Below are 57,671 nucleotides of genomic sequence, written 5' to 3'. Positions count from 1 at the left end.
CACTCGGCCGCCGCGATGGGCCGCTTCCGCACCGCGATGCAGACCCTCGCCGCCCTGGACCTGCCGCCCGGCCAGCTGCTGCGCCACCTGGACAACCTGGCCCAGAAGCTCGGCGACGACCACCTGGCCACCTGCCTGTACGCGGTCTACGACCCGATCAACCGGACCTGCGAGCTGGCCAGCGCCGGCCACGTCCCGCCGGTGCTGGTGCACCCGGACGGCACCGGCGAGCTGCTGGAGATCCCGGCCGGGGCGCCGATCGGCGTCGGTGGGGTGCCGTTCGTCGCCAAGACCATCGACGTCTCGGACGGCTCGATGCTGGTGCTCTGTACCGACGGCCTGGTCGAGGTCAGGGGCGGCGACATAGGGACCGGGCTGGCCGCGCTCTGCGGCAACCTGATCGACCCGCAGCGCAGCCCCGAGGAGGCCTGCGACGTCGTCCTGGACCGGCTGCACTCGGACGACCGCAAGGACGACGTCGCCCTGCTGGTGGCCCGCTTCGACGGCGTCGCGCCGACGGAGGTCGCCACCTGGGACCTCACCGTGGACCACCGCGAGGTCCGCCGGGCCCGCGCGCTGGTGCGCGAGCAGCTGACCGGCTGGCACCTGGAGGGGCTCCGCGACACCGCCGAGCTGCTGGTCAGCGAGCTGGTGACGAACGCCGTCCGGGTCGCCAGGGACCGCGTCCAGCTCCAGCTGATCCGGGTGGACAAGCTGCTGGTCGAGGTCAGCGACGACAACCACAACCTGCCGTCGCTGGAGCCCGCCGAACAGCTCGGCGAGACCGGTCGCGGACTGACGCTGGTCACCAAGCTCGCCGAACGCTGGGGCACCGCCCGCAAGGCGGTCGGCAAGGTGGTCTGGTTCGAGCTGCCGATCATTTAGCGCCCACTCGGGGCCGGCGGTGCATGTCCGGCGGTGCACGGCCGGGGCTACGCCCGGGCCGCGCCTGCCGAGCGGCGGCGGCCGGCCTCGGTGGCCACCTCGATCGAGGCGGCCGCGGCCACCGAAGCCGCCGCGCCGACCCCGGCCAGCACCCGCGGCCAGAAGTCCCCGAACACCTCCACCGAGACGGCGATCAGCAGCGCGGTGATCACCGCGACGACGTGCTCCAGGCCCGCCAGGTTCGGCAGGACGAGCGCCTCGCCGACCATCAGCGCGACCACCAGGCCCGCCGTGAACCAGGCCCGGCAGCGGAACGCGATGCAGATCGCCAGCGCCACCACCGCCGCCGAGGGGCCGGTGTCGCGGACGTGGGCGACCCACTTCGGGAAGCCGAACATGTGGTCCGGGCCGATCGCCACCCCGACCCGGGCGAACAGCGTCCCGGCCAGGGTGCAGGCGTAGGCCACCACCAGGGTCAGCCGCCGCCCGAGCACGATCTCGGCGATCCCGAAGACGACGAAGACCTGGGCCAGCGCCCCCCAGACCGGCAGGTCCAGCGCCGGCACGTACAGCGACAGCGGTGTGCGCAGCAGCGAGACGTCCAGCGGCAGCGCCGCCTTCACCACCCCGATGTGGGTGACGAAACGCTCGCCGCCCGGCAGGTGCTGCACGATGCTGAACAGCAGGATCAGGGCGGTCGCCGCGGTCGCCAGCGGAACGGCGGCGAACTTCTTCGCCAGCAGCCGGTCCCGGACCGTCCCGAACAGCGTCCCCCACTCGGCTCCGGCGGCCGCACCGGCAATAGCCAGCGGCCCCTTTCGCACGCCCCCCGCGTGGGTCCTGTGAATCACAACCGTCTCTCCAAATCCCCGAAGCGCGAACGCCTTCCCAACCACTCCAACATTAGAAGCCGGTTAATGAATCCACATCGGCATAAAAGTTGAGTTGTCTCATCCTCTGGGGGGAGAGAAAACCCCGAAGGCCCCCCATCCGGACGACCGGTCCCCTCCGCCCCCCGGCGGAGGGGCTACCCCTTCCCGTCCCGCGCGGCCACCGGCATCCGGGCGGCCGCGTCGGCGGCTCCCGCGTGTCGGCGACGGAACAGGGCGGGCAGACTCGGTGCGGTGATGAAGCCCTCGGCGCGCGCACTGGCGATGCCGATGCGCGGAATCTCGCTGCTCTTCTCGAAGAGCAGATAGCGCGGCTCCCAGATCGGCCGGTACTTGGCGTTGGCCCGGTACAGCGATTCGATCTGCCACCAGCGCGAGAAGAAGCCCAGCACCGAGCGCCAGAGCCGCAGGACCGGCCCCGCGCCGAGCTTGGAACCGCGCTCGAAAACGGAACGGAACATGGCGAAGTTCAGCGACACCCGGGCCAGCTGGACCTCGCCCGCGCGCTGCAGGAGTTCGATCACCATGAACTCCATCAGCCCGTTCTCGGTGTCCCGGGCCCGGCGCATCAGGTCCAGCGAGAGCCCGTCCGCACCCCACGGCACGAAGCTCAGCAGCGCCTTCAGCTCGCCGTCCCCGTCGTGGCACTCCAGCATCACGCAGCGCCCGTCGCCCGGGTCGCCGAGGCGGCCGAGCGCCATCGAGAAGCCGCGCTCGGTCGCGCCGTCGCGCCACTGGTCGGCCTTGGCCACCAGCTCGGCCATCTCGTGCTCGGGGATGTCCTGGTGGCGCCGGATCCGCACCGTGTAGCCGGCCCGCTTGACCCGGTTGTACGCCTGGCGGACCACCCGCATCGCCCGGCCGTCCAGCGAGAACTCGTCCAGCTCGACGATCGCCTCGTCACCCAGTTCCAGGGCGTCCAGCCCGTGCCGGGCGTAGATCACCCCGGCCTCCTCGGAGGCGCCCATCACGGCCGGCGCCCAGGCGTGCTCCCGGGCCTCGGCCAGCCAAGCGTCGATCGCGCCGGGCCAGGCCTCCGGGTCCCCGATCGGGTCACCCGAGGCCAGCGAGACCCCGCCGACCACCCGGTAGGTCACCGCCGCCTTGCCGCTGGGGGAGAAGACCACCGCCTTGTCGCGGCGCAGCGCGAAGTAGCCCAGCGAGTCCCGGTCGCCCTGCTTGTCCAGCAGGGCCCGCAGCCGCTCCTCGTCCTCCGGCGTCAGCAGCTCCTTGTCCTTGGGGCTGCGGAACGCCACGTAGAGCACCAGGAGGAAGAGCGCCCCGCCCATCGCGTTGATGGCGGCGTTGACCCAGGTCGGCGCGGTGACCACGGACCGCAGGTGCTCGGAGGGCGTGATGGTGATCATCCGGCCGACCGAGTAGCGGAAGAGGTCCCAGAAGTCGGAGCCCTCGGCGGTGTTGTTCGCCCAGACCAGCAGCGCGCCGACGACGCCGCCGAAGGCCAGACCGCCGACGAAGGTGGCCGCCGCCGTCTTCGGGTTGGAGCTGTCGCCCTTGGAGGTGAACTCCTTCCGCCCGACCAGCAGGGCCAGGACGAACAGGCAGGTCAGCACGGTGGAGATGTAGTTCAGCGCGTGGTGGCTGAACTGCTCGCCGGGCACCGCCATGGCCAGCAGGTAGAGCACGGCGAACAGCCCGGCCAGCGCGATGTTGAAGATCCACGCGGCCCGCTTGCGCCGCCGCATCGCGATCGCCAGGAACACCGACAGCACCGCGCTGCTCAGGCCTGCCGTCATCAGGTAGGGGGTGAAGTACTCGCCCTCGTTGTGCTCGGTCACCTGGTCCCGGAACGGCACCAGCAGCACGGTCACGACGTTCAGCAGCGCGATCAGGCGCAGGTACCAGACGGTCGCCGCGGCGGCCCTCGGGCGCCAGCGTTCCAGCAGGCCGGCGGACCGGGGTCCGGCGGACGCGGCGGACGGCTCCGACTTCACAGTGGACGACACAGCTCAATTCCAAACGATCAGATGGTGGGGCGCATCCGCACACGGGCCGGCGCCGGGCATCCGTACGCCGGCGGACTGACCAGCGACCCTGGCCATGACCGGAAACCGGTGAAGGGGCAGCCAACTCCATCGTTCCGCACCGCAGGTGAGAATTACGTGAACCCGGTAGCCGATTCCGACCCCCGCCGAACGGCGGGGGTGTCCACCGGCCGGGCGTTCGGCACCCCGACCCGACTGGCCCTAGTCTCGAAACGCTCAAGGCAACCGCACCGAACGGACCGGCCGGGCCCGGCCGCCCGAACCGAGGAGGGACCATCACCACCACCCGCGTGCTGATCGTGGACGACGAGATCCTGGTCCGTTCCGGCCTCGGCCTCATCGTCGGCTCCGCCCCCGACCTGGAGGTGGTCGGCGACTGCTCCGGCAGCCAGGCCGAGGAACACGTCCAGCGCCTGCGCCCGCACGTGGTGCTGCTCGACATCCGGATGCCCGACCTCGACGGCATCTCGGTGCTGCGCCGGCTGCGCGCGCTGCCCGACCCGCCGTCGGTGGCGATGCTCACCACCTTCGACACCGACGAGTACATCGGCACCGCGCTGCGCGCCGGCGCGTCCGGCTTCCTGCTCAAGGACACCGCCCCGGACCAGCTGGTGCACGCCGTGCGGGTGCTCGCGGCCGGCGGCAGCATCCTCTCCCCGACCGTCACCCGCACCGTGATCGGCGGCTACGTGGACGGCGGCGGCCCGGACGCCGAGGCCACCTCGCTGGCCCGCACCCTGACCGGCCGCGAACTCGACGTCCTGGCGCTGCTCGGCGAGGGCCTGTCCAACGCCGAGATCGCCGACCGGCTCTTCCTGGGCACCGGCACGGTGAAGGACCACATCAGCGCGATCCTCTCCAAGCTCGGCGCCGCCAACCGGGTGCAGGCCGCCGTCGTCGCCCACCGGGCCGGCCTGGTCCGGCCGAAGCCCGCCAACGGGGCATGACCGCCACCGAGCTTCCCCCTGCCAGACGGCTGCCGGCCCGGCTCACCGCCCCCTGGCTGATGCTGCTGCTGCCGGCCCTCTACTCCCTGATGGACGCCGCACTGGTGGCCCGGGGCGCGCCCTGGTGGCAGGTCCTGCTCTCGCTGCTCGCGGCCCTCGTGCTGCCCTGGCGCCGGCGCTTCCCGGTCACCGTGCTGCTGCTCACCATGCCGGGCAGCTATCTCGCCGACATCTGGCTCGCCCCGATAACCGCCGTCTACACGGTGGCCGCCGAACGCCCCGCCCCCCGGGTGGTGGTCCCCTGCGCGACCCTCTTCGCCCTGGTCGAGTTCTTCCACTGGCCGCTCTCCGGGCAGTCCTTCGAGCCGAGCCGGGAGACGGCGCTGTACGCCATCCAGTCGGTGATGCTGGCCGCCGGCCCGGCCGCCACCGGTCTGCTCTCCCGCACCCGCCGGGAGCTGGCGGCCCGGCTGGACGAGCTGACCCGTGGCCAGGCACGGGAGAGCCGGCTGCTCGCCGAGCGGGTGCTGATCAGCGAGCGCGGCCGGCTCGCCCGGGAGATGCACGACGTGGTCTCGCACCAGGTCAGTCTGATCAGCATCCAGGCCGGCGCACTGCAGGTCAGCACCGCCGACCCGGCCGCCGCGGCCACCGCCCGGACGATCCGGGAGCTCTCCGTGCGCACCCTGGAGGAGCTGCGGCAGATGGTCGGCGTGCTGCGGGCCGCCGGCGCGCGCCCGGACGCCCCGCTCGCCCCGCAGCCCCGGCTGGCGGACCTCCCCCGGCTGATCGAGGAGAGCGGCCTGGCCGCCGAGGCCGAGCTGTCCCCGGGGGAGCGCCCCTGGCCCGAGGCGGTCGAGCGGGCGGCCTACCGGACGGTCCAGGAGGCGCTCACCAACATCACCAAGTACGCCCCGCAGGCCACCGTCCACGTCCGGGTGCACGCGCACGGCCGCCGGCTCCGGGTCGAGGTCCGCAACGACGCCCCGCCGGTCCGGCCCGCCGAGACCCTGCCGGGCGGCGGGCACGGCCTGGTCGGCCTGCGCGAACGGGCACAACTGCTCGGCGGCACCCTCAGCGCCGGCAGCACCCCCGACGGCGGCTTCGCGGTGCTGGCCGACCTCCCGGCCGGCCGGGAGGTCGGCCAGCAGTGAGGGCATCGCTCCCCGGAGCCGGCGCCGGTCCGTCCCGTCCGGGACACGAGAAAGCCCCGCAGATCCGAAGATCTGCGGGGCTTCACTGTGCGCGAGGGGGGAGTTGAACCCCCACGCCCTTTCGGGCACTGGAACCTGAATCCAGCGCGTCTGCCTATTCCGCCACCCGCGCATGGGTGTTTGTCGTGGTTGCCAGCCGACCAGCCGATCCGCTCGGTACCATGTGGCCCTCGCGGTTCTTCGGTCCGGCTCCCTTGCGGGCGCCCCTTCCGACGTGGAAAACAGTAGCACGACCTGCGGGCCGCCTCCGAATCCGTTTCCCGGGACGGCCGAGCGCATCCGAACGGATGCCCGGACGAACAGGCGGGCGAGGGATGAGGGGCGGTCGTGACGGGTACCCCTGGCATGCCGTCGCCGGAATGCGTCACCCTGTGTGTCCAGGCCCACCCCCGGGCACCACGCGGTCCGGGAACCGTATGGATGGCCCGGGCGTGGATACGATCAGTACGGAAGTACCGCAAGTAGGCGCGACCGGCTCCCCGGGATCCGGTCGGCAGGCAGGCAGGCGAACGAACCCTGGAAGGGGGTGCCCCATGGGAGTGCTGAAGAAGTTCGAGCAGCGACTTGAGGGTCTCGTCAACGGCACCTTCGCCAAGGTGTTCAAGTCCGAGGTCCAGCCCGTGGAGATCGCCGGTGCGCTGCAGCGTGAGTGCGACAACAACGCGAGCATCTGGAACCGTGACCGCACCGTCGTGCCCAACGACTTCATCGTCGAGCTGAGCCCGCACGACTTCGAGCGACTGAGCCCCTACTCCGGCCAGCTGGGCACCGAGCTGGCCGGCATGGTCCGCGAGTACGCCGAGGCCCAGCGGTACTCCTTCATGGGCCCGCTCCAGGTGAACCTGGAGAAGGCCGACGACCTGGACACCGGCCTCTACCGGGTGCGCAGCCGCACGCTGGCCGCCGAGGAGCAGCAGCCGCAGCAGCAGGCCCCGGCGCAGCCCACCCAGGGCGGCGGCTACGGCCGGCCGCCGGCCGCCCCGGCCCCCGGCGCACCGTGGCAGCAGCAGGGCGCCGCCCCCTACAGCGCGCCCCCGCCGCCGGCCGCGCCCCCCGCCATGCCCGCCGGCCCCCCGGCGCCCGCGGGCGGCAACGTCCGCCCGTTCCCCGGCGCGGGCCACGGCACCGCCGTCCGCCGCTGGATCGAGGTCAACGGCTCCCGCCACCAGATCACCGGGAACGCCTGCGTGCTCGGCCGTTCCACCGAGGCCGACGTGCGGATCGACGACCCCGGGGTCTCCCGCAAGCACGCCGAGATCCGGCCCGGCACCCCCTCGATGGTGCTCGACCTGGGGTCCACCAACGGCATCGTGGTGGACGGACAGCACACCCAGCGCGCTACGCTCCGCGACGGCTCGCGAATCGTCGTGGGCTCCACCACCATCGTCTACCGACAGGTCGAAGGGTAGTGTCCGATTTGTTCGCTCGCTTCGCTCACTCACGGGCGGGCCGGCCATGTCAGAACTGACCCTGACGGTCATGCGGCTGGGTTTCCTCGCCGTGCTGTGGCTGTTCGTCATCGTCGCGGTCCAGGTGATCCGCAGTGACCTGTTCGGGACCAGGGTGAACCCCCGTTCCTCCCGCCGGGGCGGTGCCGCGACCTCGGCCACCGCCGCCACGGCTCCGGTGTCCGTGCCCGGGCGGGCCCCGCAGGGCCAGCCCGCCCCCGCCCCCCAGAACCAGGGCGGCGGCCGGCGCCGCGGCGCCCCGACCCAGCTGGTCGTGGTGCAGGGCTCGCTGGCCGGTACGACCGTCGCGCTGCAGGGCCAGACCATCACGCTGGGCCGCGCGCACGACTCCACCATCGTGCTGGACGACGACTACGCATCCTCCCGGCATGCCAGGATCTATCCGGATCAGACTGGGCAGTGGACGGTCGAGGATCTAGGCTCCACCAACGGCACCTATCTGGAGCGGCAGCGTCTGACCGCGCCGACCCCGCTCCAGCCTGGCATGCCGATCCGTATCGGCAGGACCGTCATCGAACTGCGGAAGTAGTAGCGCATGAGGGACAGCATCCCGTCCATGACCCAGAGGGGGGCTCAGGTCGCATGACCCTGGTGCTGCGCTTCGCCGCCGGCTCCCACAAGGGGCTGATCCGGGAGGGGAACGAGGATTCCGGCTATGCCGGGCCACGGCTGCTGGCCGTGGCCGACGGCATGGGCGGCGCCGCGGCCGGCGAGGTCGCGTCCTCCGAGGTGCTCGGCTCGATCGTCCGGCTGGACGAGGACGTGCCCGGCGCCGACCTGCTGACCCTGCTCGGTGACGCCGTCCAGGGCGCCAACGACCGGCTCCGGCAGATGGTCGAGGAGGACCCGCAGCTGGAGGGCATGGGCTGCACCCTCACCGCGATGCTCTGGACGGGCCAGCGGATGGGCCTGGTGCACGTCGGCGACTCCCGCGCCTACCTGCTGCGGGACGGCTCGCTGGTGCAGATCACCCAGGACCACACCTGGGTGCAGCGCCTGGTCGACGAGGGCCGGATCACGCCCGAGGAGGCCGAGACCCACCCGCAGCGCTCGCTGCTGATGCGGGCGCTGGACGGCCGCGGCCAGGTCGAGCCCGACCTGTCGATCCGCGAGGTGCGGGCCGGCGACCGCTACCTGATCTGCTCCGACGGCCTCTCCGGCCCGGTCAGCCACCAGACCCTCCAGGACACCCTCGGGAGCTTCTACTCCCCCGAGCAGACCGTGCAGGAGCTGATCCAGCTCGCGCTGCGCGGCGGCGGTCCGGACAACATCACCTGCATCGTGGCGGACGTCCTCGACGTCGGCGCCACCGACACCCTGAGCGGCCAGTTCAACGACGTCCCGGTGGTGGTCGGCGCGGTCGCCGAGACCCCGCCCTCCTCGACCGCCGCCGACCAGTCGATCCGGGACACCCCGGCCGGCCGGGCGGCCGGTCTCGGGCGCGCCCCGCAGGGCGCCTTCGGCCCGGCCGAGGGCTACGACGGCGGCTACGGCGCCGCCCCGGCCGGCTTCGGCCCCGCCGAGGGCTACGACGGCTCCGCCACCGGCGAGCCCCCGGTGTACGGCACCGAGGAGTTCGACGACGAGGAGCGGCCGAAGCGCAAGGGCAAGGCGCTCAAGATCTCGCTGGCCGCGCTGGTCGCCCTCGGCGTGCTGGGCGGCGCCGGCTTCTTCGGCTACCAGTGGACCCAGGACCAGTACTACGTCGGCGTGGACGGCGACCACGTCGCGGTCTACCAGGGCCTCAACCAGAGCCTCGCCGGGGTGAGCCTGTCCTCGGTGCACACCTCGTACAAGGACATCGAGCTCAAGTACCTGCCGCAGGACCAGCGCACCCACGTCACCAACACCATCTCGGCCAGCAGCCTCGGTGACGCCGACGACAAGGTGAAGAAGCTGGGCGAGCAGGCGACGTTCTGCCACAAGGTCGCGGACGCCAGGACGGCCGCGGCCAACCCGGCGCTGCCGGGCACCGCGCCGACCGGCCAGCCGGGCACCACGGCCACCGCGGCGCACGCCGGGTTCCTGACGGCCACCGCGCCCTCGCCGTCCCCCTCGGCGACGACCGGCCGGGCCCCGGCCGCCGCCGCGCCCACCACCACCCCGACGCCGACCCCGACCACGGCCGCCCCCAGCCAGAGCACCGCCGCCCCGGCCACCGGGCCGCAGGGCGACCTGCCCGGGCTGACGGACGAGGAGCGGCAGAAGGCCGACTCCTGCCCGAAGCCGTGACGGCCGCGACCCGACATAGGCCCGCCCCGAGCGGGCCTGCCGGCCGTCAGGGAGCGGTCACCACGTGAGCACCTTCGACCTCAGCAACGGCGCCGACAGCCGGTCCGGCGACCGCCGGTCCAACGGCGTACCCCCCGACCGCGCCTCCTCCCGGCGCCGGGGCAACACCACCATCTCCGCGCCGGGCACTCCCAACCGGCGCAACACCGAGCTGGCGATGCTGGCCTTCGCGGTGCTGCTGCCGGTCCTCGCGTACGCCAACGTGGGCCTCGCGATGGACGACTCGCTGCCGGCCGGCATGCTGGGCTACGGCCTCGGCATGGGAGCGCTGGCGCTGGTCGCGCACCTGCTGATGCGCCGCTTCGCGCCGTACGCGGACCCGCTGATGCTGCCGATCGCCACCCTGCTCAACGGGCTCGGCGTGGTGATGATCTGGCGGCTGGACAAGGCCGGGAAGCTCCTGCACAACAACTACCCCGCGGCCGCCAACCAGCTGATGTGGTCGGGCCTCGGGGTGGCCTTCTTCATCTTCGTGATGATCTTCCTGAAGGACCACCGGGTCCTCCAGCGCTACACCTACATCTCGATGGCGGCGGCCCTGGTGCTGCTCGCGGCGCCGGCCTTCTTCCCGGCCCGCAAGGAGGACTTCGGCGCCAAGATCTGGATCCGGATGGGCGCCTTCTCGATCCAGCCCGGTGAGTTCGCCAAGATCATCCTGACCGTCTTCTTCGCCGGCTACCTGATGGTCAAGCGCGACGCGCTGGCCCTGGCCAGCCGCCGCTTCATGGGCCTCTACCTGCCCCGCGGCCGCGACCTCGGGCCGATCATCGTGATCTGGCTGCTCAGCCTGCTGATCCTGATCTTCGAGAACGACCTCGGCTCGTCCTTCCTGTACTTCGGCCTCTTCGTGGTGATGCTGTACGTCGCCACCGAGCGCACCAGCTGGATCGTCTTCGGCCTGCTGATGTCCGTCGGCGGCGCCGTCGCGGTGGCCTCCACCGCCAGTCACGTGAAGACCCGGATCGACGCCTGGCTCGACCCGATGGCCGCCTTCGCCCCCAAACCGCCACCGGGGTCGACGGAACAGATCGGCCAGTCACTGATGGCCCTCGGCTCCGGCGGGGTGACCGGCTCGGGCCTGGGCCAGGGCCGTTCCTGGCTGATCGACTTCGCCGCCAAGAGCGACTTCATCCTCGGCTCGTTCGGCGAGGAGCTCGGCCTCACCGGCATCATGGCGATCTTCATGCTCTACGCCCTCCTGGTCCAGCGCGGCCTGCGCACCGCCATCGCGGCCCGCGACCCGTTCGGCAAGCTGTTCGCCGTCGGCCTCTCCTCGGCCATGGCGCTCCAGGTCTTCGTGGTCGCCGGCGGCGTCACCGGCCTGATCCCGCTGACCGGTATGACCATGCCGTTCCTCGCCCAGGGCGGGTCCTCGGTGGTCGCCAACTGGGCGCTGGTCGCGATCCTGCTGAAGATCAGCGACAGCGCCCGCCGCCCCGGGGTGGAACCGGCCCCGGCCACCGAGCTCCAGGGGGGAGCAGCCTCGTGAACAAGCCGATCCGCCGGGTCTCGATCTTCTGCCTGGTCCTGATCCTGGCCCTGATGGCGCGCACCAACTGGGTGCAGGGCGTCCAGGCCGATTCCTGGGCCGCCAACAAGAACAACAAGCGCCAGGTGTACGACCGGTACGCCCACCCGCGCGGCAACATCATCGTCGGCGGCCAGCCGGTCACCCAGTCCGACTTCGTCAACGGCCTGCGCTACAAGTACAAGCGTTCCTGGGTCGACGGACCGATGTACGCACCGGTGACCGGGTACTCCTCGCAGTCCTTCGGCGCCAGCCAGCTGGAGCAGCTGGAGGACGGCATCCTCTCCGGCAGCGACGACCGGCTCTTCTTCCGCAACACCCTGGACATGCTGACCGGGGAACCGAAGAAGGGCGGCGACGTCGTCACGACGATCAACGCCAAGGCCCAGAAGGCGGCCTTCGACGGCCTCGGCAACAAGAAGGGCGCGGTGGTCGCGCTCGACCCGCGCACCGGCGCGATCCTGGCGCTGGTCTCCACCCCGTCCTACGACCCCGGCGCCTTCGCGGGCAGCGAGTCCGCCGACTCCAAGGCCTGGGTGGACCTCAACGCGGACCCGAACAAGCCGATGCTCAACCGCGCGCTGCGCGAGACGTACCCGCCCGGCTCGACCTTCAAGCTGGTCACCGCGACGGCGGCGTTCGAGAACGGCGTGTTCCAGGGCGTCGACGACCAGACCCAGACGCCCGAGCCGTACACCCTGCCGGGCACCAAGACCAACCTGAACAACGAGAGCCCCAACGAGCGGTGCGAGAACGCCACGCTCAAGTCGGCGATGGACCAGTCCTGCAACACCGTCTACGGCAAGATCGGCGCCGAGCTCGGCGGCGAGAAGATGCGTGCCCAGGCCGAGAAGTTCGGCTTCAACAGCACCGTGGACACCCCGGTCCGCTCCGAGAAGAGCTTCTTCCCGAGCAGCTCCACCCCGGACGGCACCGCGATGGACTCGATCGGCCAGCACGACACCCGGGCCACCCCGCTGCAGATGGCCATGATCTCCGCAGCGATCGCCAACAACGGCTCGCTGATGCAGCCGTACCTGGTCGATCAGGAGCGCTCGGCCTCGCTGACCACCATCTCCAAGCACACCGAGAAGCAGTTCTCCCAGCCGATGAGCCCGGCCACCGCGCAGAAGATGCAGGACCTGATGGTCTCGGTGGTCGAGAACGGCACCGGCAAGAACGCCAGGATCCCGGGCCTGACGGTCGGCGGCAAGACCGGCACCGCGCAGCACGGCGAGGACAACGCCGGCCTGCCGTTCGCCTGGTTCACCTCCTACGCCAAGACCGCCGACGGCCAGTCGGTCGCGGTGGCGGTCGTGGTCGAGGACGGCTCCAACAACCGTGACGGCATCAGCGGCGGCCGGCTCGCCGCCCCCATCGCCAAGGCGGTGATGCAGGCCGCCCTCGGCAAGTAGCGGGCGGCCGTCACAGGTGCGTGGAATGTCACGATCGGACCCGCCGTCCGGATACCGGTCTGGTATCGGCCGACGGCCGACTCCGGTCCGACCGGGTGCGACCGGTAGCGTATCCGCAGCAGCGGGTGTGCCCGTTGCCGCCCGCGAGGCGTCAAAGGGTCCTGATCGCAGAACCACCCGGGGCCGGTCCGGCGTCACTCAGAGCGTGCGGGGACACCTACGTCACAACCTCACCGGCGGGTGAGGGAGAGGGTCGGAACTATGGAAGAGCCTCGTCGCCTAGGCGGCAGGTACGAGCTCGGCGGCGTCCTCGGACGCGGCGGCATGGCCGAGGTGTACCTCGCCCATGACTCCCGGCTCGGCCGTTCCGTCGCAGTGAAGACGCTCCGGGCCGACATGGCCCGTGATCCGTCCTTCCAGGCCCGCTTCCGCCGTGAGGCGCAGTCCGCGGCGTCACTGAACCACCCCGCGATCGTCGCCGTGTACGACACCGGCGAGGACTACATCGACGGCATCTCCATCCCGTACATCGTGATGGAGTACGTCGAGGGGTCCACCCTGCGCGAGCTGCTGCACTCCGGCCGCCGGCTGCTGCCGGAGCGGGCGCTGGAGATGACCATCGGCATCCTGCAGGCCCTGGAGTACTCGCACCGGGCCGGCATCGTGCACCGCGACATCAAGCCCGCCAACGTCATGCTGACCCGGCAGGGCAACGTCAAGGTCATGGACTTCGGCATCGCCCGGGCGATGGGCGACGCCGGGATGACCATGACGCAGACCTCGGCCGTCATCGGGACCGCCCAGTACCTCTCCCCCGAGCAGGCCAAGGGCGAGCAGGTCGACGCCCGTTCCGACCTCTACTCCACCGGCTGCCTGCTGTACGAGCTGCTGACCGTCCGGCCGCCGTTCGTCGGCGACTCGCCGGTCGCGGTGGCCTACCAGCACGTCCGGGAGGAGGCGCAGCCGCCGTCCGCCTTCGACCCCGAAGTGCGCCCCGAGATCGACGCGATCGTGCTGAAGGCGCTCGCCAAGGACCGCGACTACCGCTACCAGAGCGCCGACGAGATGCGCGACGACATCGAGCGCTTCCTCGACGGCCTCCCGGTGGCCGCCGCCCAGCAGGCCGCCGCGTACGGCATGGGCGGCGCCGGGTACGGCTACGACCAGAACGGCTACCCGCAGCACGACCCGTACGGCCAGACCAACGTGCTGCCGCAGCAGCCCGGCGGCGGTCCGACCACGATGCAGCCGCAGGCCGGCGGACAGCCCGGCTACGGCCAGCAGCCCGGCTACCAGGACGACGGCTACGGCCAGAACTACGCCGGTGGCCCGGGCGGCGGCAACGACGACGGCTACGGCCGCGGCGGGGGCCGGCGCGGCGAGGAGCCGCCGAAGAAGAGCAACACCTCCTGGATCCTGCTGGCGGTGGCCGCCGTCCTGGTCCTGGTCGGCACCTTCTTCGTCGCCCAGGCGATGTTCGGCGACAAGAAGGGCGACGACAAGAAGGAAGCCCCCAAGGTCACCGCACCGACCCTGGTCGGCAAGACCCTGGCCGACGCCAAGACCCTGGCCGCGCAGGCCGGCCCCAAGCTGGTGGTGACCGAGGGCGAGAAGGTGCCCTGCCCGGACGCCGCCGTCAAGAAGGACCAGATCTGCACCCAGAACCCGGCGGCCGGCGGCCAGATCGCCGAGACCGCCACCATCACGGTGCAGCTCTCCTCCGGCCCGGCCAAGGCCAACGTGCCGAACGTCGTCGGCAAGACCAAGGACCAGGCGACCAAGGCGCTCAACGAGGCCGGCTTCACCAACGTCGTCCCGGAGTACAAGGACGACGACACGGCTCCGCAGGAGCAGGTCACCGCCCAGGACCCGGCGTCCGGCACTCCCGGTGACCCGACCGCGCCGGTGAAGCTGACCGTCTCCCAGGGCAAGACCAAGGTCCAGGTCCCCGGGGTGGTGGGCCAGCAGAAGGAGGCCGCGCAGACCGCCCTGGAGAGCGCCGGCTTCCAGGTCGACGCCTCGAAGACGACGGCGACCAACGAACCCGGCAAGGTCAACACCGTCGCCTCGCAGTCGCTCCCGCCGAACAGCAAGGCCCCGGCCAACTCGAAGATCACTCTGACGATCTACAAGGCGCCGGACAAGGTCACCGTCCCGCCGCTGCAGAACGTCCTGGTCAAGGAAGCGATCAAGCAGCTGCAGACGCTCGGCCTGGGCTACACGCTGCTCGGCTCGCAGGACCCGAACGGCACGGTCACGGGTGTCATGCCGGTCGCGGGCACCCAGGTGGACCCGAACACCTCGATCACCCTGATGGTGAAGCCGCCCGAGCCCACCAAAGGGGGCGACTCCCCCACCAACCCCTCACCTTCCACCACCAAAGGGGGTAACCCCTAGTCCTCGGTTCCCCTGGTTCTGAGGCAATGCCCGAGGGCCCGTCGCAGCAGCTGCGACGGGCCCTCGGGCGTTCGCGGCCGTCCGGCGCGGTCAGTGGCGCAGCTCGGGCGGCGGGGTGCGCGCGGCGTCCACGGCGTCCACCCGCACCAGGCTGCCCCAGACGGCCATCCGGTAGCGCGAGGTGTAGACCGGCGTACAGGTCGTCAGGGTGATGTAGCGTCCCGGGGCCTGGTAGCCCGAACCCTTGGGGACGGGGGCGACGATGCCGGTGTCGTACTTGGAGGTCTCCGGCAGGGTGCTGTCGACCTTGTAGACGTACCACTTGTCCCTGGTCTCGACCACGATCGCGGCGCCCTTGTGGACGGCGTCGAGGTCGTGGAACTTCGCGCCGTGGCCGTCCCGGTGCGCGGCCAGCGCGAAGTTGCCGCTCTCGTCCCAGGGCATCGCGGCGCGGTAGGGCTGCTCGTACACCCCGGCGACGCCCTCGGCCAGGGTGTCGGCGTCGGTGCCCATCCGGATCAGCACCTGGTAGTCCCTGCCCATCGCGGGCACGTGCAGGAAGCCGATCCCGTCGCCCGCCGCATAGGCCGGGCCGGGCGCCGAGGAGGGGCCCGGAGTACCGGGGACGGACGGGGGAGCGCTCGGCGGCCCCGCCGCCCAGGCGCTGCGCAGCCGGTCGGAGGCCTGCGCGGCGGCCGCGTCGGCCTCCACGTTGGTCCACCAGAGCGAGTAGGCGACGAACAGGCCGAGCACCAGGCCGAGGGTGATCAGCAGTTCGCCGAGGACGCCGAGCGCGGCCAGCGCCCGGCCCCGCCGGCGCCGGGCGGGCGCGGGCGGCGGGAAGGCCTCCGCCGCCGGCTCCACCGTCTCGTCCTGGGTCACCTGTACTCCCCCTCGCTCGCTGTACGACCGGTGCGGCGGCCGTCCGCCGCGGCCCTACCCGACCGTGAGGCCGGCCGGCTTGCCCTGGCTCCGCGGCCGTTCCTCGATCATCTTGCCAAAGATGATCAGACGCGCCTTGGAGCTGAACTCCGGGGTGCAGGTGGTCAGGGTGATGTAGCGGCCCGCCTGGTTGTACCCGGAGCCGTTGGGCACCGGCTTGATCACGCTCACGTTGGACGGCGGGGTCTCCGGAATGCCGCCGGTGATCTCGTAGACGTAGTACGCGGTGGCGGTCTCCACCACGATCTTGTCGCCCTTGCCGAGCTGGTTGACGTGCCGGAACGGCTCGCCGTGCGTGTTGCGGTGCGCGGCCAGCGCGAAGTTGCCCGCCTTGTCGGCCGGCATCCCGGTGCCGGTGTAGTGGCCGACCAGCCCCTTGTCGAGCACCGCCGACTTGGACGTGCCCTCGGCGATCGGGAACTTCAGGCCCAGCTTCGGCAGGTGGATGATCGCGAAGCCCTTGCCCGGCTCGAAGGTCTCCGGCTTGGCCGGGTCCGGTGCGGGCTGCCCGGGCGCACCGGGTGCGCCGGGCGCCGGCTGGACCGCGTCGAACTGCTGCTCCAGCTGGTTGCGGGCACCGTCGGCGGCCGCGTCGGCCTGCACGTTGGTCCACCAGAGCTGGTAGGAGACGAAGAGCAGCATCACCAGGCCGAGCGTGATGCACAGCTCGCCGACGAGGCGGGCGACCACCACGGCCGGCGACTCCTTGGGGCGAGCCCGGCCCGTGGCGGCCGCACCGGCCGCCCGGCGGCGCCCGCCGCCCGAGCGCACGGACATCCGGCCCTGCGCGGCGCGCCGGCGCTCGGCCCGGCCGCCGACCGGCGGTGCCTCCTCACCCAGGGCGGCCGGGAGACGCAGCTGGAGCGTCTGGTCGGCCAGCCAGGGGTACTCGGGCTGCTCCTGGTGGGCCCCGGCGCCCGTACCGGGCTGTCCGACCTGGTCGTAGACGCTCCAGCCGTCCTCGGCCCCACCCTGCTCCGGCTGGCCCGGCAGGTGGCCGTCCGGTCCGAGCGGCTGCGCCCCGTAAGGGTCGTGCTGCTGGTACTGGCCGTTCGGCGCGTACTGGCCCTGGCCGCCGTACTGCGGGCCCTGCTGCCGGTACTGGCCGCCCGGGCCGTACGCGCCGGCCCCCTGCGGATCCGCCCCCGACTGGTATCGCCCCTCCGGACGCACGGCGGTCATGCCGCTCAGCCCCGGCCGATCACCGGGGCGAGCCCGGCCGAACGGCCGACGGCCAGCGGATCGCCGCACTCGGCCAGCCAGTTGGCGAGCATCCGGTGGCCGCCCTCGGTGAGCACCGACTCCGGGTGGAACTGCACGCCCTCGACCGGCAGCTCGCGGTGGCGCAGGCCCATGATCACGCCGCTCTCGGTCCGGGCGGTCACGACCAGCTCGTCCGGCACGGTGGCCGGCTCGACCGCCAGCGAGTGGTACCGGGTCGCGGTGAGCGGCGAGGGCAGGCCCTCGAAGACCCCGCCGTCCTCGTGCTCCACCAGCGAGGTCTTGCCGTGCAGCAGCTCGGGCGCCCGGCCGACCACCGCGCCGTACGCGACCGCGATCGACTGCAGGCCCAGGCAGACGCCGAAGACCGGCAGCCCGGTCCGCGCGCAGTGGTGGACCATCTCGATGCAGACCCCGGCCTCCTCGGGCGCACCCGGGCCGGGGGAGAGCAGCACCCCGTCGAAGCCCGTCCCGCCCGCGCGGCGCACCGCGTGCTCGACCGTCACCTCGTCGTTGCGCACCACCTCGCAGGTGGCACCGAGCTGGTAGAGGTACTGGACCAGGTTGAAGACGAAGCTGTCGTAGTTGTCGACGACCAGGATGCGGGGCGAGGTCAGCTGGGGGGTCATTCGCGCGCTATCTCCGTGGGCTGCGGGGACTGGGGGGAGGAGCAGGACCGCCGGCTCAGCCGGCGGCGCCGCCGTCGCCGTCCACTGTGACGTCGCCGAAGGGGAGCAGCGGTTCCGCCCACGGGAAGACGTACGTGAACAGGAGGTAGACCACCCCCAGGACGAGGAGCAGCGAGATGAGGGCCCGGACCAGGGGGTGCCCCGGAAGGTGTCGCCAGATCCAGCCGTACATGGTGCTCCCTCGACGCAACAGACTGGGGTCAAGAGTAGACCCGTGATCCAGGCCCGTGAGGCGGGCTTCCCCGGCTGTGCCCGCCCGTTGCGCTCCGGGGCCCGGTCGGCGCTCGCGCCGGCGGTTCGGTCGGGCGGTCAGGCGGGCGGTCGGTCGGTCGGTCACCGCCCGCCGGTCACTGGCCCTGGGCCGAGCGCAGGTCGGCCGTGCCGGAGTAGCCGGGCAGGGTGAGCTCGCCGCTCTCCTGGACCTTCCAGCCCAGCCCGTACGCCTGCACGTACTGCAGGTAGTTGCGGATCGTCGGGTCGGCGTCCACCGCGGAACGCAGCGCGTCCGTGCGCCCCACCGCCTTGACGACGTACGGCGGCGAGTAGACCCGGCCCTGGAGCAGCAGGGTGTTGCCCACGCAGCGGACGGCGCTGGTGGAGATCAGCCGCTGGTCCATCACCTGGACGCCCTCGGCACCGCCCCGCCAGAGCGCGTTGACCACCGCCTGGATGTCCTGCTGGTGGATGACCAGGTCGTTGACCCCGGGCTCGGGCACCCCGGGGATGCGCGCGGTGGCGTTCGGCGGGGCGTCGTTGAGGGTGACGGTCAGTCCGGGCCCCTGCAGCGGCTCCAGCGCGGCGGCCTGCTGGAGGGCGGTCAGCTGGGCGGTGTCGGCGGGGCTGCGGCCCTGCTGGGCGGTGAGCGCCTGGGAACGCGCCTGGAGGTCGGCGAGCTGCGCCTGGGACTGCTGGTTCTGCGAGCTGCGCTGGCGAATCACGTCGCCGAGGTTCAGCAGCGAGTTGTCGGTGCGCAGATCGGTGCCGCGGGCGGTCTGCGCGCTGATGTAGAAGAGCAGGCCGGCGAGCGCGAAGACGGCGCAGGTCAGGGCACGGCCGACAATTCGGGTACCGGCGACGCGAGAGCGGGCAGGCCGAGGAGGAATCGACAAATTAGGCACCGTACCCTTATCTCCTTCAGACCCGCCGAGCCACTACGCTAACGGACGCCGGTGGCATGTGCGGGACCGGTTCCCCTAACGTTCTGCACAGCCACCACCAGCCGCCTCACCCGCTGAATCCCTGCGCGGTCTCACAGCGCATCGACAGGAGAGCTCCTCGTGCCGAAGTCTCGACTCCGCAAGAAGTCCGATTACACCCCGCCGACGACGGCCACGGTGAAGATCAGCTCGGGCCGGAGCTGGGTAGCCCCGCTGATGCTGGCACTGTTCCTGGTCGGTCTGGTCTGGATCGTCACCTATTACGTGACCAGTGGCAGCTGGCCGGTGGAGAGCTGGGCCAACTGGAACATCCTGGTGGGCTTCGGCTTCATCGCGGCGGGATTCGGCGTCTCCACCCAGTGGAAGTGACGCCGGGGCTGCTGCCCTGAGCGTTCTCCCCCGCCGCCCCGGGACAGGTTCCGCGGGGCGGCGCCGTGGTGTGTCCGGATACCGGGCGGCGGTTATCCCGTTTATCGCGCTTATCCACATGGTTATCCACACTGGGGAAAAGTCCGCCCGGCCTGTGGATAACTCACGCCGGGCGCACTTTCCACACCCCCGCACACCGTCCCCCGAATGCCGGGTCCGCACAGCAGGACACGCGTAGAACAGCGGTCCGCGGCCCGCCCGCCGTACCGGCTGTGCACAACACCCCGCCCGCTGTGGACAAACGTGCGGGAGGGTCACCCGCCGTAGCGGGCCGTCCCGACGAGGACCATCAGCAGCACCAGACCCGCCATCGCCGCCACCGTCAGCGCCTGGACGACCGCCCGGCGTTCCCGCGGGGCGTACATCAGCCCGATCGCGGTCAGCGTGCCGGCGATCAGCCCGCCGATGTGCGCCCGCCAGTCGATGCCGGACACCGAGAACGTGACGATCAGGTTGAAGACCAGCAGCGCGATCACCGGCCCGAGCGGCGTCCTGGTCTGCTTGAACATCACCACGGTCGCGCCGAGCAGCCCGAAGACGGCGCCGGAGGCGCCCAGCGAGTTCATGAAGCCGCCCGCCAGCAGGAAGGCGAACGCACTGCCGGCCAGGCCCGACAGCAGGTAGACGGCCAGGAAGCGGACCCGGCCGAGCGCCGCCTCCAACGACGGGCCGATCACCCAGAGCATCACCATGTTGGTGGCGACGTGCCAGGGCGCGACGTGCAGGAAGGTCGCGGTCAGCAGCCGGTACCACTGGTCCGGCCCGGCCGCGACGCCGTAGGGGAAGCCGGTGATCTGCGGGCCGACGCTGTACAGCGAGAGGTCCTCGGACAGCCACGGCGTGAGCACGTAGGCGGCCAGCAGGAAGACCGCGAGGTTGATCCCGATCAGGACCTTGGTGACCAGCGCGCCGTCCGCGGTCAGCTGCCCGCCGAAGCGGGTGGTCGCCTGCCGCACCTGCCGGTTGTCCCCGCCGACGCACTCCGGGCAGTGGAAGCCCACCGAGGCGTTCACCATGCACCGGGGGCAGATCGGCCGGCCGCACCGGGAGCAGCCGACACCGGCCTCCTGCTCCGGGTGCCGGTAGCAGTGGGACGGCCCGGACCCACCCGGCCGCGGGTCCTCGTCCGTCGGCGGCCTGGACTCGTCCGGGAGCATCAGCGGTAACCCCTTCTCGTACTCGTCGTACTCGGCTGCGCGGCCCCGCCGGCACCCGCCGGACGGGTGGCACCGGGATCGTCAGCGTACTGCGGCGGGTCCGCCGCGAGCGATCTCCACCGACCGGATCCGGACCTCGCCCACCGGGCGGGGCGGTCCGTCCCGTGCCCCGCGTACGGCCCACTCCGGAGTGCTGTCGGACAAAACAGCATGCATGATCAGCATTCAGGTGGATATGTGCATAAAGGACGCCACCCAGGAGGAGAGACTCGTGACCCGTTTGGACTCAGCTCGTGAGACGGCCGGCAAGACCCGGGACACTCTCGCGCCCTACGCCGCCACCGCCAGGGAGACCGCGGTGCACCTCGCGGACGGCGCGAAGCAGCGGCTGGCCCCCGCTGCGGAAGCCATCGGGCCGAAGGCCTCCCAGGCGGCCCAGAGCGTCCGCGTCCAGTACGCCAAGCACCTGGCCCCGCAGCTGGAACACGCCTTCGCCGGCCTGCCGCCCGAAGCGCAGAAGAGCACCCTCAAGGCCCTGCACCGGGCCCAGGAGACCGCCCTGGCGGCCCGGCTCTCCGCGATCCACGCCGCCGACCAGGCCCGCTCCACCGTGGTCCCCAGGGTCGCCCTCGCGGTCGAGGGGGCCCGTGCCACCGTCGTCCCCGTCGCGCAGGAGGCCCAGACCCGCGGCGCCGCCGCGCTGACCGCGCTGCACGGCCACGTGACCTCGGCCGAGATCAGCGACCTCGCCGCGCGGAACATCAAGAAGGAGCACCGCAACGGCTGGGCCACCGGTCTCGCCCTGGCGGGCGCCGTGGCGATCTGCAGCGGCGTCCTGGTCTGGCGCTGGTGGCACCAGCAGAGCGACCCCGAGTGGCTGGTCGAGCCCCCGACCGGGGATCCCGCCCCGGCGTCGGGGTCCACGGCCACGGCCCCGCAGCACGGCGGCTCCCACGCCGCCGGCAGCGGCCCGACGGACAGCACCGCGCCGGGCGCCACCACCAGCCCGGTGAACGGCTCCACCGCCGAGACCTCGGCTGCGGCCGACACCCCGGCCGAGTCCGGCGGCGCCACCCCCGAGCCGGGTCCGGCGGCGCCCGACCACGACGACCACCCCAAGCCGCACGACCCGCGCAAGCCGCACTGACCGGCCCGCACCCCCGCAGAACGCCGATCGGCCGCCGACCCGAACCCGGGTCAGCGGCCGATCGTCTGTTCGCCTGTGGAGCTTAGGAGACTCGAACTCCTGACATCTGCCTTGCAAAGGCAGCGCTCTACCAACTGAGCTAAAGCCCCTCGACGGCACCGCGTGTACCGCCGGGCACTAGCGTACCGGGTCCCGGCGCGAATCCCACGCCCTGTCCCGACACTCGGGCCCGACCGGTGCCCGGAAGCCGGCCGGCCCGGTCAGCGGACCGGGCCGGCCGGCCCGGGAGGCGCCGTACGGCGCCTCCGAAGATCGTCGATCGTCAGATCGGCCGGGGCCTCAGCGACCGGCCGGAACCGGGTCGGTGGCCTCGGTCCACAGGTCCTGCTCGGCGCGGTCCGCCTGGACCTGACGGTAGACAAAGAAGCCGCCGAGGGCGACCAGGGCGACCAGGAGAAGCTTCTTCACCGCGGGACCTCGTCCTTCTTGCGTATCGGACTCAACAGCCGTACCCCGACCGGATTGGCCGGGCCGACGAGTCCATGAGTTGTCACGAGCACGAACGGGCGGCCGGGTGCCAGACTGCCCTTGCGGCCGATGATACACACCGGTGTCCCAATCGTGACCAGCCACCGCTGCCGCCAACCAAGGCGTCCGGCCGCAGGATTGACGCCATACCTTCTGTCGTACGGTCGGCCCGCCCAGGACCGGCCCGGCGACCGCCCCCGGCACGCCCCCGACCGGTCACCGGCGGGGCCGCGCGACCACCACCGCGGTACCGGACACCAGGTCCACCCTGGTCCGCGGCGGGGCACCCTCACCCTCCTCGTCGCGCAGCATCAGCGTGTTGCGCCGCTCGTCCAGCTCGTGCTGCTCGCCCGCCGCGAACTGCGCGTGCAGCTGCTCGAATCCGGTCGCCGAGACCTGGCCCTCCCGGCCCGTCCCCGCCACGGGATCCAGCGCGACCGGCGCGCCCGCAGCGCCGGCTGGTCGACGAAGGCCAGCACCACCGGCGCGCAGACCAGCCCGGGAATGCTCATCGCCCAGAACAGCGCCATACCGCCACCATCCCTCCACCCGTCCTCCCCGGACAAGCCCCGGGGCGGACGCGCGGTTCCCCGCCGGACGAGGAAACGCCGAAGGGCCCGGAGCGAGATCGCTCCGGGCCCTTCGCGGTGGTGGGCCTAACAGGACTTGAACCTGTGGCCTCTTCCTTATCAGGGAAGCGCTCTAACCGTCTGAGCTATAGGCCCTTGCCGCACTGAAAGATTAGCGGACCGACGGCCGATCTCCAAAATCCTGATCGGCGGGGGCCGCGGCGGCAGTCCGCTGGTGGGAAGCGGTGGGGCGACGGAGCAGCCACTCCTCACGGGTGGCCGGAAGGTGGGCGGCACCCTCGGGACCGGTCCGGACGGCGAGGACCTGATTGATCCCGATCCGGTTCTCCTCGAAGGCGAGCGCGGAGGCCGCCATGTACAGCCGCCAGACCCGGGCCCGGCCCCGGCCGACCAGCCGGACCGCCTCCGTCCAGTGCGCCTCCAGGTTGGCCACCCACTCGCGCAGCGTCAGCCCGTAGTGCTCGCGCAGCGACTCGACGTCACGGACCTCGAAGCCGGCCTCCTCCAGCCGGGCCACGGTGGAACCGACCGGGGAGAGCTCGCCGTCCGGGAAGACGTAGCGGTCGATGAACGGGCTCGGGCGGTGCGGCTCGCCCGGGTGGTCGGGGCGGCGGGCGATCTGGTGGTTGAGCAGCCGGCCGCCGGGCACCAGCAGGCCGTACAGGCCCTCGGCGTACGTCCGGTACTGCTCGGAGCCGACGTGCTCGGCCATGCCGACGCTGGAGATCGCGTCGAACGGGCCGTCCGGGATCTCCCGGTAGTCCTGCAGGCGGATCTCGATCCGGTCGGCCAGACCGGCCTCCTCGACCCGCCGGCGGGCCAGCGAGACCTGCTCCGCGGAGATCGAGACGCCGACCGCCGTGACGCCGTAGTGCCGCGCCGCGTGCAGCACCAGCGAGCCCCAGCCGCAGCCGACGTCCAGCAGGCGCATCCCGGGCCGCAGGCCGAGCTTGCGGCAGATCAGGTCGAGCTTGGCCTCCTGGGCCGCCTCCAGGCTCTTCGCGGTGGGCTCCCAGTAGGCGCAGGAGTACACCATCGACGAGCCCAGGACGAGCCCGTAGAAGTCGTTCCCGACGTCGTAGTGGTGGCTGATGGCCGCGCGGTCCCGGCCGCGGCTGTGCAGCCGCCCCCGGACCGCCCGGGCCTCCTCCGGCGGCGGGGCGGGCTGCGGACCGAGCGCACCGGCCCGCAGCAGCGCCCCCAGCGCCCGGCGGCCCCTGGGGCCGACCACGTCGGCCGGGCCCAGCGCCAGCCCGCGGACCTCCGGGTGCTCGGCGAGGTGCGCGACCACCGTCAGCACCTCGTAGAGGTCGGTACCGGGGGCGAGTTCGAGGTCTCCCGAGACATAGGCGCGGGCCAGGCCCAGCTCGCCCGGCTGCCAGAGCAGCCGGCGCAGCGCACGCCGATTGCGCAGCACCACCGTGGGCGCCCCCGGCGGCCCGGCGGCACTGCCGTCCCACACCTGCACCCGCAGCGGTACCGGGACCCCCAGCAGCCCTTCCAGGGCCTCGACCAGTTGCCTTGCGAGCTGAGCCATCACGCGCCTCCGTCCAGCCGTACCTGCACAGCCGTACCTGCCCCGGCCGGTCGGACCGGGGGGCTGCCTGCGGCAGTCGGAAACGGCACGAGCACCCCCAGCCAATCTCACCGCGGCGGACGCCCGGCCGGGCGGCACGCCGCGGGGACCGGCTGTCACCCGAAATGCCGACGGGCCCCGGAGGCTGTAACAGCCTCCGGGGCCCGCACATTCCGTCCGGGGACGAAGATATGACCGGGGATCAGCCCCCGGACGGCGCGGCCGGGGTCAGTCCTCCTCGGCCAGGGTCAGCTCGATACCACCGGTGAAGCCGGCCGCCGCGTTGTAGATGAACGCCGAGAGCGTGGACAGCGCGGTCAGCAGCACCACGTCGACCACGGCGATCAGCGAGGTGAAGGTCATCACCTTGCCGAACCCGACGTAGTCCATCAGGTTGATGCCGCTGTTGGGGGCCTCGCCGGCGGTGACCTCCTTGAGGGTCTTGGCCAGCGAGTCGAACACCCCGAGCGAGTCCAGCGTCATCCACAGCACCGCGGCCGCCACGATGATGATGATCCCGACCGCCAGCGACAGCAGGAAGCTGACCTTCATCACCGACCACGGGTCGGCCTTGGTCACGCGCAGCCGGGCCTTGCGGGTCCGGCCGAGGCCAGGACCAGCGGCAGCCGGCGCGGGGCCGGGCCGGCGCGGGGCACCGCCCGGGACGGGCGTCCCGCCGGGCGGGGTGTTGCCGCTCACCCGGGTGCCCCGGGGCGGCGTCGGCTGCCCCTTGGCGTACGTCGTCGGCTGCGAGAACCCGCTCGCGCCCGGCACCGGGGCACCCGGCGGCGGCGGGGGGGTCGGCTGCCCGCCGTAGGTCGCCCCGCCGCCCTGGCCCGCCGCACCGACCGGTGGCATCAGCGAGGTGGACGCGGAGGGGTGCTCGGCCGGCGGCTGCGGCACCCCGTAGCCCCCGCCGCCCTGTGCTGCGCCCGGACGGCCGCCGGTGGCTCCTCCCGCAGCACCCGTGGCTCCACTCACTGGTCCTCCCGCACTTCCCACCAGAGCGGCGGTGCCGCCCTGCGTCGTCACTCGTCATCCAGCACCCGGCGGGATTGCCCGGAACCGGTCGGCGGCCGGTGCCGCCACGTCCGTGGACGGACGTGGCGGCACCGGCCCGCGCGGTAGGGATCAGGCCTGGGCTTCCTCGCCGCCCGCCGCCGTCTCCGTACCCTCGGCCACCTCGGTGGACTCGGCGTCGACCGCCTCGTCCTCCAGCAACTCGTCCTCGGCCTCCGCGTTGCGGGCCATGCCCACCACCGCGTCGCGCTTTCCGAGGTTGATCAGTTGGACGCCCATGGTGTCACGTCCGGTTTCACGAACCTCGGAAACCCTCGTGCGGATCACCCCACCCGAGAGGGTGATCGCCATGATCTCGTCGGAATCGTCCACCACCAGGGCGCCGACCAGCGAACCCCGGCCCTCGACGATCTTCGCCGCCTTGGTGCCGAAGCCACCGCGTCCCTGGACACGGTACTCGTCCACCCCGGTGCGCTTGGCGTAGCCGCCGTCAGTGGCGGTGAAGACGTACGTCCCCGGCCGGACCACGTTCATCGACAGCAGTTCGTCGTCCTCGCGGAAGGACATGCCCTTGACGCCGGACGTGGCGCGGCCGGTGGGCCGCAGCGCGTCGTCGGTCGCGGTGAACCGGATCGACTGGGCCTTGCGGGAGACCAGCAGCAGGTCGTCCTCGGCGGAGACCAGCTCGGCGCCGATCAGCTCGTCGTCCCGGCCCTCCTCGTCCTGTCGCAGGTTGATCGCGATCAGGCCGCCGGAACGCGGCGAGTCGTAGTCCTTGAGCGCGGACTTCTTCACCAGGCCGGCCCGGGTGGCGAGGACGAGGTACGGCTTGTCCTCGTAGGTGCGCACCGCCATCACCTGGGTGATGTGCTCCTCCGGCTGGAAGGCCAGCAGGTTGGCCACGTGCTGGCCGCGGGCGTCACGGCCGGCGTCCGGGAGCTCGTAGCCCTTGGCCCGGTAGACCCGGCCCTTGTTGGTGAAGAACAGGATCCAGTTGTGGGTCGTCGTCACGAAGAAGTGGTCGACGATGTCGTCCTGCTTCAGCTGGGCACCGCGTACGCCCTTGCCGCCGCGCTTCTGCGAGCGGTAGAGGTCGGAGCGGGTCCGCTTGACGTAGCCGCCACGGGTGATCGTGACGACGATGTCCTCTTCGGCGATCAGGTCCTCGACCGACATGTCGCCGTCGAACGGGATCAGCGTGGAACGCCGCTCGTCGCCGTACTTCTCGACGATCGCGGTCAGCTCCTCGGAGATGATCTCCCGCTGGCGGACCGGCGAGGCCAGGATCGCGTTGTACTCGTCGATCTTGCGCTGGAGCTCGTCGTGCTCGTCCATGATCCGCTGGCGCTCCAGGGCGGCCAGGCGGCGCAGCTGCATCTCCAGGATGGCGTTCGCCTGGAGCTCGTCGATGGAGAGCAGCTCCATCAGCCCGGAGCGGGCCGCGTCGGCACTGGCCGAGGCCCGGATCAGGGCGATGACCTCGTCGATCATGTCCAGCGCGCGCAGCAGGGCGCGCAGGATGTGCGCCCGCTCCTCCGCCTTGCGCAGGCGGAAGGTGGTCCGGCGGACGATGACCTCGACCTGGTGGTTGGCCCAGTGCCGGATGAAGGCGTCGAGCGACAGCGTGCGCGGCACGCCGTCGACCAGGGCCAGCATGTTGGCGCCGAAGTTGGTCTGCAGGTCGGTGTGCTTGTAGAGGTTGTTCAGCACCACCTTGGCGACGGCGTCGCGCTTGAGCACGATCACCAGGCGCTGGCCGGTGCGCGAGGAGGACTCGTCGCGGACGTCGGCGATGCCGGCGACCTTGCCGTCCTTGACCAGGTCGGCGATCTTCAGCGCGAGGTTGTCCGGGTTGACCTGGTAGGGCAGCTCGGTGATCACCAGGCACTGGCGGCCCTGGATCTCCTCGACCTCGACCACCGCGCGCATGGTGATCGAGCCGCGCCCGGTGCGGTACGCGTCCTCGATCCCGCGGCGGCCGACGATCAGGGCGCCGGTCGGGAAGTCCGGGCCCTTGATCCGCTCGATCAGGGCCTCCAGCAGCTCCTCGTTGGAGGCGTCCGGGTGCTCCAGCGCCCAGAGCGCGCCGGAGGCGACCTCGCGGAGGTTGTGCGGCGGGATGTTGGTGGCCATGCCGACCGCGATGCCGGTGGCACCGTTGACCAGCAGGTTGGGGATGCGCGCGGGCAGGACGGTGGGCTCCTGCGAGCGGCCGTCGTAGTTGGCGGCGAAGTCGACGGTCTCCTCGTCGATGTCGCGCATCATCTCCATGGCCAGCGGCATCAGCTTGCACTCGGTGTAGCGCATGGCCGCGGCCGGGTCGTTGCCCGGCGAGCCGAAGTTGCCGTTGCCGTCCACCAGCGGCATCCGCAGCGACCACGGCTGGGCCAGCCGGACCACGGTGTCGTAGATGGAGGTGTCACCGTGCGGGTGGTAGTTGCCCATGACGTCGCCGACGACGCGGGCGCACTTGTAGTAGCCCTTCTCAGGGCGGTACCCGCCGTCGTACATCGCGTAGAGCACGCGCCGGTGCACCGGCTTGAGGCCGTCGCGGACCTCGGGCAGCGCACGGCTGACGATCACGCTCATCGCGTAGTCGAGGTAGGAGCGCTGCATCTCGGTCTCGAGCTCGATCGGCTCGACCCGGGACACGAACGTGTCGGTGGCGGTGCTGGCGTCCGGCTGCTCGCCGTCGGGACGGTTGTCGTCGACCACTGGTGGTCAGTTTCCTTTCACGCGTGACTGGACTGTGCTGGCAGGGGCGGGCCCCGTCACACGTCCAGGAAGCGGACGTCCTTGGCGTTGCGCTGGATGAAGGAGCGGCGGGCCTCGACGTCCTCGCCCATCAGGACCGAGAACAGGTCGTCGGCGCGGGCCGCGTCCTCCAGCGTGATCTGCTGCAGCAGTCGGTGCGCCTGGTCCATGGTGGTGATCCGCAGCTCCTCGGCGTTCATCTCGCCCAGACCCTTGAAGCGCTGGATGGCGTCGTCCTTGGGCAGCCGGCGCCCGGCCGCCACGCCCGCCGCGATGGTGGCGTCGCGCTCGCGGTCGGAGTAGACGTAGTCGAAGTCGTCCTTGCCCCACTTGATCTTGTACAGCGGGGGCATCGCCAGGTACACGTACCCGGACTCGACCAGCGGCCGCATGAAGCGGAACAGCAGGGTCAGCAGCAGGGTGCGGATGTGCTGCCCGTCGACGTCGGCGTCCGCCATCAGAACGATCTTGTGATAGCGCAGCTTGGACTCGTCGTAGTCCTCCTGGATGCCGCAGCCGAAGGCCGAGATCAGCGCCTGGACCTCGGTGTTCTGCAGCACCTTGTCGATCCGCGCCTTCTCGACGTTGAGGATCTTGCCGCGGATCGGGAGGATCGCCTGGATGCGCGGGTCGCGGCCCTGCTTGGCCGAACCGCCGGCGGAGTCACCCTCGACGATGAAGATCTCGCACTCGGCCGGGTCCTTGGACTGGCAGTCGCTCAGCTTGCCCGGCAGCGACGCGCTCTCCAGCAGGCCCTTGCGGCGCGTCAGGTCGCGGGCCTTGCGGGCGGCGACGCGGGCGGTGGCGGCCTGGATCGACTTGCGGATGATCTCCGAGGCCTCCACCGGGTGGCGGTCCAGCCAGTCGTTCAGCTGCTCGTGCACCACCTTCTGGACGAAGGTCTTCGCCTCGGTGTTGCCCAGCTTGTCCTTGGTCTGGCCCTCGAACTGCGGCTCGCCCAGCTTGACCGAGATGATCGCGGTCAGACCCTCGCGGATGTCCTCACCGGAGAGGTTGTCGTCCTTCTCGCGCAGCAGCTTCTTGTCCCGCGCGTAGCGGTTGACCAGGCCGGTCAGCGCCGCGCGGAAGCCCTCCTCGTGGGTGCCGCCGCCGTGCGTGTGGATGGTGTTGGCGAAGCTGTAGACGCCCTCGGTGTACGAGGTGTTCCACTGCATCGCGATCTCCACCGAGATCGACTTGTCCTTGTCCTCGGACTCGAAGTCGATCACCGACGGGTGGATCACCTCGCCCTTGCGGGAGTTGAGGTGCGCGACGAAGTCGGCGATGCCGCCGTCGTACTTGTACGTCACCGAGAGCGGCGTGCCGTCCTCGTCCGCGTGCTCCGGGCGCTCGTCCGTCAGCGAGATGGTCAGGCCCTTGTTGAGGAAGGCCATCTCCTGGAAGCGCCGCGACAGCGTCTCGAAGGAGTAGACGGTGGTCTCGAAGATGTCCGGGTCGGCCCAGAAGGTGACGCTGGTACCGGTGCGCTCGGTCGCCTCGTGCTTGGCCAGCGGGGCCGTCGGCGCGCCCTGCTTGTACTCCTGCGTCCAGCGGGAGCCTTCCGTGTGGATCTCCACCGCGAGCCGGGTCGACAGCGCGTTCACGACCGAGACACCGACACCGTGCAGGCCGCCGGAGACCGCGTAGCCGCCGCCGCCGAACTTGCCGCCCGCGTGGAGCACCGTCAGGACGACCTCGACGGCCGGCTTGCCCTGGCTCGCGATCATGCCCACCGGGATGCCGCGGCCGTTGTCGACCACCCGCACCGCGCCGTCGGACAGGATCGTGACGTCGATGGTGTCGGCGTGCCCGGCCAGCGCCTCGTCGACGGAGTTGTCCACGACCTCGTACACCAGGTGGTGCAGGCCGCGCTCGCCCGTCGAGCCGATGTACATGCCGGGGCGCTTGCGGACGGCGTCGAGGCCCTCCAACACCTGGATGGCGTCGGCGTCGTAGGCCTTTCCGGTCGCCGGGTCGATGGGTTCTTGGGTCTGGCTGGGGTTGCCGGAATCGGCCACGAAGCGCCCTCTCTGGCACAGCGCGGGCCGCATCCCCTCCCACTGGACGGGAGGGCGTGCGACCACGGCGTTTTGACTCGGTTGCCAGTAGCAACAGTGTTTGGCTTTCAGTCTACCGGTAGGACTGACAGAGATGGGCGTTTGGCAGCCCCTGAGGGCAGATGTACCGCCCTGAATCCCCTCCGCACATGTCCCGATACTCGCCCCGGGGGCTGAGAGCGCCTGGAAGGGCCGTCAGGGGTTCCGGAAGATCCCGGTCCGCTCGACACCGCGCCGGCCGCGGTCACCCCCAGGTGTCGCCCGGCCCCTTGCTGCCCGGCGCGCGCAGTCGTCCGTAGCCGCGGACCGGCGCGGCCGGCCCCAGCACCTTGATGGTCTTGACCGTGCCGTGCCCCAGCTCGTGGTTCAGTCGAGCCACCAACTGCCTTGCGAGCCAACGCAGTTGAGTGGCCCAGGCGGTGGAGTCGCACTGTACGGTGAGCACCGCGGCCGCGTCGTCGTAGGAGGTGGGCTCGCAGTGTGCCGAGATGTCCGGGCCGACGATCTGCGCCCACCGGCCCATCACCCCGCCGACCGCCGCCGAGGACTCCCACCCGCGCTCGGTCAGCAGCCGGTTCAGGGCCGCGCCCAGCGGCACCGGGTCCCGGCCGTCCGAACGCGCGCCGCTGCGCAGCCCGTACCGCTTCGCCTCGCGCTTCTCCCGGACCTGCTCGCCCCGCTGGCGGGCCTGCGCCCGGGCCGCCCGCAGCGCCGAGCGGGCCAGGTCGGCCCCGGTCAGCTCCGCGCCGTCCGGCGGGACGGCACTCGGTGGGAGGGCGCCCGGCTGAGGGGACTTCCCGGTCGGATCGCTCACGGCGATCTCCTTTCCCCAGCCTGTGGACAACCGTCGCGGCTGCGCGCCGGTGAGCCGTCCAGCGTACGGGAGCGGACGGGAAGGGGGGCACGCCGGACGGGTCGGACGGCAGGTCGCACGGCAGGTCGGTGGGGTAGGGGAGCGGGGGAGCGGTTCGTCAGGCGTCGACCCGGCGCACCGCGCCGTCGGCCACCGCGTACCGGGCCCCGGCCAGCACCTTCGGGACGTCCTCCGCGACCGCCGCGGTGACCAGCACCTGCTCGCCCCCGGCGACCAGCTCGGCCAGCCGGTCCCGGCGGGTGGCGTCCAGCTCGGCGAAGACGTCGTCGAGGATCAGCACCGGCTCGCCGCCGTCGGCGCGCAGCAGCTCGTACGAGGCCAGCCGCAGCGCCAGCGCGTACGACCAGGACTCCCCGTGGCTGGCGTAGCCCTTGGCGGGCAGCGGGCCGAGCCTGAGGCCCAGCTCGTCGCGGTGCGGCCCGACCAGCGTCAGGCCGCGCTCGACCTCCTGCTTGCGGACGGCCTGGAGGGCCTGGAGCAGCTGTTCCTCGGCCTGCTCACGGCTGGTGGGCAGCTCACCCTCGAAGGAGCTGCGGTACTCCAGCACCGTCTCGCCGCCACCGGGCGCGAGCTGCCCGTACGCGGCGGTCACCAGGGGCTGCAGGGAGGCCACCAGCTGGATCCGGAAGGCGGTCAACTCGGCTCCGGCGCGTGCCAGATGGCCGTCCCAGACCTCCAGGGTGGAGAGGTCCGCGCCCTTGCCACCGCCGGAGCGGCGGGCCATCGCGGCGGTCTTCAGCAGGGCGTTGCGCTGCTTGAGCACCCGCTCGTAGTCCTGGCGGACGCCGGCCAGCCGGGGCGCGCGGGCGGTCAGCAGCTCGTCCAGGAAGCGCCGGCGCTCGCCCGGGTCGCCCTTGACCAGGGTGAGGTCCTCGGGGGCGAACAGCACGGTCCGCAGCAGGCCCAGGACGTCCCGCGGGCGCACGTTGTCGGAGCGGTTGATCCGGGCCCGGTTGGCCTTGCCCGGGGTGATCTCCAGCTCGATCAGGGTGCTGCGGGTCCCGGCCAGCACCGAGGTGCGGATCACCGCGCGCTCGGCGCCGAGCCGGATCAGCGGGGCGTCGGTGGCCACCCGGTGGCTGCCCAGGGTGGCGACGTAGCCGATCGCCTCGACCAGGTTGGTCTTGCCCTGGCCGTTGGGCCCGACGAACGCCGTCACGCCCGGGTCGAGGGGTACCTCGGCCCGGGCGTAGGAACGGAAGTCGGCGAGCGACAGATGCGCGACGTGCATGGCTGTGGACTGCGCTCGCCTTCTGTGACTGTGGCTTCCCGGGGGCGTGCCCCGGGAAGCCGGCCGTTCTCGGTTACTTCGACTCGACCGCGTGGCCGCCGAACTGGTTGCGCAGTGCGGCGATCATCTTCATCTGCGGCGAGTCGTCCTGGCGGGAGGCGAACCGGGCGAAGAGGGAGGCGGTGATCGCCGGCAGCGGCACGGCGTGGTCGATCGCGGCCTCGACCGTCCAGCGGCCCTCACCGGAGTCGGCGGCCCAGCCCTTGAGCTTGGCCAGGTGCTCGTCGTCGTCCAGGGCGCGGACGGCGAGGTCCAGCAGCCAGGAACGGATGACCGTGCCCTCCTGCCAGCTGCGGAAGACCTCGCGCACGTCGGTGACCTCGGGGGCCGCCTCCAGCAGCTCCCAGCCCTCGGCGAAGGCCTGCATCATCGCGTACTCGATGCCGTTGTGGACCATCTTGGCGAAGTGGCCGGCGCCGACCGCGCCCGCGTGCACGGCGCCGAAGTCGCCCTCGGGCTTGAGCGCGTCGAAGATCGGCTGGGCCTTGGCGACGTGCTCGGCGTTGCCGCCGTACATCAGCGCGTAGCCGTTCTCCAGGCCCCAGACACCGCCGGAGACGCCGCAGTCCACGAAGCCGATGCCCTTGGCGGCCAGCGACTCGGCGTGCTTGATGTCGTCGGTCCAGCGGGAGTTCCCGCCGTCCACGACCACGTCGCCGGGGGAGAGCAGCTCGGCGAGCTCGTCCACGGTCGCCTGGGTGGCGGCCCCGGCCGGGACCATGACCCAGACCACGCGCGGGCCCTGGAGCTTGGTGACGAGCTCCTGGAGGCTCTCGACGTCGGAGATGTCCGGGTTGCGGTCGTAGCCGATGACGGTGTGGCCGGCGCGGCGGATCCGCTCGCGCATGTTGCCGCCCATCTTGCCGAGACCGATGAGGCCGAGCTCCATGACCAAGTCCTTACCTGTGGTGACGTGCCTGCCTGCGGCGCCGTTGCCGCGCTGCCCTGAGCCTACGCGCTGAAGCACGAGGGCCTCCCCGTGGTCGGGCCGACCGGGGGAGGCCTTCCACAGGCTGTGCGCACAGCCTGTGGGTGACGCGCGTGACGCCGGCGGGGCGGCCGGGACCGCCCCGGGCCGCCGGTCAGCCGGAGAGGCGGACCGGCATGATCAGGTACTGGTAGGCCTCGTCGGCCTCGGTGTCCACCGCGGCCTTGCCGCTGAGCAGCGCCGGCTTGGTCGGCGTGGTGAAGCTCAGCTGGGCGTAGGCGGAGTCGATGGCCTTGAGGCCCTCCTCCAGGTAGCCCGGGTTGAAGGCGATCGAGATGTCGTCGCCCTCCAGGTCCGCGTCGATCCGCTCGGTGGCCTGGGCGTCGTCGCCCGAGCCGGCCTCCAGCGTCAGCACGCCCTGCTCGAAGTTGAGCCGGACCGGGGTGTTGCGCTCGGCGACCAGCGAGACGCGCTTGAGCGCCTCCAGGAAGGGCTGGGTCTGGATCGCGGCGACGGCGCTGAACTCCGTCGGGAAGAGGCTGCGGAACTTGGGGAACTCGCCCTCCAGCAGCCGGGTGGTGGTCCGGCGGCCGGCGCCCTCGAAGCCGATCAGGCCCTCGCCCGCGCCGCCCGAGGAGAGCGCGATCGAGACGGTGTCGCCGCTGCCCAGGGACTTGGCGATGTCCTGCAGGGTCTTGGCGGGCACCAGGGCGACCGCGGAGATGTCCGGCTGCTCGGGTTTCCAGAGCAGCTCGCGGACGGCGAAGCGGTAGCGGTCGGTGGCGGCCAGGGTGATCCGGTCGCCCTCGATCTCGACCCGCACACCGGTGAGCACCGGCAGGGTGTCGTCCCGGCCCGCGGCCACCGCGGCCTGGCTGACCGCCGAGGCGAACACGTCACCGGAGACGGTGCCGGTCGCGGTCGGCATCTGGGGCAGGGCCGGGTACTCGTCCACCGGCAGGGTGGGGAGGGTGAACCGGGAGCTGCCGCAGACCACGGTGACCCGCTGGCCGTCGGTGGAGATCTCCACAGGCCTGTTGGGAAGGTTGCGCGAGATGTCGTTCAGCAGCCGGCCGGAGACCAGCACGGTGCCGGCCTCCTCGATGTCCGCCTCCAGCTCGACCCGGGCCGAGACCTCGTAGTCGAAGCCGGACAGCGCCAGGCTGCCCTCCTGTGCCGTCAGCAGCAGGCCGGCCAGCACCGGCACCGGCGGCCGTGCCGGGAGGCTGCGGGCAGCCCAGGCCACCGCCTCCGCGAGGACGTCACGCTCCACCCGGAACTTCACCGGTAACCGCCTCCTGGATCGAGCGCTCCCGCTCGCAAAGTCTGGTTCTTCTGATCTTGGTCGTCGGTACGGCCGGCCGCCGAGCTCTGCCACTCCGCATCCAGTCGCCCGAGGACAGTCTGACGTACTCCACCGACAGACGGGGCAGACGGGCGGAAGCAAGCCGAACAGATGTCGGGGAGCGGTTGTCCACAGATTTCGGCCCCACCTGCTTTCAAGCATGTCGATGGGTCTATAGGTGTAGTGGTAGTAGTAGGGCCTGTGGAAACCGTGGATAACCCTGTTTGCGCAGGTCAGGCCCGGTTTTTTGTCCACAGGAGGTGTGGACGGCGGCTGTGGACGAGCAGGGCCCGCTGTGGACAGCGGAGCGTTACCCACAGGGCACGTTGGGTATCCACAGGTTATCCCCAGCGCCGTCCCCAGATCCGGGCCGGGTTATCCACGGGGGCCGGTCAACATTTCGTGACGCCTTTCACACCAGGGCATGAACGGGGGCCCAAGGTTGTCGAACTGTGGACGCGGCTGTGGACAACCTGGGGATAACCGCCGCCGCCCTGGGGACAACCGGTGGACAACCCGAATGGCCCACTGACGACCCGCCAATTGTCCACACCCTGTGGATAACCGTTGTGCACAAGTCCACAGGCACCTGACCTGCGCGGAAGAGCGTAGCGGCGAGCGGCCTGTGGAGGAATTCTGGATAACTCGCAGGCTCACGGCCTGTGGACGGTGGAGAACCGCCCCGCCCTGTGGACAACGGCCCTGCGCGCCCGGGGTGTTCGAACCACCGGTCAGATGTTCGGCGCGGGCGGCGGACTGGCGGAGCGTCCGTCACGGCATTCCTGCCCCGCCGATCGGCGGCGCACACCTGTGGATATGCCGAAAGGGCGTCAGGATCGCTCCTGACGCCCTTCCAGAGGGGTGTGGACGGCCGCTGGGCCGGTCGGCTAGCTCTTGATGCGGTTGGTCAGTTCGGTGACCTGGTTGTAGATCGAGCGGCGCTCGGCCATCAACGACCGGATCTTGCGGTCGGCGTGCATCACCGTGGTGTGGTCGCGGCCGCCGAACTGCGCGCCGATCTTCGGCAGCGAGAGGTCGGTCAGCTCCCGGCAGAGGTACATGGCGATCTGGCGCGCCGTCACCAGCACCCGGCTGCGGGAGGACCCGCAGAGGTCGTCCACGCCCAGCCCGAAGTAGGCGGCGGTCTGCTGCATGATGACCTGCGCGGTGATCTCCGGTCCGGCGTCCTCGTCCCCGCCGGGGATCAGGTCCTTGAGGACGATGCCGGCCAACTCCAGGTCCACCGGTGCCCGGTTGAGGTTGGCGAAGGCGGTGACCCGGATCAGGGCGCCCTCCAACTCCCGGATGTTGCGGGTGATCCGGGACGCGATGAACTCCAACACGTCCGCCGGAGCGTTCAGTTGTTCCTGGATCGCCTTCTTGCGCAGGATCGCGATCCGGGTCTCCAGCTCCGGCGGGGTGACGTCGGTGATCAGCCCCCACTCGAAGCGGTTGCGCAGCCGGTCCTCCAGCGTGATCAGCTGCTTGGGCGGCCGGTCGGACGAGAGGACGATCTGCTTGGTCGCGTTGTGCAGGGTGTTGAAGGTGTGGAAGAACTCCTCCTGCGTGGACTCCTTGCTCGCCAGGAACTGCACGTCGTCCACGAGCAGGATGTCCATGTCCCGGTACCGCTTGCGGAACGCGTCCGCCTTGCCGTCCCGGATCGAGTTGATGAACTCGTTGGTGAACTCCTCCGAGGACACGTACCGCACCCGGGTCCCCGGGAAGAGACTGCGCGAGTAGTGCCCGATGGCGTGCAGCAGGTGGGTCTTGCCCAGCCCGGACTCGCCGTAGATGAAGAGCGGGTTGTACGCCTTGGCCGGGGCCTCGGCGACGGCCACCGCCGCCGCGTGCGCGAAGCGGTTGCTCGCACCGATGACGAAGGTGTCGAAGAGGTACTTGGGGTTCAGCCGGGCCGCGGGTTCGTCCTTGCGGGAGCCGCCGGCCGGGGGAGCGCCGGGTGGGGCCGGTACGCCGGGGACGGCCGGGCGGTCGGTGGCGCGCTCGGGGCCGGGCTTCTCAGCGGGGCGGCCGGGTCCCGGGCGCCCGGCGGGGCCGCGCCGGCCGGCGGCGGTCCGCGGGTGCTCCCCGGGACCGGGGCCGTAGGCACCGCCGAAGAGGTCGCCCTGGGTGGTCGACGAGGGGCCGGGCAGCGGCCGGGGAGCCGGACGCTGGGCGGGCGGCTCCTGCTCCGGGTAGCCGGAGCCGTGCTCGGGGTAGCCCTGGTGGCCCTGGTGGCTCTCCCAGGACGGGTTCTGCGGTGCGGCGCCGTAGCCGCCGGGCCGGCCGGTGCCGTAGGGCGGGGCCGGGTGCTCCTGGTAGCCGGAGCCCTCGTACTGGTCGTGCTCGTACTCGGACTCGTAGGGGCGCTCGTAGCCCTGGTGCCCGTAGTCGCCGCCCTCGCCCCGCTGGTAGGGCTCGGCGGTCGGCTGCTCGTCCTGCGCCGGGGTGGTGGGCACGGCGTTGGCGTCGACCATCACCGCGATCCGGACCGGGCGGCTGAGCTCGCGGCTGAGGGCCTCGGTCAGCTGGGGCAGCAACCGCCCCTCCAGCACCTGCTTGGCCCGCTCGTTGGGGGTCGCCAGCAGGGCGGTGTCGTGCATCATCCACATCGGCTGGGTGCGCTGCACCCACTGCTTGTCCATCTCCCCGATGTCCGGGTCGCCGACCAGCCGCTCGACGACTCTCGCCCAGACCGGGACGAGGTCGCTGTTGACATCAGCCACTGGTGCACGCTTTCTCGGTTCCCCGCGGCTCCAGCAGGGGTGGTGGATCAAGAGACTGTGGATCTGTGTCCGTTGACGAAGAACAAAACCAGACAAGTCCTGCAACGGTAGTCAGCGAACAGAGCCGGATCAAGTCGTTGTCCACAGGCTGTGGGCGACGGAGGCCGCGGACATCGCCCGGAGCGTCCGGCGCGAACGGCTGGTTTGACCCTCGTGCCCCGTCCCGCGTACCGTAACCAGGTCGAGTTGTCGATGGCCGCTGCCGCATGTCCGCGGGTCCACCCGCTCCATAAGGCGCGCAGCACGGGCGCCGTGGATTGCCCTGAACCCCAGCCGAACTGGGAGGACGGGTCGGATTTCCGTATCAGGGGAGATCACGCGGACGCACGGTGACGGCCAAGCGACTCCGCGTCATCCTACGATTCACCTCAGGAGCCCCCGAGTGAGCAAGCGCACCTTCCAGCCGAACAACCGTCGCCGCGCGAAGACCCACGGCTTCCGGCTGCGTATGCGTACCCGCGCCGGCCGTGCCATCCTGGCCGCCCGCCGTGGCAAGGGCCGCAGCGCGATCTCCGCCTGATCCGCGCCAGAGTCTGTTGTGCTGCCCTCCGAAAACCGGCTGCGGCGGCGCCAGGACTTCGCGACCGCGGTGAAACGCGGTCGCCGGGCCGGCCGGCCCCTACTGGTCGTCCATCTCAGCAGAGACGGCGACCCGACGGGGCAGGCCGACCGGACCAGCGACTCCCGCCCGCACGTCGCCGAGGGGACTCCTTCGGCGCGTGCGGGTTTCGTCGTGAGCAAGGCCGTCGGTCCGGCGGTCGTCCGTAACCTGGTCAAGCGCCGACTGCGCCACCTCGTCCGTGATCGTCTGTCCAGGCTGCCCGCCGGTAGCCTGATAGTGGTGCGTGCGCTGCCCCAGGCCGCGTCCGCCTCGTACCAGGACCTGGAACGCGACCTGGACGCGGCGCTGAAGCGGCTGCTGAAGGCGGAGCCCGCCGCCACGGCGCCGACGGGAGCAGGTCGATGAAGTACCTGCTGATGGGTCTGATCAGGGTCTACCAGTGGACCATCAGCCCACTGCTCGGTCCGGTGTGCCGCTATTACCCCTCCTGCTCGCACTACGGCTTCGAGGCCGTGAAGGTGCACGGGGCGGTCAAGGGCGGCGGCCTGACCGTCTGGCGCATCCTGCGCTGCAATCCGTGGACGCCCGGCGGGGTCGATCATGTACCGCCGCGCAAGCACCCGGTGTGGCACCGCCGGCTGCGCGACCTGCTGAACCGCGGGTCCGCCGCCGAACAGCCGGTGGCCACGCCCTCCGCCGGTCCGGACCCCGAGGGCCCGGCGACCATTGGCCCCGTGGGGCCAATCCCAATGTCCAAGGAGCCTGACCGGTGACCTTCTCCTTCCTGAATCCCCTGTACACAGCGGTGTCCTGGATCATCGTCCAGTTCCACTCGCTGTACAGCCACGTCTTCGACCCGAACGGTGGCTGGGCCTGGGGTCTGGCCATCGCCTCCATGGTGGTCGTCATCCGGATCTGCCTGATCCCGCTCTTCGTGAAGCAGATCAAGGCGACCCGGGCCATGCAGGCGATCCAGCCGAAGATGAAGGCCATCCAGGAGCGCTACAAGAACGACAAGCAGCGCCAGTCCGAAGAGATGATGAAGCTGTACAAGGATGCGGGTACCAACCCGTTCTCCAGCTGCCTTCCCATCATCGTCCAGGCGCCGTTCTTCACCGCTCTCTACGGCGTGCTCGCCAAGGTCGCCGACGGCAAGCCGATCGGCGTCATCGACGGCACCCTGCTCGACAGCGCCCAGCAGGCGCACATCTTCGGCGCCCCGCTCTCGGCGACCTTCGTCGGCAGCAGTGAGGTCAGCGTCAAGATCGTCGTCGCCATCATGATCGTCATGATGTCGCTGTCGCAGTTCATCACGCAGCGCCAGCTGATGACCAAGAACGTGGACCTCACGGTCAAGACGCCGTTCATGCAGCAGCAGAAGATGCTGATGTACGTCTTCCCGATCATGTTCGCCGTGATGGGCATCAACTTCCCCGTCGGTGTGCTGGTCTACTGGCTGACCACCAACGTCTGGTCGATGGGCCAGCAGCTGATCGTCATCCGGAACAACCCGACTCCCGGCAGCAAGGCCTGGGACGAGCGCCAGGTCCGGCTGAAGAAGGCCGGCCGCATCAACCCGGACGGCTCGGAGATCAAGGGCGCCCTCTGGGGCCTGCTGCCTCCGAAGAAGACGGCTACGTCCGCCGCGGCCGTCGTCGAGGACGCGGTGCAGGTGCGTCGCCAGCAGCCGCGCAAGCAGACCAAGTCGCAGCGCCAGCACACCGGTGGTGCCCCGACGGCCAGCCTGACCAAGGACGCCCCGGCCCCGGCCGAGGAGTCCGAGGCCCCCGCCCCGGCCGAGTCCGGCAGCGCCAAGCCGACCGCGACCAGGCCCTCCGGGGCCAAGTCCGGCCCGGCCCGGCAGCAGGGCGGCCGGCAGCAGCCGAAGCGCGGTGGGCAGGGCGGCCAGCGGCCGAAGAAGAAGTCCTGACCCGATCTCGGCCCCGGACCGTCCCAGCGGCCCCCTGAACCTCGTTCCCGGCCCACCAACCGGGCCCATCCCCGAAGGAGTCCATCAGTGACGGAAGGCACCACCTCCGCCGTCGAGGTCGAGGACGCTGCCAGCGCCGACGAGAGCCTCATCTCCCGTCTGGAGCAGGAGGGCGACATCGCGGCGGACTACCTGGAGGGTCTGCTCGACATCGCCGACCTCGATGGGGACATCGACATGGACGTCGAGGGCGACCGTGCCCTGGTCTCCATCGTCGGTGACGGCAACGACCGTTCCCTCCAGCGCCTGGTCGGCCAGGACGGTGAGGTGCTGGAGGCGCTGCAGGAGCTGACCCGGTTGGCCGTTCACCGGGAGACCGGCGAGCGCAGCCGCCTCATGCTGGACATTGCGGGCTTCCGCGCCCGCAAGCGCACCGAGTTGGCCGAGCTCGGCGCCAAGGCCGCGGAGCAGGTCAAGAGCTCGGGCGAGCAGGTCAAGCTCCGGGCGATGACGCCCTTCGAGCGCAAGGTCGTGCACGACGCCGTGGCCGCGGCCGGTCTGCGCAGCGAGTCGGAGGGCGAAGAGCCCCAGCGGTGCGTGGTCGTGCTGCCGGCCTGAGACCGGGGAAGTCGATGACCGGCTGCTTCGGCGACCGGTGACCTTCAAGAGGACTCGACCCCGTCCGCCTCGTGCGGGCGGGGTCGTCGTCCCTTCGCGGGGCAGGAGTCCGGCGAGAGATGTTTCACGTGAAACAGTGCGGAGAGCGGGTCGGTGGATCCGGGGAGCGGAGAGGTCGAGATGGACACGGAGAGCGCGGCTGCCGGGGAACCGGCGGCAGGTGCCGGTAGTTCGGCCGCTGAGGGCCCGGGCGGCGACGGCACGGCGATCGAGGGGCCGCCCGAAGCCCCGGCCGTGGCCCGGGAGGTCTTCGGTGACCGCTACGAGGCGGCGGTGCGCTACACCGAGCTGCTGGCCACCGCGGGCGTCCAGCGCGGGCTGATCGGCCCCCGCGAGGTGCCCCGGCTCTGGGACCGCCACGTGCTGAACTGCGCGGTGCTCGCCGAGCTGCTGCCGCCCGGGTCGACCCTGTGCGACGTCGGCTCCGGCGCCGGGCTGCCCGGCATCCCGGTCGCACTGGCGCGTCCGGACGTCTCGGTGACGCTGCTGGAGCCGCTGCTGCGCCGGACCACCTTCCTGGAGGAGGTGGTCCGGGAGCTGGGCCTGGAGAACGTCACCGTGCTGCGCGGCCGGGCCGAGGAGATGGTCGGCAAGCTCGCGGTCGACGTGGTGACGGCCCGGGCGGTGGCACCGCTGGACCGGCTGGCCGGCTGGGGCATGCCGCTGCTCCGCCCGCACGGCCAGATGCTGGCGCTCAAGGGCGACAGTGCCGAGCAGGAGCTGGCCGACTCCCGGGCCGGGTTGGCCAAGCTGGGCGCGGTCGAGTGGACGGTCATCTCGGTGGGCGAGGGCACCCTGGAGACCTCGACCCGGGTGATCCAGGTCAAGGCGGGGGAGAGCCCCGGCGGGGTCAAGGCGGCGACCCGGCGGGCCAAGGCGGCCCGGGCCGGGCGCAATGCCGGAGCCGCCGCGCGCGCCGGCGAGCGGAGCCGGGGCGGACGGCGCCGCAGCCGCTGAGCGTGGTGATGCCCGACACGGGCGGGTGGTCCTCGGGGACCACCCGCCCGTTCGTCGTTCCGGAAGCGGGTCCAGGTTCGGGTCGGGGTGGATGGCGTCGGAGCGACGGGTGGGCAGCCGGTGGGGTGACGACGGGCCACCGGAGTGTCGCACCGTCAGAATTCCGACATTGCGGGCATGGTGTTTCACGTGAAACGTCGCTCCCTGCTTTCCGGAATCCTTGGTCGCAGCCGGGCGGCGACTGTTGCCGCTCCGGTTTCACGTGAAACACTGACCTCCATGCAGGACTCGGAGACCATCGACCAGATCGATGACACGCCCATCGCGCGTGCCGCCCAGGCTGCGGTGCGGGCGATCGGCCGCGCGGGTGAGGGGCTTCCCCGGCCCGCCACCACTCGGGTGATCGTGGTCGCCAACCAGAAGGGCGGGGTGGGCAAGACCACCAGCACCGTCAACATGGCCGCCTCGCTCGCCATGCACGGACTGCGCGTGCTGGTGGTGGACCTCGACCCCCAGGGCAACGCCTCGACGGCGCTCGGCATCGATCACCACGCCGAGGTGCCGTCGATCTACGACGTCCTGGTGGAGGGCAAGCCGCTGGCCGACGTGGTGCAGCCGGTGGTGGACGTCGAGGGACTCTTCTGCGTCCCCGCCACCATCGACCTGGCCGGCGCGGAGATCGAACTGGTCTCGCTGGTCGCCCGCGAGAGCCGGCTGCAGCGCGCCATCGCCGCCTACGAGCAGCCGCTGGACTACATCCTGATCGACTGCCCGCCCTCGCTCGGCCTGTTGACGGTCAACGCCCTGGTCGCCGGCCAGGAGGTGCTGATCCCGATCCAGTGCGAGTACTACGCGCTGGAGGGCCTCGGCCAGCTGCTGCGCAACGTCGAGCTGGTCCGGGCGCACCTCAACCCCACGCTGCACGTCTCCACCATCCTGCTCACCATGTACGACGCCCGGACCAGGCTGGCCGCCCAGGTGGCCGAGGAGGTCCGGACGCACTTCGCACAGGAGGTGCTGCACACCGCGATCCCGCGCTCGGTCCGGATCTCGGAGGCACCCAGCTACGGTCAGACGGTGCTCACCTACGACCCGGGCTCGACCGGTGCGCTCTCCTACCTGGAGGCCGCTCGGGAGCTGGCGATGCGGGCACCGGGCGTCGGTGGCGGTGGTACGTCGGTCGGTCAGCAACGCGCCGGCCAGCAGCAGGGCAGCGAGCCGGGGCAGCACGCCCCGATGGCACAGCACGGTACGACGGAGGGCAATCGGTGAGTGGTCGCAGGGGTCTGGGACGAGGGCTCGGGGCACTGATCCCGGCTGCCACGCCGGCGTCCGGCGGGGCGGCGGCACAGCCTGCGGCGTCCTCGCCCGCGTCGGCCCCGGTGGTGTCCACCGGGACGGTGTCGCCGGTCGCGGTGCCGGTGCTGCCGACGGGTCGCGGCACGGTGGCGGCGAAGGCCGCCGCCGAGAGCCTGCGGGAGCTGGCCGAACGGGAGCAGGCCGAGGCCGCCGGACCGGCCCTCGCCCAGGTGGACGGCGCCCGCTTCGCCGAGCTGCCGCTGGACTCGATCACGCCGAACCCGCGCCAGCCGCGCGAGGTGTTCGACGAGGACAAGCTGGCCGAGCTGGTCGCCTCGATCAAGGAGGTGGGTCTGCTCCAGCCGGTCGTGGTGCGCCAGGTCGCGCCCGAGCGCTTCGAGCTCATCATGGGCGAGCGGCGCTGGCGGGCCTCCCGGGAGGCGGGGCTGGAGCAGATCCCGGCGATCATCCGGGCCACCGAGGACGACAAGCTGCTCCTGGACGCCCTGCTGGAGAACCTGCACCGGGCCGAGCTGAACGCGCTGGAGGAGGCGGCCGCCTACGACCAGCTGCTGCGGGACTTCTCCTGCACCCACGACGAGCTGGCGGACCGGATCGGCCGCTCGCGCTCGCACGTCTCCAACACCCTGCGGCTGCTGAAGCTCTCGCCGGGGGTCCAGCGGAGGGTGGCGGCCGGGACGTTGACGGCCGGCCACGCCCGGGCCCTGCTCGGGGTGCCGGACGGTGAGCGCCAGGAGCAGTTGGCCAAGCGGATCATCGCGGAAGGTCTCTCGGTGCGGACCACCGAGGAGATCGTCTCGGTGATGGACCGCGAGGAGAAGCCGCAGCGGCCGACCGGGCCGAAGGCGGGCAAGCTGCTCTCGCCGGCCTTCAACGACCTGGCGAGCCGGCTCTCGGACCGCTTCGACACCCGGGTCAAGGTCGAGGTCTCGCAGCGCGGCGGCAAGTTGGGCAAGGGCAAGGTCGTCCTGGAGTTCGGCTCGGTGGAGGACCTGAACCGGATCCTGGACAGCCTCGCTCCGGGCGAGGACGGATTGCGGCTGTCGCAGGGCTGAGCGGGGCCGAGGACGGATCTCGACGGGTGCATGTTCCACGTGAGCGGCTGTTTCACGTGAAACATGCACCCATCGGCGTTCGGGGGGAATGCTCGACTGTGGAGTGGACGAGGAGGTGCGGGGCATGGGACGACGGATCGTTCCGCTGACGCTGGACAACCTCGAGGACCTGCCGACGACCTGCCGCTCCTGCGTGTTCTGGGAGCTGGATCCGGTCACCGGTCGGGCGGCGGTCGAGTCCGGGAAGCCGGAGCTGGAGAAGGAGGGGTGGATCTCCGCCGTCCTGCTGGAGTGGGGTTCCTGCGGCCGGGTCGTCTACGTGGACGACAACCCCGCGGGCTTCGTGCTGTACGCCCCGCCGGCGTACGTGCCGCGGTCGCAGTCCTTCCCGACCAGTCCGGTCTCGCCGGACGCCGTCCAGCTGATGATCAGCCGCGTGCTCCCGGGTTACCAGCGGCAGGGCCTCGGCCGGGTGCTGGTGCAGACGGTGGCCAAGGATCTGATGGGGCGCGGGGTCCGGGCGATCGAGGCGTTCGGCGCGACCGGTCGGACCCCGCCGAGCTGTGTGCTGCCGGCCGATCATCTGCTGGCGGTCGGCTTCAAGACGGTCCGGCCGCACCACCGCTATCCGCGGCTGCGGCTGGAGGCCCGGACCACGCTCTCCTGGCGCGGCGACGTGGAGGGCGCGCTGGAGCGGCTGCTGGGCGGAGCCCGGAAGGAGCCGGCGCTGCGGCCGTTCTGAACCCGTCCGCCGGGGGAGGCGGTAACGGCGACGGCGGCGCCCCCCCCGGGTGGGGGAGCGCCGCCGTCGCCGTGGCCGGGCGGGCCGGAGCCCGACCGCCGGTCGGGCCTAGAGGAAGTCGGCCAGCTCGCGCAGCAGCGCGGCCTTCGGACGCGCACCGGTGATCGACTTCACCGGCTCGCCGCCCTTGTAGACGATCAGCGTCGGGATCGAGATGACGTTGTACTGGGCAGCGGTCTGCTGGTTGGCGTCGACGTCCAGCTTGGCGATGGTCAGCTTGTCGGAGTGCTCGGCCGCGATCTCGTCCAGGATCGGGGCGACCTGGCGGCACGGGCCGCACCAGGTGGCCCAGAAGTCGACCAGGACGGGCTTGTCGCTGTCCAGGACGTCGGCCTTGAACGTCGCATCGGTGACGGTGGTGGTGGACGCGGCCACGGGAACTCCTAGGGGTGGAACGGAGGGGGTGCTGCCAGGAGAACAACGGGCGGGCCCGTTCTGTTTCTGCCCGGCCGTGGTGGGGGTGTTCCACGGGGAACACCCCCACCGGGGTTCGGTCGGTGGGGCGGCGGTCAGACCGCCACGGCGGCGGCCTGGGCCTCCAGGTCGGCCAGCGAGGCCAGGTAGCGCTCGGCGTCCAGTGCGGCGGAGCAGCCGGTGCCGGAGGCGGTGATGGCCTGACGGTAGGTGTGGTCGACGACGTCGCCGGCGCCGAAGACACCGGGGATGTTGGTCCGGGTCGAGGGAGCGTCGACCTTCAGGTAACCCTCGGCGTCCAGCTCCAGCTGGCCCTTGAAGAGCTCGGTGCGCGGGTCGTGGCCGATCGCGATGAACAGGCCGGTGACGGGCAGCTCGCGGGTCTCGCCGGTGGTGGTGTCGCGCAGGGTGACGCCGCTCAGCTTCGGGTCCCCGTGGATCGCCTCGACGGCGCTGTCCCACTCGAAGCGGATCTTCTCGTCGGCGAAGGCGCGCTCCTGCATCGCCTTGGAGGCGCGCAGGGTGTCCCGGCGGTGGATGATCGTGACGCTGCGGGCGAAGCGGGAGAGGAAGGTGGCCTCCTCCAGGGCGGTGTCGCCGCCGCCGACCACGGCGATGTCCTGGTCACGGAAGAAGAAGCCGTCGCAGGTGGCGCACCACGAGACGCCGCGCCCGGAGAGCTTGTCCTCGTTCGGCAGATTCAGCTTGCGGTGCTGCGAGCCGGTGGTGACGATCACGGCGCGGGCCCGGTGGACGTTGCCCTCGGAGTCCGTCACGGTCTTGATGTCGCCGGTGAGGTCGACGGCGACGATGTCGTCCGGAATCAGCTCGGCGCCGAAGCGCTCGGCCTGCGCCCGCATGTTGTCCATCAGCTCGGGGCCCATGATGCCGTCCCGGAAGCCGGGGAAGTTCTCGACCTCGGTGGTGTTCATCAGCGCGCCACCGGCGGTGACGGCGCCCTCGAAGACGAGGGGCTTGAGGGCGGCACGGGCGGTGTAGAGCGCAGCCGTGTAGCCGGCCGGGCCGGAACCGATGATGATCACGTTACGGACGTCGCTCACTGCATCTCCTGGTTCGCATCGCGACCCGCGCTAGGGCGGGGAGGGCGGTCCTGCTCCGCCGCCCGGGACAACGACTGACCAGTCTCTCGCATTCCCAGGCCGATCGGCACCAGGCGCCCGCACTGTGGGAGCGTCGGGCCGCACCGGGCGTGGATCGCACGGGAACGGTACGGGTCGGCGGGCAGCCGGGCGAACGGCCCGCCTCCCGAGGGTCGCCGGTCCGGCGGGTCACGCCCGGTACCTCCCCGGTCAGCGGGCCGGGACGGTGCGGTGGAGCCGGACCGGTCCGCAGTCGGGCGAGCGCAGGTAGACGTCGAGCTGATCCGGCCGGCCCGGCACCGCGTACACCAGGAGCTCGACCGGGGAGCCGGCGTAGCTGCCGCGGTCGGTGGCCAGCAGCGGGCCGTCGACGGGTGCCGGACACGCAGGGTCGGTCCCACCGCCGGTGAGCCCCTGGCCGCTCTCGACGGGCGGCGCGGCGGACGGTGAGAAGGGCTTGGCGGGGCCGTCCGGGGTGGCGTCGGCGCGGGTGAGCAGTTGCTGCACCTGGGCCGCGAGCCGGTCGTCCTGGTAGACGGTGCCGGCCGAGAGCTCCGCCTTGGCGCCCGCCGTGGCGCCGCTCGAAGGGGCTCCGGCTGCGGCCGGGGCGCCGGCCCGCACGGCGGTGTCCGCGCCCTGCCGGTCGGCGGGCTGGACCAGCAGCGCGCCGCCGAGGCCGACCGCGAGCAGCGCGGCCGCGGCGCCGAGCAGCACGGCGACCCGCCGGCGGCGCGGACGGGGACGACCCGGACCGGCGGGGGAGGAAGCGGCGCCGACGGGCCGTCCGGGCGGCCCCGGGGGGGCTGTGGCGGAGTGCGCCGCACTGGTGGGGCCACGGAGCGGCCCGGGGCTCGTGGTGCCCCTGTGGGGGCCCTGTGGGGCCGTGGGCCCCGAGGTGGCCCGGTCGGTCGCGTCGGCGCCGGCTGCGGCGGCGAGGGCCGCGTCCAGCCGTGCGGCGACGTCGGCGGGCATGGCCGGGGCCGGCACCTCGCCGAGCAGGGTGCCGATCTCGGCGAGCGCCTCGGCGGTCCCGCGGCAGTCGGCGCAGCCGTCCAGGTGCCGCCGCAGTTCCTCGGCGGTGGCGGGCTCGACCAGGTCCTCGGCGAGGTCGGCGAGCTCGTCGACCGAGGGGTGTGCTCCGACGGGGTCGGGGGAGGAGAGGGGGGCCGTCATCGCGTGCTCGCGTCTCCTTCCAGAATCGGTCGGCCGGTGTCCGGGCCTGTCCCTGTGACGGTTCTGGCCCCGGGCGGGTTCCCCGGGGGCGCCGCGCGGCCGCCCCGGGTGGTCCCGGCCGGCCCCGTCCCACCCGGCGACGCCGGCCCCGGCGGCACTGTTTCACGTGAAACATCGGCTGCGGCGCCGCCCTCGCGCAGATGCCGCACCAGGGGCAGGAGACGGGCCCGGCCGCGGGCGCAGCGGCTCTTCACCGTCCCGACCGGTACACCCAGCAGCTCGGCCGCCTCGGCGACCGGGTAGCCCTGCATGTCGACCAGGACCAGCGCGGCCCGCTGCTCGGGCGCCAGTTCGCCGAGCGCCGCCGCCAGCTCCCGGTGCAGCTCGGCGCGGACCACCGGGGAGTCGGCCGGTTCGGCGGAGCCGACCAGGGAGTCGAGGCGCTGCGGGTCGTCGTCGAGCGGCTTGGTGCGGCGGGAGGCGGTGCGCCGGGCGCGGTCCAGACAGGCGTTGACGACGATCCGGTGCAGCCAGGTGGTGACGGCCGAGCGGCCCTGGAAGGTGTGGGCGGCCCGGAAGGCGGAGACCAGGGCGTCCTGGAGGGCGTCGGCGGCCTCCTCGCGGTCGCCCAGGGTGCGCAGGGCGACCGCCCAGAGCCGGTCGCGGTGGCGGTCGACCAGGTGCCCGAAGGCCTCCCGGTCGCCGGCGACGTGCCGGGCGAGCAGCGCCGCGTCGTCGTCCGTCCGGTCCGTCCGGTCCGCCACTGTCACCCCTTGCCGTTCGTCGCCCGCCGCGCCCCGGTCGCGGCGCACCTGTCGCCCCGTCGCCCGGTCTCCGGTCAGCCGGAGACCTTGACCTCGGCGACGTAGCCGCGGAACTTGCCGTCCGTATCCTTCGGCAGGCCGGTCATCCAGAGCAAGAGGTACCGCGTGGTGACCGGGCTCTCCAGGGTGTAGTCGACCGTGGTGCCGCTCTGCTTGCCGGCCGCCACCGTGAAGTCGCCCGGCTGTGCCTTGGCCGGGTCGCCGGCCGCCTGCGGTCCGGGGATCCGGAGCTCCGCCGTGGTGGAGCCGACGAACTGCACGTTCACCGAGCTGACGGCCTGCGCCGAGCCGAGGTCGAGCAGCAGGCCGATGCCCTCCCGGAGGGCGGGCTTGGGGCCGAGGGGGTCGTTGTACCAGGAGGTGACCCAGGTCGTGCCCGGATCCCCGTCGATGGCCTTGCCGACCGTGTACTTGCCCCCCGGGGAGTCGCCCGCCGGGCTGTACGCCTGGGCGTCCTTGACCGGGACCGGCACCGGGGTGTGGGCGGCGGCGTGCGCGGTCGGCGACGTCCCGGAGGGCGAGGGCCCGGCGGTGACCACGGAGTTCCCGGAGTTGCGCAGGGTGTCCACCAGTTGCCAGGAGGCGACGCCGATCGCGCTGAGCGCGACCGTCCAGGCCGTCACCTTGAGGACCCGGCGCAGTCGGCGCCGACTGCGCCGGACCGGGGCGGGGCGGGTCGCCGCGGGCACCGGCCCGGTGCCGGGGGCGGCCACCACCCGGGTGGGGTTGGGCGCGGTGGGCAGCGCGTGGGTGGTGTGCCGGGGCGGCGGGGTGAAGGCGGGCAGCGCCGTCTCGGGCTGGCGGATCCGCGGCATCAGCGCGATCGCCTTGGCCAGCTGCTCCGGGGTGGAGATCGGCTCGGCGTGGTGCGGCGGGTGGTCGAACAGGGCTCGCGCGGCCAGCTCGGACAGGCCCTTGTGGACCCCGGCCCGGACCTGGTCCGGCGGTACGTCGCGGAGGTTCTTCGGCAGGCCCTTGAGGTCGTAGCGGTCCTCGGGGAACGGCCAGCGGTGGGTCAGCGCGGCGAACAGCAGCGCGCCGATGGCCCGGGTGTCGGTGCGCTCGGCGTCCTCGTCGGCGCCCTCGTCGGGCAGGCCGCGCAGGGCGGCGTCGACGGCGATGCCGTTGATCCGGTACTGGCCGCTGTCGGTGCGCAGCACGCAGCGCGGGGTGAGCCGCAGATGGGCCTGGCCGCGCCGGTGGGCGGTGGCGACCGCGTCGGTGACCTGGCGGACCATCTGGTACGCCTCGTGCGGCTCCATCGGGCCGGTGGCGAGCAGCTTGGCGAGGTCGGAGGCGTGCGGCAGCCACTCCCGCACGACGTAGACCAGCTCGCCCTCCTGGACGGCGTCCAGGACCTGGACGAAGCGTGGGTCGCCGAGCAGCGCGGCGGACTTGGCGGCGGCCAGCACGGCCCGGGCCCGCTGGTGGCCGGAGGCCATCAGGTGGACGCCGACGGCCCGGCGCAGCTTCTCGTCGACCGCCCGCCAGCTGCTGAAGGTCTCGGTGTGGGAGATGCATTCCTCCAGCCGGTACCGGTGGCCGATCATGTCGCCGCTGTGCCGCAGCGGGGCGGGGAGGGTGCGCGGCAGGGTGGCGGTGTCGCGGGGGTCGTGGGTGGGCTGAGGGTCCTGCGGCGGGCGCCCGGCGGGGCGGCCGGAGGAGCCGGTGTCCGGCTTGCGCTCGGCGCCGCCCGCGGAGAGCTCGGCGCGAATCTCGTCGGCGGACAGCGGAGCGGTGATCTCCGAGGTCTCCTCGCCGACGGGGGAGGAGACCTTCGGTGGGCCCGCGTCGGCCTCGTCGGCGTCGTCGGTGCCCTCGCCGGACGTGGTGGACGGGGCCGTCTCGCCGGCGAGCTCGTCGATCGCCGCGGCCAGTGCGGCCTCGTCCGCCGCCCCGTCAGTTGCTGACGTGTCGACGACCGCCTTGGTGCCATCAGCCACCGTGGTCCTGCCTCCCCTTGTGTCGCCCCGGCCTGAGAGAGTCGCTGGAGCGCTCGGGCCGAGGCCCCGTGCTCCAGGACAATTGTGCCCACTCTTCTCCACCGGGTACGACCGCTGAAAGGCCTTCGCGGTTGCGCGCCGGTGGAGAGATGTGGTGCAGATCCGACACTGGGCCGCCGGCTCGGGCCCGGGCGATCCCGGACGCCGACGGCGGCCCAGCACCCGCCCCGTGGGGGCGGAGAAACCCGGCCGTCCGGTTGACGCCGGTTCAGGGCGCCGGTCGGACGGACCGGTTGGTAGGGCGGGTCAGCGGCCCAGTCGGCCGCGGACCATGCCCAGCATGGCGTTCAGTTCCTCGATCCGCAGCTTCTTCGCGATCAGCACGAAGACGGCGAGCTGGAGGCTGCCGGCCACGACGATGGTGAGCACACTGCCCAGCCAGCCGCCGACCACCTGCTGGACCGCCAGGCTGACGCCCACGCCGACCAGCGCGGCCGGAACCGAGGCGGTGATCAGGCGAGTGTAGGTCTTGCCGATCCGCTTGGTGTCCAGGCCGCCGATCTTCTTCTTCAGCTTGGGCACCGCCACCGTCACTCCGACGGCGTACGCGAGGCCGTACCCGAGCGCCATGCCGGTCACGACCCACTCGGAGGGCAGGAGGGCCCAGCAGGCCAGCGAGAACGCGGCCTGGCAGGCCGCCACCCAGACGGTGTTGGAGAACGGCGTCCGGGTGTCCTCGTAGGCGTAGAACCCGCGCAGCATCACGTACTGGGCCGAGTACGGGATCAGTCCCAGCGCGAAGGCGGAGAGCATCAGGCCCACGTTGGTGGCGCTGGCCAGGTCGACGTCGTTGCCGCCCACCGCGTAGATCGAGCGGCCGATCGCCGGGCCGAGCGAGAGGAACAGGAACGCGCCCGGGACGACCGCCACCGCGGTGCTGCGCAGTCCGTACGAGAGGTCGTCGCGCACCGCGCCGGCGTCCTCGTCGGCGGCGGCCCGGGAGAGCCTGGGGAGCACCGCGCTCATGATCGAGACGACGATCACGGCCTGCGGGAGCTGCCAGATCAGCAGGGCGTTGGAGAAGGCCGTGAGGCCGACACCGTTGTGACCGCCCTTCTCGGCGGCGCTGCCGGCCGCGGTGGCGAGCTGGGTGATGACCAGGTAGCCGGCCTGGTTGGCCAGTACGAAGAAGAAGGTCCACTTGGCGAGCCGGGCGGCCTTGCCCAGGCCGTGGCCGCGCCAGTCGAAGCGGGGCCGGTAGTGGAAGCCGGCCGCCCGCAGGTACGGGATCATCGCCAGCGCCTGGACGGTGAGACCGACCAGGGTGCCGATGCCGAGCAGCCGGACGCCCTCGGGAGAGATCGTCTCCGGGGTGACCTCGGTGCTGCCGAAGCCGCCGAACACCCAGAGGTACGCGGAGAAGGTGAAGATCACCACGATGTTGTTGAGGACCGGGGTCCACATCATCGCGCCGAACCGGCCGCGGGCGTTGAGGATCTGGCCCATCACCACATGGATGCCCATGAAGAAGATGGTCGGCAGGCAGTACCGGGCCAGGGCCACCGTGGTGTCGGCACTGGCGCTGTTCCTCATCAGGGGGTGCGCGATCAGCTGGACCAGCAGGGGCGCCGCGAGCACGGCCACGAAGGTCACGCCCGCCAGGCCCACCATCACCAGGGTGAGCAGCCGGTTGGCGTACGCGGTGCCGCCGTCGGCGTCGTTCTTCATGCTGCGGACCAGCTGCGGCACGAAGACGGCGTTCAGGGCGCCGCCGCCGATCAGGATGTAGAGCAGGGTGGGCAGGGTGTTCGCCGCGTTGTACGAGTCGCCCATCACGCCGAGGCCGATCGCGGCGGCGATCACCATCGTGCGCAGGAAGCCGGTGCCGCGGGAGACGAGCGTGCCGGCCGCCATGATGGCGCTGGAGTTCAGCAGGCTCGACACCTTGCCGCCGGCCGCGGGTGCCGGAGCGGCGGCGGGCGCCTCGGTGGCCAGCTCCTCCAGCGGCTCCACCGCGGGCGGGATCTGGACCGCCGCCACCTGCATGGTGGCCTCCTCCTCGGAGAGCGGCGGGTCGAACTCGATCGGCGGCACGAACGGGCGCTGCCCGTCCGGGCCGTTGCGGTGGCCCTGCGGACCGGGGTGGCCGGGGTTCCCGTGGTACGCGCCGGCCGGGGGGAACGGCGCGGACGACGGGAACGGCGCCGGCCCGACCGGCGGGTGGGCTGGCGACTGCTGGGCCGGCGTCGAGCGGGCCGGCGTCGAGCGGGCCGCCGGCTGCTGGGCCGGGGGCTGCTGCTGGGCCGGCGGGCGGCCCGCGGCCTCGGCGGACCGGGCGCCGAACAGGTCGTCCACGCCCACGTACTCGGTGCTCTCGGAGTCCCAGGCGGAGTGCGCCGGGCCGGGCTGCCACTGCTGCTGCTGTTCGTGGCCGGTCCACTGGCCGCCGACCGGAGCCGGCTGCTCCCAGCCCGGTCCGCCCTCCTGCCAGGCCGCCGCCGGCTGCTGCTGCACCGCGCCCTGGTGGGCCGCGGCCTGCTGCGCCTGCGCCGGGGTGTCCCAGCCGGGTTGCATCGGAGGCACGGGCGGGGCGAACGTCGCCGGGGGGACCGGCATCGGGTAGCCGCCGTTCTGCGGCGGCAGCTGCGGCGGCACGTCGTACGCGGCGACCGGCTCCTGCGGTCCGGCCGGCCGGGCGGCCCGCAGGCCGTACGGGTCCTGGTCGTCCTGGTGACCCTGGTACGCGTCGGCCGCGTACGGGTCCTGGGCGTAGGTGTCGGCCACGTACCAGTCGCCGGACGGCGACTCGGCGCCCGGCCGGCCCTCACCGCGGCCCGGCGGCCGCTCCTCGCTGCGCCCGGTCATGTCACCTCTTCGCTGTCGTGGGGGAGGCCGCCCCGGAGACGGGCGGGTATCGGCGGTGTCAAGGACCAACCTTCTCATCACTGGTGGCCCGATCCCGGCCATCTGCGGCGCTGCCGCGCGGTGTCTGCGCGGCTCCTCCACGTTCCGGCCGCTGCGGGCCGTCCTCGTCCGCCGTCCCGCGCCCCGTCCGGTCCGCCGCGTCGTCGGCCGGGGCGGCCCCGTCGGTGGCCGCCGGGGCGTCGTCGAGCGGCTCGTCGCCGACGGGCTCGTCACCGTGCGGCTCGTCGCCGCCGTCGTCCCCCGCCTGGCGCTTGCGCTGGCGGAAGAAGCGCAGCGCCGCCAGCAGGAGCAGCACCAGGGCGCCGCCGAAGACGTAGAGCACGCCGTTGGTCACCGAGGTGACCTCCACCCGGAAGATCTGCGCCTCCCCGTACTTCTGCGGGTTCGGCCCGGTGGTCCAGAGCTGGGCGGTGACGCTCACCGGCCCGTTGTTCTGCGCCTCGGCCGGGAACCGCAGGGTGACGCTCTGCGAAGCGGGCAGCACCAGCTCCTCGGCCGGCCGGATCTTGAGCCGGTTGGCCTGGCTCGGGGACAGCACCAGCTTGAGGTTGGTGACCGGCTGGGTGAGGTCGTTGCGGACGCTGACCTGGAGCACCCCGGTGTCGCCGGCGAAGGTGATGGCGTTCTTCTTGGGCACGTACACCGCCTTGGTCAGCTCGGCGAGGTAGCCCGCCACGCCGTCCCGGTAGACGGAGCCCTCCGGGGGCTGCGCCCGCCACTCCGTCGACATCGAGCGGACCATCGCGGCGCTGAACGGGCCGCGCACCCGCTGCGGCAGGGTGAGGACGCGCATCAGGATGTCCAGATCGCTCTGGATCTTGACGGTGTCGGTCAGCGCCGAGGACGGCAGCTCGGAGGCCCGCGCCTGCGACGGGTAGTCGGTGGCCGCCGGGACGCCGGCGTTGGCCTTCGGATCGGCCGGGCCCTGGGCGAGCACGTCCAGCTTGACCGGGTCCACCCACTTGCCCGCCTGCGCCGCCTGCACGGCCGTGGCGAGCGCCCTCGCGGTGTCGGCGGTCAGCTCGCGGGGCGGCATCACCAGCAGGCCGCGCGGGTTCTGCGGCTCCTGCCGGGAGATCACGAAGGTCTCGGCGAGGAACTGCTGCACCGCCAGGGTCTGCTCCTGCGGCGTGTTCAGGTCCTTCTCGAACAGGGCGGAGACGGCCTCGTCGGCCACCACCGCGTGCTGCCCGTTGCCGATCGGACGGACGGCGGTCGGGGTGTACTTCAGTGCGTCCGGCTCCGGCAGGCTCGCACCGTTCACCAGTACCAGGGAGCTGCCGGTGCGCTGCGCCATGGCCGCGATCTGCTGGTCCAGGTGGCCCTGGTAGGGCCAGGCCACGTCCGAGCGGGTGTCCACCGACAGCCGGCCCTCGACGGTCAGCCGGCCCGCGGTGGCCGCCTTGCCGAGTGCGGCGTCCACGCCCGGGAGCTCGGCGGCGTTGTGCGCGATCGAGGCGATGTCCGGATCGGCGTACGGCAGCGCCACCACCTGGCTGCCCGGCTTCGCCACGGCGGACCGGAGCTTCTCCAGCCAGGCCGCGGCGGCCGCCGAGCCGGCGCCGGCGACGGTGTTGTCCTCCTTCGCCGCCTTCTTCTCGGTGCCGGGCTTCTGCACCCGGTACGGCCTGGTCATGGCGAACGCGGTGTCCAGCAGGTCCGGGTCGACCACCCAGGTCAGACCCGGCAGCGCCGACCCGGTCTCCACCAGCTCGTAGAGCCGGCCGCCCGGCGCGAACTCCGTCGCCAGGCTGTCGTCGCGCAGCACCGAGACGGTCTGGTCGTTGTCGGACATGGTCTGCGCGGCCAGCACCGGGGCGTGGACCAGCGGCCAGAGGGTGGTGAGCTTGGAGGGCTGCGCACCGGTCGAGCCCGGGTCGTAGGGCAGGAAGGTGCGGGCGATGCCCAGCGGGCGGTCGCGCTGGTTGTCCGCGGTCGAGCCCCAGGCGTCCACGGCCAGCTCGTACACGCCCTCGGTGGACAGCTGGAGGTCGCTCACGGCGACGCTCAGCGTGTACGGCTGGCTCTGGCCCGGGCCCAGCTCGTTCAGCGCGTACTGCGGGCTGTCCAGGTCGACGCCGTCGCGGCCGAGCGGGTTGCTCCGGGAGGAGACCTCCGCCAGGTCGCTGCGCGTGGCCAGCGGCTTGCCCAGCCAGGGCTTGCGCACCGCGGCGTGGGCCGACTTCAGCACCGACCTGCCGGCGTTGGTGACGTGTCCGGTGATCGTCACGGTGCCGTTCGGGACGGCCACCGGCTTGTTCACCGTCTCGATGGTCATCACCACCGGGGACTCGGCGGAGACCGCGGTCTCCGCCGCCGGACGGGCGCCCCCGGCGGGCAGCGCACCGGCCGGCACGGCCGGGACCAGCGCCAGCGCGGCGCCGAGCGCGGCCGCGAACCGCCGGACGGTGCGCGCCGCACGGCGCCCCGGACCTCGCCCGTCGGCGGCACTTCCGGTGCGTTCGGCGGCCCGCCCAGGGTGTCCGTCCGCCTCCAGGCCCGAGTGCCGTGCCGGCTCGCCCACGCGCTTCGCCCTCGCCGTTCTCGATTGCTCGCTGCTTGATGCTGTGCTGCTGCGGATGCCCCGCGGGCCGGAAGGACCGGCCGTGGATCAGTGCTTCAGTGGTTCAGTGCTTCAGTGGTGAGGAACGCGTCCGCCCGATGGTCCGGTCGGCCGTGCCGGCGCGCGGCACCGCGGCTCCTCGCCGGTGCCCGAGACTCGCTCCACCCGGCATGGTAACGATGCAGCGGGCGGTGCAGTGTTGCGGGCCTTGGGGTGAGCGCCGGAAAACGCGCGGGCGACGGGGCCGCTGAGCCACGTACCCTTGTGAGCCGTGTCCACTGCCAATGAGCCCACCGCCCACGAGTCCGGCGCCCATCATTCCAGCATCGCCACCCAGGCCGTCCCAGGCCTGAGCGAGGCGCAGACCCTGGGGCTGCAGGAACTGCTCCGGGTGTCCCCGGTCGCCGACGAGATCGCCCGCCGCTTCCAGGCCGCCGGGCACCGGCTCGCGCTGGTCGGCGGCTCGGTCCGGGACGCGCTGCTGGGCCGCCTCGGCAACGACCTGGACTTCACCACCGACGCCCGCCCGCACGAGGTCCTGAAACTGGTCAAGGGCTGGGCGGACGCCGTCTGGGACGTCGGCATCGCCTTCGGCACGGTGGGCGCGCGCAAGGACACCCCGCTGGGCTCCTTCCTGATCGAGATCACCACGTACCGCTCCGAGGCGTACGACCGCACATCGCGCAAGCCCGAGGTCACCTACGGCGACACCATCGAGCAGGACCTCGTCCGCCGCGACTTCACCGTCAACGCGATGGCCGTCGACCTGCCCGGCCGCGGCTTCGTCGACCCGCACCGCGGCCTGGACGACCTGGAGGCCCGGGTGCTGCGCACCCCCGCCACCCCGGAGGAGTCCTTCTCCGATGACCCGCTGCGGATGATGCGGGCCGCCCGCTTCGCCGCCCAGCTGGACTTCGAGCCGGCCCCCGAGGTCGTCGCGGCGATGACCGCGATGGCCGAGCGGATCACCATCGTCTCCGCCGAGCGGGTCCAGGCCGAGCTCAACAAGCTGCTGGTCGCCGCCCACCCCGTCAAGGGGCTGCGGCTGCTCGTCGACACCGGCCTGGCCGACCACGTGCTGCCCGAGCTGCCGGCGCTGAAGCTGGAGCGGGACGAGCACCACCGGCACAAGGACGTCTACGAGCACTCGCTGACCGTCCTGGAGCAGGCCATCGACCTGGAACAGGACGGCCCCGACCTCACGCTGCGCCTTGCCGCGCTGCTGCACGACATCGGCAAGCCGCGGACCCGGCGCTTCGAGTCCGACGGCCGGGTCTCCTTCCACCACCACGAGGTGGTCGGCGCCAAGATGACCCGCAAGCGGATGCGCGAGCTCAAGTACTCCAAGGAACTCACCGAGGACGTCTCGCGCCTGGTCGAGCTGCACCTGCGCTTCCACGGCTACGGCGGCGGCGAGTGGACCGACTCGGCGGTGCGCCGCTACGTCACCGATGCCGGGCCGCTGCTGGAGCGCCTGCACAAGCTGACCCGCTCCGACTGCACCACCCGCAACCGGAAGAAGGCGGGCGCGCTCTCGCGCACCTACGACGGCCTGGAGGAGCGGATCACCGAGCTGAAGGCCCAGGAGGAGCTGGACTCCGTCCGCCCCGCGCTGGACGGCAACCAGATCATGGAGCTGCTGGAGCTGGGGCCGGGGCCGCAGGTCGGCAAGGCGTACAAGCACATGCTGGAGCTGCGCCTGGAGCACGGCCCGATGGAGTACGAGGAGGCGGTCGCCGCCCTCCGTGCCTGGTGGGCCGCCCAGCAGGGCTGAGCGCGACGAGGCGACGCGGGAGGGGTGGCACCGGAAGCTGCCGGGACCAGTCCACGGCGCGGGCGGGGGAGGGCGGTTCGTCGGAGGCCAGAACTCGGTCGAGGGTCCGGGCGGGCC

47 protein-coding genes and 3 tRNA genes (1 of these 50 only partly in view) are annotated in these 57,671 nt (G+C 72.1%); 21 read left to right on the top strand and 29 right to left on the bottom strand.

Going from position 1 to position 57,671, the window contains the following annotated elements:
- Positions 1 to 885, top strand: partial view of a SpoIIE family protein phosphatase gene (locus AB0J08_RS14820; RefSeq protein ID WP_360632548.1) — the 3' portion only. It extends 1,893 nt beyond the left edge of the window; 885 of the gene's 2,778 nt are visible here — the last part of the coding sequence; its start codon lies beyond the left edge, outside the window; the stop codon is at positions 883 to 885.
- 47 nt (positions 886 to 932) lie between these two features.
- Here the strand turns inward: AB0J08_RS14820 and AB0J08_RS14815 are convergent, their stop codons facing one another.
- On the bottom strand, positions 933 to 1,709 hold the full coding sequence (locus tag AB0J08_RS14815) for a hypothetical protein (protein WP_360632545.1): 777 nt from the start codon (positions 1,707 to 1,709) through the stop codon (positions 933 to 935).
- A gap of 203 nt (positions 1,710 to 1,912) precedes the next feature.
- Positions 1,913 to 3,682 (bottom strand): phosphatidylglycerol lysyltransferase domain-containing protein, encoded by a 1,770-nt coding sequence (locus AB0J08_RS14810; protein WP_360632751.1) that lies wholly within the window; start codon positions 3,680 to 3,682, stop codon positions 1,913 to 1,915.
- A gap of 395 nt (positions 3,683 to 4,077) precedes the next feature.
- Here AB0J08_RS14810 and AB0J08_RS14805 point away from each other — a divergent pair, with 395 nt between their 5' ends.
- Positions 4,078 to 4,728 carry a response regulator transcription factor gene (locus AB0J08_RS14805; RefSeq protein WP_360632748.1) on the top strand — a complete coding sequence of 217 codons (651 nt, stop codon included), beginning with the start codon at positions 4,078 to 4,080 and terminating at the stop codon, positions 4,726 to 4,728.
- Positions 4,725 to 5,882, top strand: coding sequence for a histidine kinase (locus tag AB0J08_RS14800; RefSeq protein ID WP_360632542.1), 1,158 nt, complete (start codon positions 4,725 to 4,727; stop codon positions 5,880 to 5,882). Before AB0J08_RS14805 ends, AB0J08_RS14800 begins: the two co-directional genes overlap by 4 nt.
- A gap of 88 nt (positions 5,883 to 5,970) precedes the next feature.
- Here the strand turns inward: AB0J08_RS14800 and AB0J08_RS14795 are convergent.
- Positions 5,971 to 6,054, bottom strand: a tRNA-Leu gene (locus AB0J08_RS14795).
- Positions 6,055 to 6,475: 421 nt separating this feature from the next.
- Here AB0J08_RS14795 and AB0J08_RS14790 point away from each other — a divergent pair.
- From AB0J08_RS14790 to pknB, 6 genes are all read left to right on the top strand, one after another.
- On the top strand, positions 6,476 to 7,351 hold the full coding sequence (locus AB0J08_RS14790) for a DUF3662 and FHA domain-containing protein (protein WP_360632539.1): 876 nt from the start codon (positions 6,476 to 6,478) through the stop codon (positions 7,349 to 7,351).
- Between the two features lie 46 nt (positions 7,352 to 7,397).
- Positions 7,398 to 7,940, top strand: a complete 543-nt coding sequence (locus AB0J08_RS14785) for an FHA domain-containing protein (protein WP_360632535.1) — start codon at positions 7,398 to 7,400, stop codon at positions 7,938 to 7,940.
- Between the two features lie 53 nt (positions 7,941 to 7,993).
- A complete protein-coding gene (locus AB0J08_RS14780) occupies positions 7,994 to 9,643 on the top strand; it encodes a protein phosphatase 2C domain-containing protein (RefSeq protein WP_360632532.1) in 1,650 nt (549 codons plus the stop codon).
- A gap of 172 nt (positions 9,644 to 9,815) precedes the next feature.
- Positions 9,816 to 11,192 (top strand): FtsW/RodA/SpoVE family cell cycle protein, encoded by a 1,377-nt coding sequence (locus AB0J08_RS14775; protein ID WP_360632745.1) that lies wholly within the window; start codon positions 9,816 to 9,818, stop codon positions 11,190 to 11,192.
- Positions 11,189 to 12,646 carry a penicillin-binding protein 2 gene (locus AB0J08_RS14770; protein WP_360632529.1) on the top strand — a complete coding sequence of 486 codons (1,458 nt, stop codon included), beginning with the start codon at positions 11,189 to 11,191 and terminating at the stop codon, positions 12,644 to 12,646. The genes AB0J08_RS14775 and AB0J08_RS14770 overlap by 4 nt, the downstream gene beginning before the upstream one ends.
- A gap of 261 nt (positions 12,647 to 12,907) precedes the next feature.
- The gene (pknB, locus tag AB0J08_RS14765; RefSeq protein ID WP_360632527.1) at positions 12,908 to 15,043 is read left to right on the top strand and encodes a Stk1 family PASTA domain-containing Ser/Thr kinase; all 2,136 of its coding nucleotides are present in this window, start codon (positions 12,908 to 12,910) and stop codon (positions 15,041 to 15,043) included.
- Positions 15,044 to 15,133: 90 nt separating this feature from the next.
- Here the strand turns inward: pknB and AB0J08_RS14760 are convergent, their stop codons facing one another.
- From AB0J08_RS14760 to AB0J08_RS14740, 5 genes are all read right to left on the bottom strand, one after another.
- The gene (locus AB0J08_RS14760) at positions 15,134 to 15,925 is read right to left on the bottom strand and encodes a class E sortase (RefSeq protein ID WP_360632524.1); all 792 of its coding nucleotides are present in this window, start codon (positions 15,923 to 15,925) and stop codon (positions 15,134 to 15,136) included.
- 54 nt (positions 15,926 to 15,979) lie between these two features.
- Positions 15,980 to 17,167 (bottom strand): class E sortase, encoded by a 1,188-nt coding sequence (locus AB0J08_RS14755; protein ID WP_360632521.1) that lies wholly within the window; start codon positions 17,165 to 17,167, stop codon positions 15,980 to 15,982.
- A 5-nt stretch (positions 17,168 to 17,172) separates the two neighbouring features.
- The gene (locus AB0J08_RS14750; protein WP_360632519.1) at positions 17,173 to 17,835 is read right to left on the bottom strand and encodes an aminodeoxychorismate/anthranilate synthase component II; all 663 of its coding nucleotides are present in this window, start codon (positions 17,833 to 17,835) and stop codon (positions 17,173 to 17,175) included.
- 55 nt (positions 17,836 to 17,890) lie between these two features.
- Positions 17,891 to 18,067, bottom strand: a complete 177-nt coding sequence (locus AB0J08_RS14745; RefSeq protein WP_329488814.1) for a hypothetical protein — start codon at positions 18,065 to 18,067, stop codon at positions 17,891 to 17,893.
- Between the two features lie 175 nt (positions 18,068 to 18,242).
- Positions 18,243 to 18,998 (bottom strand): DUF881 domain-containing protein, encoded by a 756-nt coding sequence (locus AB0J08_RS14740; RefSeq protein ID WP_360632742.1) that lies wholly within the window; start codon positions 18,996 to 18,998, stop codon positions 18,243 to 18,245.
- Positions 18,999 to 19,172: 174 nt separating this feature from the next.
- Between AB0J08_RS14740 and crgA the strand changes: the two genes are divergently transcribed.
- Positions 19,173 to 19,421, top strand: coding sequence for a cell division protein CrgA (gene crgA / locus AB0J08_RS14735; protein WP_360632516.1), 249 nt, complete (start codon positions 19,173 to 19,175; stop codon positions 19,419 to 19,421).
- A gap of 314 nt (positions 19,422 to 19,735) precedes the next feature.
- Here the strand turns inward: crgA and AB0J08_RS14730 are convergent, their stop codons facing one another.
- Positions 19,736 to 20,497: a rhomboid family intramembrane serine protease gene (locus AB0J08_RS14730; RefSeq protein WP_360632513.1), complete on the bottom strand. Its 762-nt coding sequence runs from the start codon at positions 20,495 to 20,497 to the stop codon at positions 19,736 to 19,738.
- Positions 20,498 to 20,909: 412 nt separating this feature from the next.
- Here AB0J08_RS14730 and AB0J08_RS14725 point away from each other — a divergent pair, with 412 nt between their 5' ends.
- Entirely contained in the window at positions 20,910 to 21,785 is an 876-nt protein-coding gene (locus AB0J08_RS14725; protein WP_360632511.1) for a DUF5324 family protein, read from the top strand.
- A 76-nt stretch (positions 21,786 to 21,861) separates the two neighbouring features.
- Here the strand turns inward: AB0J08_RS14725 and AB0J08_RS14720 are convergent.
- The 13 genes from AB0J08_RS14720 to dnaA all read right to left on the bottom strand — a co-directional run bounded on the left by AB0J08_RS14720 (position 21,862) and on the right by dnaA (position 37,474).
- Positions 21,862 to 21,934: transfer RNA gene (locus AB0J08_RS14720), tRNA-Ala, on the bottom strand.
- 190 nt (positions 21,935 to 22,124) lie between these two features.
- Positions 22,125 to 22,253 (bottom strand): DLW-39 family protein, encoded by a 129-nt coding sequence (locus tag AB0J08_RS14715; RefSeq protein ID WP_014137031.1) that lies wholly within the window; start codon positions 22,251 to 22,253, stop codon positions 22,125 to 22,127.
- 276 nt (positions 22,254 to 22,529) lie between these two features.
- Complete coding sequence (locus AB0J08_RS14710; RefSeq protein ID WP_360632508.1) at positions 22,530 to 22,736, bottom strand: DUF6191 domain-containing protein; 207 nt, start codon at positions 22,734 to 22,736, stop codon at positions 22,530 to 22,532.
- 225 nt (positions 22,737 to 22,961) lie between these two features.
- Positions 22,962 to 23,038, bottom strand: a tRNA-Ile gene (locus AB0J08_RS14705).
- Positions 23,039 to 23,054: 16 nt separating this feature from the next.
- On the bottom strand, positions 23,055 to 24,440 hold the full coding sequence (locus AB0J08_RS14700) for a cyclopropane-fatty-acyl-phospholipid synthase family protein (RefSeq protein ID WP_360632505.1): 1,386 nt from the start codon (positions 24,438 to 24,440) through the stop codon (positions 23,055 to 23,057).
- Between the two features lie 267 nt (positions 24,441 to 24,707).
- Positions 24,708 to 25,460, bottom strand: a complete 753-nt coding sequence (locus tag AB0J08_RS14695) for a DUF3566 domain-containing protein (protein ID WP_360632502.1) — start codon at positions 25,458 to 25,460, stop codon at positions 24,708 to 24,710.
- Positions 25,461 to 25,610: 150 nt separating this feature from the next.
- Complete coding sequence (gyrA, locus tag AB0J08_RS14690; RefSeq protein ID WP_360632739.1) at positions 25,611 to 28,151, bottom strand: DNA gyrase subunit A; 2,541 nt, start codon at positions 28,149 to 28,151, stop codon at positions 25,611 to 25,613.
- Positions 28,152 to 28,270: 119 nt separating this feature from the next.
- Complete coding sequence (gene gyrB / locus AB0J08_RS14685; protein WP_360632736.1) at positions 28,271 to 30,304, bottom strand: DNA topoisomerase (ATP-hydrolyzing) subunit B; 2,034 nt, start codon at positions 30,302 to 30,304, stop codon at positions 28,271 to 28,273.
- Between the two features lie 250 nt (positions 30,305 to 30,554).
- A complete protein-coding gene (locus AB0J08_RS14680) occupies positions 30,555 to 31,049 on the bottom strand; it encodes a DciA family protein (protein WP_360632733.1) in 495 nt (164 codons plus the stop codon).
- A gap of 232 nt (positions 31,050 to 31,281) precedes the next feature.
- Entirely contained in the window at positions 31,282 to 32,415 is a 1,134-nt protein-coding gene (gene recF / locus AB0J08_RS14675; RefSeq protein ID WP_360632499.1) for a DNA replication/repair protein RecF, read from the bottom strand.
- Between the two features lie 73 nt (positions 32,416 to 32,488).
- Positions 32,489 to 33,364: a phosphogluconate dehydrogenase (NAD(+)-dependent, decarboxylating) gene (gene gnd / locus AB0J08_RS14670; protein WP_360632496.1), complete on the bottom strand. Its 876-nt coding sequence runs from the start codon at positions 33,362 to 33,364 to the stop codon at positions 32,489 to 32,491.
- A 193-nt stretch (positions 33,365 to 33,557) separates the two neighbouring features.
- The gene (gene dnaN / locus AB0J08_RS14665) at positions 33,558 to 34,688 is read right to left on the bottom strand and encodes a DNA polymerase III subunit beta (protein WP_360632493.1); all 1,131 of its coding nucleotides are present in this window, start codon (positions 34,686 to 34,688) and stop codon (positions 33,558 to 33,560) included.
- A 947-nt stretch (positions 34,689 to 35,635) separates the two neighbouring features.
- Positions 35,636 to 37,474, bottom strand: coding sequence for a chromosomal replication initiator protein DnaA (gene dnaA, locus AB0J08_RS14660; RefSeq protein WP_360632490.1), 1,839 nt, complete (start codon positions 37,472 to 37,474; stop codon positions 35,636 to 35,638).
- A gap of 442 nt (positions 37,475 to 37,916) precedes the next feature.
- Here dnaA and rpmH point away from each other — a divergent pair, with 442 nt between their 5' ends.
- The 9 genes from rpmH to AB0J08_RS14615 all read left to right on the top strand — a co-directional run bounded on the left by rpmH (position 37,917) and on the right by AB0J08_RS14615 (position 44,778).
- Complete coding sequence (gene rpmH / locus AB0J08_RS14655) at positions 37,917 to 38,054, top strand: 50S ribosomal protein L34 (protein ID WP_148643823.1); 138 nt, start codon at positions 37,917 to 37,919, stop codon at positions 38,052 to 38,054.
- Positions 38,055 to 38,072: 18 nt separating this feature from the next.
- The gene (gene rnpA / locus AB0J08_RS14650; RefSeq protein ID WP_360632487.1) at positions 38,073 to 38,501 is read left to right on the top strand and encodes a ribonuclease P protein component; all 429 of its coding nucleotides are present in this window, start codon (positions 38,073 to 38,075) and stop codon (positions 38,499 to 38,501) included.
- Positions 38,498 to 38,869, top strand: a complete 372-nt coding sequence (gene yidD, locus AB0J08_RS14645) for a membrane protein insertion efficiency factor YidD (RefSeq protein ID WP_360632484.1) — start codon at positions 38,498 to 38,500, stop codon at positions 38,867 to 38,869. Before rnpA ends, yidD begins: the two co-directional genes overlap by 4 nt.
- Entirely contained in the window at positions 38,866 to 40,026 is a 1,161-nt protein-coding gene (yidC, locus tag AB0J08_RS14640) for a membrane protein insertase YidC (RefSeq protein ID WP_360632481.1), read from the top strand. Before yidD ends, yidC begins: the two co-directional genes overlap by 4 nt.
- Positions 40,027 to 40,113: 87 nt before the next feature.
- Complete coding sequence (locus AB0J08_RS14635) at positions 40,114 to 40,644, top strand: R3H domain-containing nucleic acid-binding protein (RefSeq protein WP_360632478.1); 531 nt, start codon at positions 40,114 to 40,116, stop codon at positions 40,642 to 40,644.
- 180 nt (positions 40,645 to 40,824) lie between these two features.
- Positions 40,825 to 41,661 (top strand): 16S rRNA (guanine(527)-N(7))-methyltransferase RsmG, encoded by an 837-nt coding sequence (rsmG, locus tag AB0J08_RS14630; RefSeq protein WP_360632475.1) that lies wholly within the window; start codon positions 40,825 to 40,827, stop codon positions 41,659 to 41,661.
- A gap of 306 nt (positions 41,662 to 41,967) precedes the next feature.
- Positions 41,968 to 42,933, top strand: coding sequence for a ParA family protein (locus tag AB0J08_RS14625; protein WP_360632730.1), 966 nt, complete (start codon positions 41,968 to 41,970; stop codon positions 42,931 to 42,933).
- On the top strand, positions 42,930 to 44,036 hold the full coding sequence (locus AB0J08_RS14620) for a ParB/RepB/Spo0J family partition protein (protein WP_360632472.1): 1,107 nt from the start codon (positions 42,930 to 42,932) through the stop codon (positions 44,034 to 44,036). The genes AB0J08_RS14625 and AB0J08_RS14620 overlap by 4 nt, the downstream gene beginning before the upstream one ends.
- A gap of 124 nt (positions 44,037 to 44,160) precedes the next feature.
- Positions 44,161 to 44,778 carry a GNAT family N-acetyltransferase gene (locus AB0J08_RS14615; RefSeq protein ID WP_360632469.1) on the top strand — a complete coding sequence of 206 codons (618 nt, stop codon included), beginning with the start codon at positions 44,161 to 44,163 and terminating at the stop codon, positions 44,776 to 44,778.
- Between the two features lie 108 nt (positions 44,779 to 44,886).
- Here the strand turns inward: AB0J08_RS14615 and trxA are convergent, their stop codons facing one another.
- The 7 genes from trxA to AB0J08_RS14580 form a co-directional block, all read right to left on the bottom strand.
- The gene (gene trxA, locus AB0J08_RS14610; RefSeq protein WP_360632466.1) at positions 44,887 to 45,213 is read right to left on the bottom strand and encodes a thioredoxin; all 327 of its coding nucleotides are present in this window, start codon (positions 45,211 to 45,213) and stop codon (positions 44,887 to 44,889) included.
- A 134-nt stretch (positions 45,214 to 45,347) separates the two neighbouring features.
- Positions 45,348 to 46,313 carry a thioredoxin-disulfide reductase gene (trxB, locus tag AB0J08_RS14605; protein ID WP_360632463.1) on the bottom strand — a complete coding sequence of 322 codons (966 nt, stop codon included), beginning with the start codon at positions 46,311 to 46,313 and terminating at the stop codon, positions 45,348 to 45,350.
- A 249-nt stretch (positions 46,314 to 46,562) separates the two neighbouring features.
- Positions 46,563 to 47,525 (bottom strand): zf-HC2 domain-containing protein, encoded by a 963-nt coding sequence (locus AB0J08_RS14600; protein ID WP_360632460.1) that lies wholly within the window; start codon positions 47,523 to 47,525, stop codon positions 46,563 to 46,565.
- On the bottom strand, positions 47,522 to 48,289 hold the full coding sequence (sigM, locus tag AB0J08_RS14595; protein ID WP_360632457.1) for an RNA polymerase sigma factor SigM: 768 nt from the start codon (positions 48,287 to 48,289) through the stop codon (positions 47,522 to 47,524). Before sigM ends, AB0J08_RS14600 begins: the two co-directional genes overlap by 4 nt.
- Positions 48,290 to 48,363: 74 nt before the next feature.
- Positions 48,364 to 50,292, bottom strand: a complete 1,929-nt coding sequence (locus AB0J08_RS14590; protein ID WP_360632454.1) for a serine/threonine protein kinase — start codon at positions 50,290 to 50,292, stop codon at positions 48,364 to 48,366.
- 306 nt (positions 50,293 to 50,598) lie between these two features.
- Positions 50,599 to 53,157, bottom strand: a complete 2,559-nt coding sequence (murJ, locus tag AB0J08_RS14585) for a murein biosynthesis integral membrane protein MurJ (protein WP_360632451.1) — start codon at positions 53,155 to 53,157, stop codon at positions 50,599 to 50,601.
- A gap of 58 nt (positions 53,158 to 53,215) precedes the next feature.
- Entirely contained in the window at positions 53,216 to 55,741 is a 2,526-nt protein-coding gene (locus AB0J08_RS14580) for a DUF6049 family protein (protein WP_360632448.1), read from the bottom strand.
- A gap of 364 nt (positions 55,742 to 56,105) precedes the next feature.
- On the opposite strand from AB0J08_RS14580, the gene AB0J08_RS14575 reads away from it, so the two are divergent.
- Entirely contained in the window at positions 56,106 to 57,554 is a 1,449-nt protein-coding gene (locus tag AB0J08_RS14575; RefSeq protein WP_360632727.1) for a CCA tRNA nucleotidyltransferase, read from the top strand.
- The last annotated feature ends 117 nt before the right edge of the window (positions 57,555 to 57,671 follow it).

The organism is Kitasatospora sp. NPDC050463, from assembly GCF_040655255.1.
GTDB lineage: Bacteria > Actinomycetota > Actinomycetes > Streptomycetales > Streptomycetaceae > Kitasatospora.
The sequence above is the reverse complement of the archived record's forward strand: the minus strand, read 5'-3'. Positions and strand labels throughout refer to the sequence as shown.

What these genes read in the sequence shown, in the direction of transcription:
- AB0J08_RS14780 (WP_360632532.1), top strand. Translation starts at nt 7,994, where the DNA reads ATGACCCTGGTGCTGCGCTTCGCCGCCGGCTCCCACAAGGGGCTGATC.
- AB0J08_RS14615 (WP_360632469.1), top strand. Translation starts at nt 44,161, where the DNA reads ATGGGACGACGGATCGTTCCGCTGACGCTGGACAACCTCGAGGACCTG.
- AB0J08_RS14800 (WP_360632542.1), top strand. Translation starts at nt 4,725, where the DNA reads ATGACCGCCACCGAGCTTCCCCCTGCCAGACGGCTGCCGGCCCGGCTC.
- AB0J08_RS14600 (WP_360632460.1), bottom strand. Translation starts at nt 47,525, where the DNA reads ATGACGGCCCCCCTCTCCTCCCCCGACCCCGTCGGAGCACACCCCTCG.
- rsmG (WP_360632475.1), top strand. Translation starts at nt 40,825, where the DNA reads ATGGACACGGAGAGCGCGGCTGCCGGGGAACCGGCGGCAGGTGCCGGT.
- pknB (WP_360632527.1), top strand. Translation starts at nt 12,908, where the DNA reads ATGGAAGAGCCTCGTCGCCTAGGCGGCAGGTACGAGCTCGGCGGCGTC.
- gnd (WP_360632496.1), bottom strand. Translation starts at nt 33,364, where the DNA reads ATGGAGCTCGGCCTCATCGGTCTCGGCAAGATGGGCGGCAACATGCGC.
- AB0J08_RS14750 (WP_360632519.1), bottom strand. Translation starts at nt 17,835, where the DNA reads ATGACCCCCCAGCTGACCTCGCCCCGCATCCTGGTCGTCGACAACTAC.
- AB0J08_RS14755 (WP_360632521.1), bottom strand. Translation starts at nt 17,167, where the DNA reads ATGACCGCCGTGCGTCCGGAGGGGCGATACCAGTCGGGGGCGGATCCG.
- AB0J08_RS14790 (WP_360632539.1), top strand. Translation starts at nt 6,476, where the DNA reads ATGGGAGTGCTGAAGAAGTTCGAGCAGCGACTTGAGGGTCTCGTCAAC.
- AB0J08_RS14745 (WP_329488814.1), bottom strand. Translation starts at nt 18,067, where the DNA reads ATGTACGGCTGGATCTGGCGACACCTTCCGGGGCACCCCCTGGTCCGG.
- AB0J08_RS14730 (WP_360632513.1), bottom strand. Translation starts at nt 20,497, where the DNA reads ATGGTGAACGCCTCGGTGGGCTTCCACTGCCCGGAGTGCGTCGGCGGG.
- gyrB (WP_360632736.1), bottom strand. Translation starts at nt 30,304, where the DNA reads ATGCGGCCCGCGCTGTGCCAGAGAGGGCGCTTCGTGGCCGATTCCGGC.
- AB0J08_RS14785 (WP_360632535.1), top strand. Translation starts at nt 7,398, where the DNA reads ATGTCAGAACTGACCCTGACGGTCATGCGGCTGGGTTTCCTCGCCGTG.
- recF (WP_360632499.1), bottom strand. Translation starts at nt 32,415, where the DNA reads ATGCACGTCGCGCATCTGTCGCTCGCCGACTTCCGTTCCTACGCCCGG.
- murJ (WP_360632451.1), bottom strand. Translation starts at nt 53,157, where the DNA reads ATGACCGGGCGCAGCGAGGAGCGGCCGCCGGGCCGCGGTGAGGGCCGG.
- yidD (WP_360632484.1), top strand. Translation starts at nt 38,498, where the DNA reads ATGAAGTACCTGCTGATGGGTCTGATCAGGGTCTACCAGTGGACCATC.
- AB0J08_RS14700 (WP_360632505.1), bottom strand. Translation starts at nt 24,440, where the DNA reads ATGGCTCAGCTCGCAAGGCAACTGGTCGAGGCCCTGGAAGGGCTGCTG.